Source organism: Pseudomonas haemolytica (assembly GCF_009659625.1).
Classification (GTDB): Bacteria; Pseudomonadota; Gammaproteobacteria; order Pseudomonadales; family Pseudomonadaceae; genus Aquipseudomonas; species Aquipseudomonas haemolytica.
This window is the reverse complement of the sequence record NZ_VOIW01000002.1, coordinates 802,621-859,909: the sequence shown is the minus strand read 5'-3', so window position 1 is coordinate 859,909 and position 57,289 is coordinate 802,621. Positions and strand designations below refer to the sequence as shown.

Here is a 57,289-nt window from a genome sequence, read left to right as displayed (position 1 = left end):
GTACCGGTGCTGGGTGTGATCGACGGCACCGCCATGGCCCAGACCTTTGGCGCCCTGGCCCTGGGCCTGGCGCGCTATCAACCCGACCTGCCGTTCGCCGGCGTACTGGCCAACCGCGTCGGCACCCTGCGCCATGCCCAGTTGCTCGAAGGCAGCCTCACCGAGGGCTTGCGCTGGTACGGCGCGCTGTCTCGCGAGACCGGCATCGAACTGCCCAGTCGCCACTTGGGCCTGGTGCAAGCCAGCGAGCTGAATGACCTCGATGTACGCCTGGACGCCGCTGCCCAGGCATTGGGCAGCAGTTGCGAAGTCGCCCTGCCGCCGCCGGTGACCTTTGCTGCGCCCACAGTTATTGAGGCCAGACCGCTGCTCGCAGGCGTGCGTATCGCCGTGGCCCGTGACGAAGCCTTTGCCTTTACTTACGGCGCCAGCCTCGATCTGTTGCGGGCGATGGGCGCCGAACTGAGCTTTTTCTCACCGATCCATGATCGCCAACTGCCTGAAGCTGACAGTCTCTATTTGCCCGGTGGCTACCCGGAGTTGCACCACCAGGCGCTGTCGGCAAACACAGCGATGCTGGATGCGATCCGTGCTCATCACGCCGCTGGCAAGCCGTTGCTCGCCGAATGTGGCGGCATGCTCTATCTGCTCGATTCGCTGACGGATGTGGACGGCAATCGCGCCGAATTGGTTGGCCTGCTCCAGGGCGATGCGGTGATGCAAAAGAAACTCGCGGCCCTGGCCCTGCAAAGCGTCGAACTGCCGGAAGGCGTACTGCGCGGCCACACTTATCACCATTCCCTGACCAGCACCGAATGGGCACCGATTGCCCGTGGCCTGAGCCCCAACGGCGGGCGCGGTGCCGAAGCGGTGTATCGGCAGGGGCGGATGACCGCTTCCTACGTGCACTTTTATTTCCCGTCCAACCCTACGGCGGTGGCGGCGCTGTTTGCGCCAGCTCCCACATCGACAGGGTTCACGCAGCAAAATGTGGGAGGGGGCTTGCCCCCGATGAGGCCATGACTGACAACGCCTTCCCCGAGGCCGACCGCCAGGCCGTCTACCGCGCCATCGCCGAGCGCCGCGACATGCGCCACTTCAGCGGTGGCAGCGTTGCCCCCGAACTGCTGCAGCGCCTGCTCCAGGCCGCGCACCAGGCGCCAAGCGTCGGCCTGATGCAGCCCTGGCGTTTTATCCGCATCAGCGACCGCCCCTTGCGTGGGCAGATTCAACAGCTGGTGGAAGAAGAGCGCGTGCGCACCGCCGAGGCCTTGGGCGAACGCTCCGATGAGTTCATGAAGCTCAAGGTCGAAGGCATCAACGACTGTGCCGAGGTCTTGGTGGCGGCTTTGATGGACGATCGCGAGCGCCACATCTTCGGGCGCCGCACCTTGCCGGAAATGGACATGGCGTCGTTATCCTGTGCAATCCAGAACCTGTGGCTGGCGGCGCGTGTGGAAGGCTTGGGCATGGGTTGGGTCTCGCTGTTCGAACCCCAGGCCCTGGCCGAGCTGCTGGGCTTGCCACCCGGTGCCAAACCCCTGGCCGTGTTGTGCCTAGGGCCGGTGGCGGAGTTCTATCCGGCACCGATGTTGCAGCTCGAAGGCTGGACCGAGCCGCGACCGTTGAGTGACATGCTGTATGAAAACAAGTGGGGAGTGAGTCAATGAGTGTGGCCTTGCTGTGTGTCGCTGCGGTGGCGCTCGATGCGCTGCTGGGTGAACCCAGGCGCTGGCATCCGCTGGTGGCGTTCGGCAATTTCGCCGGGCGCATCGAGCAGCGTTTCAATACCGGTGGGCGTGGCTGGCGCAGCCATGGCGTGACCGCGTGGTTTATCGCGGTGGTGCCGCTGACCCTGTTGGCCACGGCGTTGTCGTGGGCGCCTGTTATTGGCTGGCTGCTGGAAATCCTGGCGTTGTACTGCGCCCTTGGCATGCGCAGCCTGGGCGAGCATGTGACCCCGGTGGCTCAGGCCTTGCGCAGTGACGACTTGGATGAAGCACGCAAGCGCGTGAGCTACCTGGTGAGTCGCCAGACCAGCGAACTGGACCGCACCGAAGTCGCTCGTGCTGCCACCGAGTCTGTGCTGGAGAACGGCAGCGATGCGGTGTTCGCCGCGCTGTTCTGGTTTGTGGTGGCCGGTGTGCCAGGCGTTGTGCTCTATCGCCTGAGCAACACCCTCGACGCCATGTGGGGCTATCGCAACGAACGCTTCGAGCGCTTTGGCTGGGCGGCCGCCAAGATCGACGATGTCCTGAACTACATTCCTGCGCGTTTGGTGGCATTGACCTACGCGTTATTGGGTAAAACCCGCCTTGCCTTCAAATGCTGGCGCACCCAGGGCCCGACCTGGGACAGCCCCAATGCTGGCCCTGTGATGGCCTCCGGTGCCGGTGCGTTGGGCGTCGAGCTCGGCGGCGCGGCGATTTATCACGGCGAGGTGCATCAGCGCCCGCAGTTGGGCGAAGGCCCATCGGCCGATGCCGACGCCATCGACCGTGGCTGGCAACTGGTGCAGCGCGGAGTATGGTTGTGGTTGCTGGTCCTGTGCGTAGGGGCGCAAATCTATGCTTGAGCATGGTGGTCGGCTGCGTAAAGCCGCGATTGAGTACGCAATTGCCGAGGCAGATTGGCTTGATCTGTCCAGTGGCCTGGCGCCCTGGCCGTGGCCTATCCCTGAGATTCCGTTGCGTGCCTGGGCACGTCTGCCGGAGAGCGACGACGGCTTGGAGCAGGCTGCCAGCGAATATTACGGTACCGCCCAGTTGTTGCCAGTGCCGGGCTCCCAGGCCGCGATCCAACTGCTGCCGCGCCTGCGCCGCACCGGCAAGGTCGGCGTGCTCTCGCCCTGTTATGCCGAGCACGCCGAAGCCTGGCGTCGTGCTGGCTACGTGGTACGCGAGGTGCAGGAGCAGGAGGTCGACTTCTTTCTCGACAGCCTCGACGTGCTGGTGGTGGTCAACCCCAACAATCCCACCGGCCTGAGTCTGCCCCCGCAGCGCCTGCTGGACTGGCATGCGCGGCTGGCCCAGCGCGGTGGCTGGCTGGTGGTGGATGAGGCGTTCATGGACGTCACCCCAGACTTGAGCCTGGCAAGCCATACCCATGAAGTCGGCTTGATCGTACTGCGTTCATTCGGCAAGTTCTTTGGGCTGGCCGGTGTGCGCCTGGGTTTTGTGTTGGCCGAGCGCAAGTTGCTCAAGTTACTGGCCGAACAGGTCGGACCATGGGCGGTCAGCGGGCCAACGCGGGTGCTGGGCCAGGTGTGCCTGCGCGATACCGCCGGGCACGCCCGTCAGCGCAGTCGGTGCATCGAAGCCGGCCAGCGCTTGTTCGAGTTGCTTGAGCGCCGGGGCTTTCAACCCCACGGCGGTTGCGCGCTATTCCAGTGGTTGATTACACCTCACGCCGAACGGCTGCACGAGTTCATGGCCCAGCGCGGCATTCTGCTGCGTTTGTTTGTGCATGACAGCAGCGTGCGTCTGGGCCTGCCCGACACCGAAGCCGATTGGCTGCGGCTTGATGAGGCCCTGGCCGCCTACAAGGAGGCCACATGAGTACGCTGATGGTGCAGGGCACCACCTCCGACGCCGGCAAGAGCACCCTGGTGACCGCGCTGTGTCGCTGGTTGGTGCGTCAGGGCGTGGCGGTGGTGCCGTTCAAGCCACAGAACATGGCGCTCAACAGTGCCGTGACCGCCGAGGGCGGCGAGATCGGCCGCGCCCAGGCGGTACAGGCCCAGGCTGCCAACCTGGCACCCCACACTGATATGAACCCGGTGTTGCTCAAGCCCAACAGCGACACCGGCTCCCAAGTGATCATCCATGGCCGCGCCGTCACCAACATGAACGCCGTGGCCTACCACGACTACAAAGCCATTGCGATGCAAGCCGTGCTGGCTTCCCACACGCGGTTGAGCGAAGCCTACGCGGTGGTGATGGTCGAAGGCGCGGGTTCCCCGGCCGAGATCAACCTGCGTGCCAATGACATTGCCAACATGGGCTTTGCCGAAGCGGTGGATTGCCCGGTGCTGTTGATCGCCGATATCAATCGCGGTGGAGTGTTTGCCCATCTGGTCGGCACGCTGGAGCTGCTGTCGTCCACTGAGCAGGCGCGAGTCAAGGGTTTCATCATCAACCGTTTTCGCGGTGACATCGCGTTGTTGCAGCCTGGGCTGGATTGGCTAGAGGCGCGCACTGGCAAGCCGGTAGTGGGGGTGTTGCCCTATGTGATGGACCTGCATCTGGAGGCAGAAGACGGTATTGACCAGCGCCAGATCGACAAGGCCGCCCAAGTGCTCAAGGTGGTGGTGCCGGTGTTGCCGCGTATCAGTAACCATACCGATTTCGACCCGCTGCGCCTGCATCCCCAGGTGGATTTGCAGTTTGTCGGGCCGGGGCAGGCGATTCCAGCGGCTGACTTGATCATCCTGCCGGGCTCGAAAAGCGTACGCAGCGATTTGGCGTTCTTGCGTGCCAATGGCTGGGATGTGGCCGTGTCGCGGCATTTGCGTTATGGCGGCAAGGTGCTGGGGATTTGTGGTGGTTTGCAGATGTTGGGTGAGCAGGTGCATGACCCGCTTGGGCTGGAAGGTGTGGCCGGGTCCAGTGCTGGCCTCGGGCTGCTGGCATTCGCTACGACGCTGGAGGAGGAGAAGCAACTGCGCAATGTGCGCGGGCGCTTGGTGCTCGAGGATGCTGAGGTGAGTGGGTATGAGATTCATGCGGGCGTGACGTCGGGTGATGCCTTATCGAGCGCTGCCGTGCTGCTTGATGATGGGCGCAGCGATGGGGCGCTGAGTGCTGATGGGCAGATTCTGGGTACGTACTTGCATGGTTTGTTCGAGACGCCTGAGGCGTGCAGTGCCTTGTTGCGTTGGGCGGGGTTGCAGGATGTGCAGGCGGTGGATTATCACGGGTTGCGCGAGCGTGATATCGAGCGGCTCGCGGACTTGGTAGAGCAGCACTTGGACACCGGTTTGTTGCGCGAGCTATGTGGCGTCTGACGGTGTGCATGCGATCAAAGTGTGGGAGGGGGCTTGCCCCCGATGGCGGCCCGTCGGCCTACGGATTCAAGCCTGCGTTCGGCCAGCGTGGTTTAACGGGGCGCCTGAGATCAAAAGCAAGATCAAGAGCGGCTCGCTGCGCATCGTGGTTACGTAAAGCGCCGCGTTCATTCTGGTTTCCCGCTTTATCTTCAACTTTTACAGGGCTTATTTCATGCTCCAACTGATCTTGGGCGGAGCACGCTCGGGCAAAAGTCGCCTGGCCGAAAAGCTCGCCAGCGACAGCGGTTTGACCGTCACTTATATCGCCACCAGCCAACCCTTGGACGGCGAGATGAACGCGCGCGTTGCCTTGCATCGTCAGCGGCGTCCTGACTCGTGGGGCTTGGTTGAAGAGCCCGTTGAACTGGCGCGTGTGCTGCGGGAAAACGCGGCGGCCGACCGTTGCCTGCTGGTGGATTGCCTGACCCTGTGGCTCACCAATCTGTTGATGCTCGATGACACGCAGCGCCTGGCCGTTGAGCGTGATCTATTGCTGCACACCCTGGCGTCGCTGCCGGGTGAAATCATTTTTGTCAGCAACGAGACCGGTCTGGGTGTCGTGCCGCTGGGCGAATTGACTCGCCGTTATGTGGATGAAGCCGGTTGGCTGCATCAAGCCTTGGCCGAGCAGTGTCAGCGTGTTGTGCTGACGGTCGCCGGTCTGCCCCTGACTTTGAAAGGTACTGCGTTATGACGGATTCCTGGTGGCTCAACCCCTGCAAGGCCATCAATGCCGCTGCCCACGAACAGGCGCTGGTGCGCCAGCAGCAGCTGACCAAGCCCGCCGGTTCCCTCGGCCAGTTGGAAGCGCTGGCGGTGCAGTTGGCGGGTTTGCAGGGCCAGGTCAAACCGTCGGTGGATCGGCTGTGGATCGCGATTTTCGCGGGCGATCACGGCGTGGTCGCCGAAGGTGTGTCGGCGTTTCCCCAGGAGGTGACCGGGCAGATGCTGCATAACTTTGTCACCGGTGGTGCGGCGATCAGCGTATTGGCGCGGCAACTGGATGCGCAGTTGGAAGTGGTCGACCTCGGCACGGTGACGCCATCGCTGGATTTGCCCGGTGTTCGCCACCTGAATATCGGTGCAGGCACGGCCAATTTCGTCGAGGGCCCGGCGATGACCCAGGCCCAGGGGCAGTTGGCCCTGCAAGCCGGACGAGACAGCGCGCACCACGCCCTGGAAAGCGGCGCGCAGTTGTTTATCGGCGGCGAGATGGGCATTGGCAACACCACCGCAGCCAGTGCGTTGGCCTGTGCATTGCTGGATTGCCAGGTGAGTGACCTGACAGGCCCCGGCACGGGTTTGAATGCCGTGGGCGTCAGCCACAAGGTAGCGGTGATTGAGCGCGCATTGGCGCTGCATGCCGGCCAGCGCGGTGATGCGTTGCAAACGCTGTTCAACCTTGGCGGCTTTGAAATTGCCGCACTGGTCGGTGCCTACCTGGCCTGCGCTCAGGCAGGCGTCGTGGTGTTGGTAGACGGCTTCATCTGTAGCGTTGCCGCGCTGGTGGCGGTGCGCTTGAACCCGGCGTGCCGCGAATGGCTAGTGTTCGGCCATCGGGGTGCCGAGCCGGGCCATCGCCATGTGCTGCACAGTCTCGATGCCCAGCCTTTGCTGGAACTGAATTTGCGCCTGGGTGAGGGCAGCGGTGCGGCGCTGGCGGTGCCGTTGTTGCGCCTGGCGTGTGCGCTGCACGGGCAAATGGCGACGTTCGCCGAAGCGGCCGTGGCGGACCGCCCCGCATGACCTTGCACCTGGACCTGTTGCGCCACGGCGAAACCGAGCTGGGTGGCGGCCTGCGTGGCAGCCTTGACGATGCATTGACGGCCAATGGCTGGGCGCAGATGCGCGCCGCAGTGGTGGGGCAGGGGCCGTGGGATCGGTTGATCAGCTCGCCGCTGCAACGCTGCGCCTTGTTTGCCCAGGCGTTGGGGGCACGGCTCGACCTGCCGGTGAGCCTGGAGCCCGCGCTGCAAGAGCTTCACTTCGGCGCCTGGGAAGGCCAGAGCGCAGCCGCGTTGATGGAGACCGATGCCGAAGGGCTGGGGCTGTTCTGGGCTGATCCCTACGGTTTCACACCGCCGCAAGGCGAGCCTGTCATCCAGTTTTCCGAACGGGTGCTCGGTGCTGTCTCGCGGCTGCATCAGGCTTATGCTGGCCAGCGCGTGCTGTTGATCAGTCATGGCGGTGTCATGCGCCTGCTGTTGGCCCGGGCGCGCGGTTTGCCACGTGAGCAACTGCTGAATGTCGACGTCGGCCACGGCGCATTGTTCAGCCTGCAGGTGGGTGCTGACAGCGTATTGAAGGAAGGAACCTGAGGATGCTGCCGTTCTGGATCGCCCTGCAATTTCTCAGCAGCCTGCCGATTCGCTTGCCGGGCATGCCGCAGCCTCAGGAGCTGGGTCGTTCATTGCTGTTTTACCCGCTGGTGGGGCTGCTGTTCGGCGTGATGCTATGGGGCCTGAACCTGATGTTGATGGGCGCGCCCTTGTTGCTGCATGCCGCGCTGCTGCTGGCGGCATGGGTGCTGCTCAGCGGCGGCCTGCACCTGGATGGCCTGGCGGACAGCGCCGACGCCTGGCTGGGTGGCTTTGGTGATCGTGAACGCACCCTCAGCATCATGAAAGACCCACGCAGCGGGCCGATTGCGGTGGTCACCCTGGGCCTGGTGTTGTTGCTCAAGTTCAGCGCGTTGGTGGCCTTGATCGAACAGCATAATGGCGCCGCCTTGATCCTGGCGCCGCTGATCGGGCGGGCTTCGATGTTGGCGCTGTTTCTCACCACGCGCTATGTGCGTGCAGGAGGATTAGGCCAAGCATTGTCGGATCATTTTCCGCGGATTGTCGGCCAACAGGTGCTGATCCTCAGTGGTTTGGCGTGCATCCTGATCGGCGGTTTCAACGGCGGCATCGCGGTATTGCTGGCGGCGCTGTGTTTCGTGGGGCTGCGCCAGTTGATGGTCAAGCGCCTTGGCGGCACCACGGGCGATACCGCAGGCGCGCTGTTGGAGCTGCTTGAGGTGGCTGTACTGGTCGGGCTGGCGCTGTAACGTTTTCTTGCATTTCCTTAACTCCGGGTATATACACGCTCTATGCTTGCCTCCCAATGTTTATGCACCAACCTGCGACGTGCCGCCCGTGGCGTCAGCAGGCATTACGACGGCGCTCTCGACGGCTTCGGGATCAACGTTGCCCAGTATTCTTTGCTGTGTAACTTGCAGCGCCTCGACCAACCGAGCATCTCCAGCCTGGCCGAAGCCATGGGCCTGGATCGAAGCACCTTGGGGCGTAATCTGCGAGTGTTGGAAGGCGAGGGCCTGGTGCAGTTGGTCGAAGGTGACGATCTGCGCAACCGCCTGGTGTTGTTGACCGAAACGGGCCAGGAACGACTGGCCGCCGCCTTGCCGGCTTGGGAAGCGGCGCAGCAGAAATTGATTGATAAGCTGGGCGCCGAAAAGCGCGAAACGTTGTTGGCCTTGCTGGATGAACTCGCCTGAAGCGCGGTTTGTTCGACTACAAGCGGGTATATACCCGCGAGCGGAGAATAAGAAATGACCTCGATGTGGCGCACCAGTGGTTGGATCCTTGTGGGGAGTGCGCTGATCCTGGCGTTGTCCTTGGGCGTACGGCACGGCTTCGGCCTGTTCCTGGCGCCGATGAGCAGCGAATTCGGCTGGGGTCGTGAGACCTTTGCCTTCGCGATTGCCTTGCAGAACCTGATCTGGGGCCTGGCGCAGCCGTTTACCGGGGCCTTGGCCGACCGTTTCGGCGCGACCAAAGCGGTGTTTGTCGGTGGGGTGTTGTACGCCGTGGGCCTGGTGTTGATGGGCATGTCCGACTCGGCGTGGTCGCTGTCCCTGAGCGCAGGCTTGCTGATTGGTATTGGCCTCTCCGGTACTTCGTTCTCAGTGATTCTCGGCGTGGTTGGCCGCGCCGTCGCCCCGGAAAAACGCAGCATGGCCATGGGCATCGCCAGCGCCGCAGGTTCTTTTGGCCAATTCGCCATGGTGCCCGGCACCCTCGGCTTGATTGGCTGGCTGGGCTGGTCTGCGGCCCTGCTGGCGTTGGGCTTGATGGTGGCGCTGATCCTGCCGCTGGTCGCGATGCTCAAGGACCGGCCGCTGCCGGTCACGGTCGGCCAGCAAACCCTGCGCGAAGCACTCAAGGAAGCCTGTTCTCACTCCGGGTTCTGGCTGCTGTCCTTCGGCTTTTTTGTGTGCGGTTTCCAAGTGGTGTTTATCGGCGTGCACTTGCCGGCGTACCTGGTCGACCAGCATCTGCCGGCCACGGTGGGTACCACGGTGCTGGCCCTGATCGGCCTGTTCAATGTGTTCGGCACCTACACGGCCGGTTGGCTGGGCGGGCGCATGTCCAAGCCGCGCCTGCTTACCGGCTTGTACCTGTTGCGGGCCGTGGTGATCGTGTTGTTCCTGTGGGCGCCGGTCACTGAAGTCACGGCGTATCTGTTTGGCATGGCGATGGGGTTCCTGTGGTTGTCCACCGTACCGCTGACCAACGGCACCGTCGCGACCTTGTTTGGTGTGCGCAACCTCTCGATGCTGGGTGGGATTGTGTTCCTGTTCCACCAACTCGGCTCATTCCTCGGCGGTTGGCTGGGCGGGGTGGTCTATGATCGAACCGGCAACTACGATTTGATCTGGCAGGTGGCGATTCTGCTCAGCCTGCTCGCCGCGGCCCTGAACTGGCCGGTGCGTGAGCGGCCGGTAGCACGTGTGCAGGCGCAGATGGAGGCGGCATGAGTTTAGCGGTGCGTGTGATGGCCATGGCGGCGGGGCTGCTCTTGTTGCTGTTGGTCTGGTGGGGTTGGCAACAGGGCGGCCTGGCGGTGATGCAGCTGGGCATGGCGATCTGTTAAGTTCAATGCCTGAACTGACTCAAGGAGTTTCGACATGCTGATGCGTTGGCTCGCTGTACCCGTACTGATGGCTGTTGGTGGCCTGGCCATGGCAGCCGACTGTCCGCCTTTGTTGGAGGGCCAACTGCCCAAGCTGCGGGCCAAGGAATCCATTGACCTGTGCCAGCGCTTCGCCGGCAAGCCCCTGGTGATCGTCAATACCGCGAGCTTTTGCGGGTTCGCACCGCAATTCAAAGGTCTCGAAGCCTTGTACCAGCGTTACAAGGGTCAAGGCCTTGAAGTGATTGGTGTGCCGTCCGATGACTTCAAGCAGGAAGCCAAGACCGGGGAGGAGACTGCCAAGGTCTGCTACGTGAATTACGGCGTGACCTTCACCATGACCGAGCCGCAGAAGGTCAGGGGACCGGATGCGGTGCACCTGTTCAAGCTGCTGGCGCAGCAGAGCAGTGCGCCGAAGTGGAATTTCTATAAATACGTGGTGGACCGCCAAGGCAAGGTGATTGCCAACTTTTCCAGTGTGACCAAGCCGGACAGCCCTGACTTGATCAAGGCTGTAGAAGAGGCGTTGGCGTCCAAACCCTGAGCAGCAACCACTGAAAAGCCCCGCCTCCTTTGCAGGAGAGCGGGGCTTTTTTATACCGCTGTGAATCAGAAGCGGTAGGTCATGCCCAGGCCGAAACCGTTGGCACTGTTTTCATACTTGGCGTTATAGCTGGCCAATTGGTTGGAGCGTGCAACCTTGACGTCTTCTTCCTTCAGGTAGGAGTAAGCCAGGTCGACGGTCATGTTAGGCATGACCTCGTAGCCCAGGCCCAGGCTGAAGATAGTACGGTCGCCGGTAGGGATGCGTGGCGAACGATCCGTATTGTTGGTAGGCGACTGGTCGAAGGTCAGGCCGGTACGCAACACCACTTGCTTGGTGAGCTGGTACGAAGTACCCACGGCGTAGGCCCAGGTATCGTGCCAGTTCTGGTCTTCCTTGATGGTGCCGATCAGGGCCGGGGCGAGCGCGCCGCCGGTAGCACCGCCGACCACGCCTTCGTTCTTGACGGTGATGTCTTTCAGGCGGCTCCAGCGCGTCCAGGTTGCACCCGCGTAGAGCTTCCAGGCATCAGTCAGGTCTTGGGTGACAGAAAGGTCGTAGGACTCAGGTGTATCGATCTTCAGCGACGCATCGTAGCGGTTGCTGCGCAAGGCGCCAGCGGTTGCCGCCGGACCGCTGACTTCGGTGTGGCCGTCCAGCTTGTAGCTGACCTTGGAGTGATAGGTCAGGCCGACGCGGGTGGTATCGGTGGCTTGTACCAGCACGCCGATATTGAAACCCAGCGCGGTGTCATCACCCTTGATCTTGATATTGGTGGTCGGTGCGGCAGGGTTCAGCGTCAGGTCCGATTCCAGGGTGCCGGCAATACGGTTGAAGGTAGGGCCAAAGCCGACGGAAACGCGGTCGTTGAAGGCGTAGCTGACCGTCGGTTGGAAGGTGATGACTTTTACTTCGCTTTTGCTGCCAAAGGGAGCGCCCTGGAAGCCGCTTTCGTAGTCAGTCACCAGGCCGAACGGTGCATAGACGCCGAAGCCGACAGCCCACTGATCGTTGAGTTTATTGGTGTAAAAACCGAAAGGGACGGCAGTGAAAGGCACCATGTCGCCTTTGTTGCTGCCGCGGGAGCGGCCGCTGACGTCGCTGATATCGGTGGAGGCATCAATGGCTGCAACACCGCCGGTGATCTGCTGACCTTCCAGGCGTGCCATACCGGCAGGGTTGCCGAACACAGTGCTGGCATCATCGGCAGAAGAAGAGCGACCTGCGAAACCGGTACCCATCCCGCTGACGCTCTGTTCGTTCAGGGCGAAGCCGCTGGCGAACAGTTGGGAGGATGCCATGGCAACGGCGAGGCTAAGTGTGGTCTTGAGCATTACTTTTTTCATTATTAGAACTCCGTGGTGATCACCGCTGCGGAAAGTATCAATAAATTTCACATCGCGCTATAGGCTGTAATGTGTGAGATAGAGCGGTTTTGTAGGACAATCAGACCAAAATCGGTGTTTTTTGGCGAATCTTGCAAATTGCCTGATCAGCAAGCCACCTGTTTTATTGGGTTGACACAGGTTTGCCAGGCGCGGGTGAAATCTCGCAACCGGCCCTGAGGGTGAAAAATTTCTTTCCAGATACGCGCCATGGCCAGTACATCGCCGGGCGCCGGTAGGGCCGGACGCTGTTGTTCCACCAGCAACCAGGCGATCGCCGTGGCGTATCTCAGGTTGACGGTCAACTCCAAGTGCGGTGCGCTGAGGAAGGCGTGTTGGCTGGCCAGCCCGCGTACCAGGCTCGCCCGCTCGGGGTCCAGGGCCAGGTAGTCATCCCACAGGGCGCGGTGGCGCGGTTCGGTGATGCTGTAGAGGCCATGGCCACGCCGATCATGCAGGGCCGACCCCAGTTCTGACTGGCTGGCGGCAATGCCCAGCAGCAGGGATTCGGCTGTCGGGTTATGGCGGCCTAGGTATATCAACGTCGGCCTGATCACATAACGACACAATTCGCTGGCGGCAATACCCATACAAGCCTCAACCGATGAAGGAGGTGGACGAGACCTGAGAGGGGGAGCTTGGCAGCGGTGGATCGGATCTCAGGCCCGTCGCAAGCGGAATAGCCCGCTTGAGTTGAAGTGTAGTGTCATATTCATGGTGTAAAGGACTGTTTTTAAAACATCTTCTCCATCCAGTTATAACGTTTATATCTATTCGTACTTAGCGCAGGGGCTGAAATACCAAATTACAGGCAATAAAAAACCCTGTTTTTTAGACAGGGTTTTTGTGTTTCAGCGACTCGGGTCGATCAGGCAGTCAGTGCCTGACGGGTACGCTCGATCACGGCCTGCAGCGGTTCTGCGCTGGAGTATTGATCGGGGTACAGGCGTTCGCTGTGACGCGCGATGCCGTGTTCGTTGACCAGGGTGAAGCTGAAGCAGCCTTTGCGAGCGGCCATGATCAGGCAGTTCATTGGGGCAAAAGCATTAGTGAGGGTGCGAATGGCATCCTGAGTGTGGATTTGAGCGTTCATATTATTGGTGTTCCTACAAATGACACGGATAAGAACCGTGCAACGTTAAAACGTTCCAGTGACGCTGATCACCATTGATCAAGCGAAGAACCTGACTGGAACAAAGCAGCCAGTTTGAAGCGCTGATAAGTTAGGCGCGCTTGGGCTGGCAGGTAGGTACTTAGGAGGGCAGGCAACACAACAGGGGCAAAGGTTCTGGGCCCAGGGTGAAGATCCTGATCAATTTGCAGGTTGGTTCGGTCAGAGTATTGAAACTTCGCGGCACCCTTTGCTTGTTCAAAGGCAGTGTCGTCGCAAGAAATACCTGGAAACCATCGAGGTGGTCGATCCCATGTGGTTCAAGGGAGTTGGTCGACCAGAATTGACTTTCAGCTTGGTACTAACGCCGCGGATAGTAACGGATTGAAACAGGGAAAGGAAGTGCACTGGCAAAAAAACTTCAATCAGCCGCCTAGCCACCCACGATAGACCAGCACTGTCATGGATGCTGCCAGGGCACAACCCAACCCATAGGCGGCGAGCGTCAGGCGCAGGGACTGGCCGGTCTCGATCACTTTCATGACATCGCGCAGGTCATTGATTCTGCCTTCACTCAGTTCGGTACACAGGCTCACGGCGGTGAAGGCCGCTGAAAGCAGGATCGCGCTGGCGAACAGCGCGCCGTCCGGGGAAGGTAGCAGGGCATTGATTCCCAATGATGTCGCGCAGATGGCCAGTAGCAGCACGGCGAATAACAGAATTCCTTTCATCGGCTTTACAGGGGGTCATTGTCGGTGCGGCAGTGTGGCGAGCCTGGACAGATTTGAAAAGCCCCGGGCTTTGTTGCGGCAGTAACATGTTTAACGCGCGTTGAATCAAAAAACGCCGGCGATATAACCATTCAATGGGGACTTGTGCACATGCGTTGCGGCGTGTGTAACCTCACTGTCACTCGCCTGGAAGTGTGCCCATTTGCCTGTAATCAAAATTCAAGTCAATGAAAAATCTCACTTTTTTTTATTGGTGAAAAAATCGTCAGTTTGACTGCGGCCCCCATTCCATGGGCCTTTGCGCCACTTAAAGGGGGGTTGTCCACTGAGTTATCCACAGCTTCTGTGGATTGTCCCGAGCGCTTGCTCTAGAACGGGCGTGCAGGGTTTTTTCAGCTTTACCTGTACGAAAAAAAGAGTAGAGTGGCGCGCCTTCCGTTCTGTCCCGCAGTGCTTTATGAAGTTTCGCTCAGTATCACCTTCTGTTACCGACACTCCCCAAACTGTTACCGCACCCAAGCGTTTTTCCTTGAAGGTCGCTTTGTGGTTGCTCGACAGCCCGCGCCTTGGGCAAAGCAGCAACATCAAGCATTTCGCTGGACGTTTGCTCAAACAGCCTGCCCGGGAAGGGGTAGTGGCTGCACAGAGCCGTCTTGGCCAACTGATGTGCCGTGAATGCGGGAATGCCCGTGACCGTCGCATCGGTCACGATCTGTTGCGCTCAGCCGCACGCGCCGGTGACCGCCGCGCCCAACGCGAACTGGGCCAGGTCGAAGACTGAGCTGTCCTCCAGACCTGTGCTTGGTTACCCTTGATTTTTTTCGGTGATGGCAGAAATGGCTATGGTTGTTGACTGGACCAGTATCGCCTTGGGGCTTGTTGGCGCAGCGGTGCCTTTATTGGCGCTGTGCTGGCAGGTTCAGCGGCGCAGGAGCGCACGCACCACCGGCTGGGAACTGCTGGAAGAGCGCCTGGCGACAGCGCAACTGGCCCAGGAAGGGCTCGCCGCGCAGTTGGACGCCAGCCGTGATGAGATCAGCGACCTGAGCCACGCCAATGCCGCCAAGCAGGCTGACCTGGCCGCTCTGCGCCGCGAAGTCGAGCTATTGCAGATCGATCGCGATAACGCCCGCGATGCCGCCCACGCCTGGAACCTCGACCGCAGCGCCAAGGAAACCGAACTACGCCGTCTCGACGCCTTGGCCGCGGCCCTGAGCGCGGAACTGCGCGAGCAACAAGAGAGCCACCAGCAACGCCTCACTGACCTGCAAGGCTCGCGGGACGAGCTGCGTGCGCAGTTCGCTGAGCTTGCCGGCAAGATCTTCGACGAGCGTGAACAGCGCTTTGCCGAGTCCAGCCAGGAACGCCTGGGCCAGTTGCTTGACCCGCTCAAGGAGCGCATTCAGTCGTTCGAGAAGCGTGTCGAAGAAAGCTATCAGAACGAAGCCCGCGAGCGTTTTTCCCTGGCCAAAGAGCTGGAGCGCCTACAGCAATTGAACCTGCGCCTGTCGGACGAAGCCACCAATTTGACCCGCGCGCTCAAGGGCCAGAAAACCCAGGGCAACTGGGGTGAGTTGATCCTTGAGCGGGTGCTGGAGCACGCGGGCTTGGAGAAAGGCCGTGAGTACCAGACCCAAGTCAGTCTCAAAGGCCCGGATGGCGAGCGTTTCCAGCCTGACGTGCTGATCATGTTGCCGGGCGACAAGCAGGTGGTGGTCGACTCCAAGGTCAGCCTGACTGCCTATCAACAGTACGTCGCGGCGGAGGATGAGGTGATTGGCCAGGCCGCTTTAAAGCAGCATGTCCTGTCCCTGCGCAATCACGTCAAAGGCTTGGCCGGCAAGGACTACAAGCGTCTGGAAGGTTTGCACAGCCTGGATTTCGTCCTGCTGTTCGTGCCGATCGAGGCGGCTTTTTCCGCTGCTTTGCAGGCCGAACCCAACCTGTTCCAGGAAGCCTTCGACCGTCATATCGTGATTGTCAGCCCCACCACCTTGCTCGCCACTTTGCGGGTGATCGACAGCTTGTGGAAGCAGGAACGCCAGAGTCAGAACGCCCGGGAAATCGCCGAGCGCGCCGGGTGGCTGTACGACAAGTTCGTGTTGTTTATCCAGGACCTGGACGAAGTGGGCAATCGGTTGCAGCAGTTGGATAAGGCTTACAGCGCGGCGCGCAACAAGCTGACGGATGGGCGCGGGAATCTGGTCAGCCGTACTGAGCAATTAAGGCTACTCGGCGCCCGTGCCAGTAAAAGTCTGCCGGCGGATCTACTCGAGCGGGCGATGACGGATTCGGATGGCGTGGCACATCTCCCCGAATAGACCCAGGGCCAAATGTGGGAGGGGGCTTGCCCCTCCCACATTTTGACCGAGTACAAGCCGTTTACAGAGGCAGGTGTCTGCTCAACAATGCCCGCAACGCCGCCGGCTTCACCGGTTTGGCCAAGTAATCCAGCCCCGCCCCATGCACTTCAGCCACCATCTCTGGGCGGCCATCGGCGCTGATCACCACGCCGGGAATCGGCTCGGCCAATTGCGCACGCAACCAGCCCATCAACTCGGTGCCGGTTTCGCCATGGTCCAAGTGATAATCCACCAGCGCCAGTTGCGGGCGCATGCCGTCGGCCAGCAGCGCCGCGCATTGGGCCTGATTGGCAGCGGTCCAGACTTCGCAACCCCAGCGCGTCAGCAGGCTGCGCATGCCGATCAGAATGCTTTCTTCGTTATCCACACACAGCACCCGTGCGCCGCTCATAGGCAGGCCGTTTTCCGCCGGTGCCTTGGGCTGCGGGCTGGCCTGGTTACGCGCCAGTGGCACACACACGCTGAAGACGCTGCCCTTGCCCGGCCATGAGCGCACGCTCAGGCGGTGGCCCAGCACGCGGCACAGGCCATCGGCAATCGCCAGGCCCAGGCCCAGGCCCTTTTCGGCACGGGTCTGGTGGCTGTCCAGGCGCTTGAATTCTTCGAAAATCACCTTCTGTTTATCCTGCGGAATACCCGGGCCGCGATCCCAGACTTCCAGGCACAGTTCGCCCTTGCGTCGACGTACGCCAAGCAGCACTGGGCCGTCGGCATAGCGGAAGGCATTGGTCAGAAAGTTCTGCAAAATCCGCCGTAGCAGCTTGATGTCGCTGTCCACCCGCAAGCGACTGCCGTGCCAACGGAACCGCAAGCCTTGCTCGTGGGCCAGCGCCTTGAATTCAGCGCCCAAGGTGTCGAACAGCTCATTGAGTACAAAGGGCTGGCGTTGTGGATTGATCTTGCCGTTTTCCAGGCGTGAAATATCCAACAAGTCGCTGATCAAGTCTTCGGCCGAGCGCAACGAGCTGTCCAGGTGCTGTACCAACTGCCGTGCCTCGCTGGACAGGCCATCGTGCTGGTGGGAGAGGGCGGCGGAGAACAGCCGCGCAGCGTTCAGCGGTTGCATCAGGTCATGGCTCACCGCCGCCAGGAATCGTGTCTTCGACTGGCTGGCGGATTCGGCCACGCCTTTGGCGTCGGTAAGCGCCACATTGAGCTGCGACAGTTCATGGGTACGCTCGGTCACTCGCTGCTCCAGGCCCTCGTTAGCCTCGGTCAGTGCTTGTTCGGCTTCGCGGAACGCAGTGATGTCGGTGAAACTCATGACAAAACCGCCACCGGGCATCGGGTTGCCGATCAACTCGATCACCCGACCATTGGGAAACAGACGTTCGGAGGTGTGCGCGCGACCCTGGCGCATCCAGTGCAGGCGGCGGGCCACATGCACTTCTGCTTCGCCAGGCCCGCACAGGCCACGCTCGGCGTTGTAGCGAATGATGTCGGCAATCGGCCGCCCAACGCTGATCAAGCCGTCTGGGTAGTTGAACAGCTCCAGGTAGCGTCGGTTCCAGGCCACCAGCTTGAGGGACTGGTCTACCACGCTGATGCCTTGGGTGATGTTCTCGATGGCGCCTTGCAGTAGGGCGCGATTGAACTGCAGCACCTCGGAGGCTTCGTCGGCGATGCGTACTACGTCCTCCAACTGCATTTCCCGCCCTTCGATCGCGGCTTTCACCACTGCACGTGTCGAAGAGGCTCCAAGTACACCGGCCAGTAAGCGTTCGGTATGGGCGATCCACTCGTTGTCGGCATTCTGGTTGGGGTTGAAGCCTTTGCCCTGGCGATAGGCGAAGCGAATAAAGCTCTGCTGGGCGCGTTCTTCACCGACGAAACGTGCAGCCAGGCTCAGCAGGTCACTGATCTGCACCGATAACATGGAGCGGGCATTGGCGCGCTGGCTGGTTTCCTGGCCGATAAAACGGCCCGCCTGCCAGTGCTCGGAAACCCGTGTGCGCGACAGCATTGAAACCCATACGAAGAGGGTGAAGTTACCCGCCAGGGAGAACACGGTGCCCAAGGTCAGCGAAGTCACTGAAAGCCCGAACGGATGGGAATGCATCCAGGTCAGGCCGGGGAAAAGACTGAGCGACCAGCCGAGGCTTTTCGCCGTCACCGGTAGGACCAAGGTGTAGAACCACAGGAACGTACCGGCGGCCAAGCCGGCGAATACACCTCGCCGGTTGGCCTGCTTCCAGTAGAGCGCGCCGAGCATCGCCGGGGCCAGTTGCGTCACGGCGGCAAAGGCGATCTGGCCGATGGTGGCCAGGCTGGCGGTCGAGCCCAGCAGGCGGTAGCTCACATACGCCAGCAGCAGGATGATCACAATGCTCACCCGGCGCACCGAGAGCATCCAGTGGCGGAACACTTCGAACGGTCGCTCGGCACTGGAGCGTCGCAGCAACCAGGGCAGCAGCATGTCGTTGGAGACCATGGTAGACAAGGCGATGCTGGCCACAATCACCATGCCGGTGGCGGCCGAGGCGCCGCCAATGAACGCCAGCACGGCGAGGGCCGGATGGGCCTGGGCCATCGGCAGGCTGATCACATAGGAGTCCGGCAGCACCGAGCCAGGCAACAACATCTTGCCGCCCAGCGCGATGGGCACCACAAACAGCGCGGCGAGGATCAGGTAGGCCGGGAACACCCACTTGGCCAGGCGCAGATCCTGAGGGTCAATGTTCTCAACCACCGTCACATGAAATTGTCGTGGCAGGCAAATGATCGCCATCATGGCGACGCCGGTCTGCACCACCATCGACGGCCAATTGATGGTCTCTTTCCAGTATTCCTCCAAGCGTGGTGCAAGCATTGCCTGGCCGAACAGATCGCCGAAACCGTCGTACAAGCCGTAGGTGACAAACACACCGACGGCGAGAAAAGCGAACAGCTTGACCAGGGACTCAAACGCGATCGCCAGCACCATGCCCCGGTGGTGTTCGGTGGCATCCAGGTTGCGGGTACCGAACACGATGGTAAACAGCGCCAATACCAGCGACACGATCAAGGCGGTGTCCTGGGATCGAGTGCCGGTGGTGTCGGGGCCGGCGCCGATCAACAGGTTTACGCCCAGTACGATGCCCTTGAGTTGCAGCGCGATGTAGGGCAACACGCCGACCAGGCAGATCAGCGCCACCACCACCGCCAGGGATTGGGACTTGCCATAGCGAGCGGCGATAAAGTCGGCAATGGAGGTGATGTTTTCCTGCTTGCTGATCAGGATCATCTTCTGCAGCACCCAGGGCGCCAACACCAGCAACAGCACCGGTCCCAGGTAAATCGGTAAAAATGCCCACAATTGCTCGGCGGCTTGGCCTACAGCGCCGAAGAAAGTCCAACTGGTGCAGTACACGGCCAGCGACAAGCTATAGACCCATGCACGCACCCGCGGCGGCAACGGCGCATGGCGGCGGTCACCGTAGAAGGCAATGGCAAACATAATGGCCATATAGGCCAGGGCAACGGCGGCGATCAGCCCGCTGGACAGCGTCATGGTAACTCCGAACATAGGAACACCCAGGCATTCCAGGCCCGGGTGGACAGTCTCGCATGATGCCTGGTGTTAGTCAGTGTCGACCAAGGTCGTGTGGGATCTAATGTCGCAGGCGGCGTCTAGCGAGGTGGCAGGGTTTTCTGGCGCAGGATGTAGATCGTCACCAGCACCGCACTGGTCAGCATAAAAGCGCGTGCCCATGGCAGTGGTACCAGGTAGCAGGAGATCGTGATGCTCAGCCACATCAAGGCGATGGCGTAGACCTTGCCTTTGAGCGGGATGCCATTGCCGTCCAGGTAGTCTCGGATCCACGGGCCAAGGCGCGGGTGTTCCACCAGCCAGTGGTAGAAACGCGGGGAGCTTCGAGCGAAGCAAGCGGCGGCGAGTAGCAGGAAGGGCGTGGTCGGCAACACCGGTAGGAAAATGCCGATCACTCCCAGCGCTACACTGAGCCAGCCGATGGCCAGCAGCACGTAGCGCAGGAGCAGCGAGCGGTTGCCCATGGGTGCCACGGGCAATCGACTCAGTGGTGACGTGGCTTGAGGATCGCCGGTTTTTCATCAGGCGCGTTGCACAGCAGGTACAGCGCGGTGAGGGCTTCCGGGATCTGCACGATCATGTCGTCCATCAGGTTGGCGTCGGCGGCGATGTCGGCGAACTCAGGCTGGTCGTCGAACAAGCCCGAACCGACCATGATCGGCAGCAGCATTTCGCTGACTTCTTCCTCGGCGGTTTCGAACCAGGCGGCTTCGCGCAGGAACACGCCTTCCATGAAGCCGATGCACCAACCGCGCAGGTCGGAGTCGTCCGGCTCTTCGCCCAGGTCCAGGTCGCATGGCAGCTCGAACTCCTCATCGGAGGCCAGTTGGCGACCGATGTGGGCCTTGAGGGCCAGCAGGGTGGCTTCGATTTCTTCACGCTGGGCGGCGTCGGCGTAGTGAGGCTCTTCGGCGAACAAGGCGTCGATCCACTCACGGTCCGGCACGACTTCGGAACAGATCGACAGGGCGGTCAGGTAGCCGTGGGCGGCCACGTAGTCCAGCGCCTCGTCATGCAGCTCATCGGCGTCGAGGAAGGCTTGCAGGCGGGTTAGTTGCTCAGCGAAGGACATTGAAGGGCTACCTTGGGAATAAACGATGCTGAATTCTAGGCTTTCTTGAGCGCCCAGGCCAGCCGCAGTGCACATTTGCCCGGTTTTAGAATGGGGCGTCTATTCGTCAGTCGCGTCCTTTGGTGGATGACGCTCGGGTATACTGCCGCGTTTTGTGATGCCCCTGCAGGCCCAGCGCCAATCCGGGAAAACTTCGCTTACGGATTATTTTCCGTGACAGCGCATCTTTTCGGCCAGCCTGTACAGAGGGATTTCGGCACCATTTTGGAGTTTTACATGCTCGAGCAGGCTCAACGCGTCCTCAAGGACATCTTCGGCTACGACAGTTTTCGTGGCCGCCAGGGTGCGATCATTGAGCGCGTGGCCAATGGCGGCGATGCCTTGGTGCTGATGCCTACGGGTGGCGGCAAATCGTTGTGCTTCCAGGTGCCGGCGCTGTTGCGCAATGGCCTGGCCGTGGTGGTGTCGCCGCTGATTGCATTGATGGACGATCAGGTCGCGACCTTGGAAGAACTTGGTGTGGCCGCAGCATCATTGAACTCCACCCTCAGCGCCGAGCAGCAGCGCGACCTGGCCGCCCGTATCAAGCGTGGCGAGGTGAAGATGCTGTACCTGGCGCCAGAGCGCCTCGTGCAGCCGCGCATGCTGGCCTTCCTGCAGAGCCTGGAAATTGCTCTGTTCGCCATCGACGAAGCCCACTGTGTATCGCAATGGGGTCACGATTTCCGCCGCGAATATTTGCAGCTTGGCCAATTGGCGGAACTGTTCCCCGACGTGCCACGCATCGCGCTGACCGCCACTGCCGACAAACGTACTCGTGAAGAGATCGTTGAACGCCTGCATTTGCAGAACGCCGAGCGCTTCCTCTCAAGCTTTGACCGGCCGAATATTTTCTATCGCATTGTGCCCAAGGAGCAGCCACGCAAGCAGTTGCTGGCGTTCCTGTCCGAGCGGCGCAGTGATGCGGGCATTGTGTATTGCCTGTCGCGCAAAAAAGTTGATGAAGTCGCCGCGTTCCTTTGCGAACAGGGCTATCCGGCGTTGCCTTATCACGCCGGCCTGCCGAACGATCTGCGTGCTTATCACCAAAAGCGCTTCCTCAACGAGGAGGGCCTGATCATGGTGGCGACTATTGCCTTTGGCATGGGCATCGACAAATCCAACGTGCGTTTCGTGGCGCACATGGATCTGCCCAAATCCCTTGAGGCCTATTACCAGGAAACCGGGCGTGCCGGTCGTGATGGCCTGCCGGCGGATGCCTGGATGGTCTACGGCTTGCAAGACGTGGTGATGCTCAAGCAGATGCTGCAAAACTCCGAAGGTGACGAGCGCCACAAGCGCCTGGAGCAGCACAAGCTCGACGCGATGCTCTCACTGTGCGAAGAGACGCGCTGCCGGCGCCAGACGCTGCTGGCGTATTTTGACGAAGACATGCCCGAACCCTGCGGCCACTGCGATAACTGCATTGACGGTGTGCAGACCTGGGACGCCACCGAGCCGGCTCGCCAGGCGTTGTCGACGATCTACCGCACCGGCCAGCGTTATGGCGTGGGTCACTTGGTGGATGTGTTGCTGGGCAAGGACAACGAAAAAATCCGCAGCTTTGGCCACGAGAAACTCTCGGTCTACGGTGTCGGCAAGGCACGGGCTGAGGGCGAATGGCGTTCGCTGTTCCGTCAGATGGTTGCCCGTGGCCTCGTCGACATCGATATTGAGGGCTACGGCGGGCTGCGCCTGAGTAGCAGTTGCCGGCCGTTGCTCAAGGGTGAAGTGAGCCTGAAACTGCGCCGTGACCTCAAGCCACAGACCACCGCCAAGAGCAGCAGCACCAGCCAGGCCAGCCAACTGGTGCGGGGCGAGGAGCGCGAACAGTGGGAAGCCCTGCGCACCCTGCGGCGCAAACTGGCGCAGGAGCACAGCGTGCCGCCCTACGTCATTTTCCCCGACTCCACTTTGCTGGAGATGCTCCGCGAGCAACCCACCACCATGGCCGAGATGGCCAGGGTCAGCGGTGTGGGGGCGCGCAAGCTGGAGCGTTACGGCCAGGCGTTCCTCGAAGTGCTTGGCGGCCAGGCCGAAGCACCGAAGGAAATCGCCGATATTCGCCACGAACTGATCAGCCTGGCTCGCGCCGGCATGACCCCGATCCAGATCGCCGGCCAGCTGCAATGCTCGGAAAAAAATGTGTATACCTTGCTTGCCGAAGCCATCGGCAAGCAGCAACTGTCGCTGGAGCAGGCCCTTGATTTACCTGAGGATTTGCTCGGCGAAATCCAGGATGCCTTTCTCGATGGAGAAGGCGAATTGCCACCTGTCACGGAGATCGCTCCATTGTTCACCGGGCGTGTTCCTGAAGGCGTTTTGTACTGCGTGCGTGCCGCTTTACAGTCGGAATTCGAAATTTAGTGTGCCAATTACGACAATGTAACGAATCAGTACATACCGGGCCTTGCCTACTGGCATGGCGCATGCTTAGCTGACTAATAATTAGCCACACTTTATTTTCAGTCTTAAACATGAGTTTTTTATGCCGTTAACCGATCAACACCGTTTTGGCATGCAGTTGGCGCAAATGTCCCGAGGTTGGCGCGCCGAGCTGGACCGCCGCTTGGCGGGGCTGGGCTTGTCCCAGGCGCGCTGGCTGGTGCTGTTGCATTTGGCCCGTTTTGTCGAAGCACCTACCCAGCGTGAATTGGCACAAAGTGTCGGCGTGGAAGGGCCAACCCTGGCGCGTCTGCTCGACAGCCTGGAAGGCCAGGGCCTGGTGCAACGCCAGGCCGTGGTAGAAGACCGCCGCGCCAAACGTATCCTGCTGTGTGACACCGCCCGGCCTCTGATCGACCAGATCGAAACCATCGCTACGGCGTTGCGCCATGAGTTGTTCGTGGGGGTGGATGAGGAGGAGCTGCGGGTGTGCATGCGTGTGCATGAACACATCTTGGCGAATCTGGAAAAGTCCTGATCCCCAATTTGCGGAGGATCAAAATGTGGGAGGGGGCATACCCTGTCCCACATTTGATTTGTGCAGAGATCTAAAAGGTCTGGCCCAGGTTCAGGTACACCGCCTTCTGATTATCATCATTGAACCCATAGCTGAAATTCAGCGGCCCCAGTGGCGTATCAAACCCGAGGAAAATACTCGCCGCATTGATATAGCCGCTATCGAACTCATTGTCGTTGTTCCACGCCCGGCCCCGTTCCAGTGACGCACCTAGGTACAACGGGAAATCCAGCGGCAGGTAAGAGCGCGGGGTCAGTCGCCGGAAGTACACCGCGCGCATCAGGCTGACGTTCTGCCCTGAAATAGCATCCTGGCGAAAGCCTGACAATTGCCGCGCCCCACCCAGCAGGAAGCTGGAAATCACCACATCCGAATTATCCAGGGTGCGTCCGTAACGACCGCCCAGTATCAGTGTGTCCGGGCCGTGGCTCATGGCCTTGTCCAGCTTGAACTCCCATTGACGGTAGCGCTGGTCCGAGCCAAGCCCCGGTTCGAATTCACGGTAGGCCAGGCCGATGTCCTCGCCGCTGTGGGGGAAGTACACGTTGTCCAAGGAATCGAAGGAGTATTTGAGTTCATAGAAGCCTTCGCTGAAACTCACGCTCGGCAGGTCGCGCTCGCCGATACGCACGTCGGCCTTGCCCCAGGCTTCACCAACGCCGAAGCGGATCTCGCCGCTGTTGCCGATCTGTCGGCCCACGTTCAAGCCGAAACCATAGCGTTCCAGGCGGTATTCGGAGATGGGGTCGTTGTCAAGGATCAGTTCAACGTTCTGCGCCTCAGCTCTGATATAGGGCGCGACAAAGTAACGCGAGCCGGTGTCCATCGGTTGGTAGAACTCGCTGTACAGCTCTTGCCGATCACCGATCTGCACCCGTGTCAGCCATTCTGCGCCGAGGCGGTTGATACCGTTCACGCGATAGCTGGCGCCGAGGTTGAAGGCGCTGTCACCGCGCATATCGTCCGACAGGTTCAAGCCCAGACGCAGGTAATCGGTGCCGCTGCGCTTGCCGCGCGCACTGATCACCAGGGTGTTTTCCTTGCCCTTTTTGACCACGCGGTATTGCACCTGCTCGAAGTAGTCCAGTCCGTACAGCGTGCCCATGTCCGATTGCAGGCGGCCCAGGTTCAGCGGTTCTCCCAGCCCCTGGCGGATGTAATAGCGGATCACGTCGTCGCTGACTTTGGAGTCATTCTCCACCCTGATCGCGGTGATCACCGGGGTGCGCTCGCCCGGCGTGCGTGCGGCCACCAATTCGGGGTCGATGGGCTCGGCAGGCCGCAGGTGCGCCAGGCGTACATCAAGGGCGCGGGTAGCGCGATAGCCCGCATCGATCATGTCCTTGGCGCGGCCGAAGTCCGTCACGCCATAGGCGGCCAGAGGCGGCTGGATCAGTACGTCCTTGGGGTTCAGGGCCTTGAGTTGTTCCTCGGAATTGCGCCGGGTCATCAAAGTGATGGACTGGTTAAGCACGTCCACCACGGTCGCCAGTTGCTTGCGCGAACGCAGCGGGGTGCCGATGTCGACCACGATAGCGATGTCGACGCCCATTTCTCGCGCTACATCGAGCGGGATATTGTCGGTCATGCCGCCGTCCACCAGCAGGCGACCATCGATTTCCACCGGGGCGAACACCGCGGGGATCGACATGCTCGCGCGTATCACCTGGGGCAAGTGGCCCTTGCTGAACACAACCTTTTCGCCAGTGGTAATGTCGGTGGCCACGGCGCGGAACGGGATCGGCAGCTTGTCGAAGTTACGGGTGTTGCTGCTATGGGCAAACATGCTTTCCAGCAACAGGGCCAGGTTCTGGCCCTGGATCACGCCCAGCGGCAGGCCGAGGCTGCCGTCGTCGCGGAAACTGAGTTTCTGCTTGACCAGGAAATCCCGGTCATCCTGTTTGCGTCGAAACGGCACGTCTTCGCGTGGTGGTGCGTCCGAGAGGGCCTGCTGCCAGTCGATACCCAGCGCCAGCTTCTCCAACTCGTCGATCTTGTAGCCCGACGCGTACAGCCCGCCAATCACCGCGCCCATGCTGGTACCGGCAATCGCATCAATATGGATGCCCTGTTCCTCAAGCGCCTTGAGTACGCCGATATGTGCCAGGCCGCGGGCGGCACCACCAGACAGCACCAAGCCGATCTTGGGGCGTGGCGTTTCTACGGCGTCGGCGAGAAGGGGGATCAGGCACAGGAACAGGCAGGACAACAGGCGGCGCATCATCGATCTCAAGGCTGGGCGATAAAGGCCGCTATTATAGCCACTCGATCCGCCGAGCCCGTTACGCCAGGAGCCGCTAAATTATGTCCGCAAGCAAACCCGAGATTGTTATCACCTATTGCACCCAGTGTCAGTGGCTGCTGCGCGCCGCGTGGCTGGCCCAGGAGTTGCTCAGTACATTTGCCGATGACCTGGGGCGCGTGGCGCTGGAACCGGCCACCGGCGGCGCCTTTCGCATCACCTGTAATGGCGTGCAGATTTGGGAGCGCAAGGTGGATGGCGGCTTCCCGGAAGCCAAAGTACTCAAGCAACGGGTGCGCGACCAGATCGACCCGCAGCGTGACCTGGGGCATAACGATCGTACATCTTGAGGTCAGACCGGCGTGGGCTGTTTGGCCTGGCTGGCGCTGCCCATCAGGCCGGAGAGCACGATGGCGACGATGATCAAGGCGCCGCCCAGCAGCATGCGCAAGGTCGGGGTTTCGGCAAACAGCAGCCAAGCCACGGTGATGCCGTAGACCGGTTCCATGGCAAATACCACTGAGGCGGTGCGCGCCTTGATCACCGCGAGGCTGGCGACAAACAGGCTATGGGCCAGACCCGTACAGAACACACCCAGCAGCCCGATCCACAGCCAGTCAATCCCACGCACATCTGCCAGCCCCGGCGCGGCCACGGGCAGCAGGCAGGCCGCGACCACGATGTTCTGGCACAGCGCCGCCTGTACCGCTGGAATGCGTCCGGCACTGGCGCGATTGTTCAGCGACAACAAGGAGAACAACAGCCCCGAGGCGATGCCCCACAGCAGGCCGCTTGTGGCCTCGCTGGCGAGGTTGAAGTCTGGGGTGACCAGCACCAGGCCAACGGTGACCAGAGCCACCAGCAGCACTTCATTGGCGCGAATGCGCTCGCGGAAGATCAGCCCTTCGAGGATCACAGTAAAGGCCGGGAAGGCGGTGAACCCCAGGGTCGCCACGGCCACACCGGCGACCTTGACGGCAATGAAGAACGTCACCCAATGCGCTGCCAGCAAGACACCGCTGACCAGCAGGCGGCGCCAGTCGCGCAGCTCCAGCTTTTTCCACGGCGCATTGCTGGCAAAGCGGGCAAATACCGCCAGGGCAAGCACGGCAAACGCGGCGCGCCCAAACACGATGATGGCAGGGGAGGCGGCGGCCAGCTTGCCGAATACGCCGGTGAGGCCAAACATCAATGCGCCGATATGCAGGGCGCCAAGGGCTGAGCGGGGAGTCATTGTGATCCTTGAACCAACGGGAGTGACAGCCTCGCAGTCTAGAGGGTTGGTTCACGGGCGTCTGTCGCCGGCCTCGCGTTTTTTAGCGCGGGGCTCTTGTCAGTTCGCCCGACGCAGGGCATTGGGCGAGGCGCCAAACTCGCGCAGCATGGCGGCACTGAATGCGCTTTGTGAGGCGTAGCCGACACGTTCGGCAATCTCCCCAATGGCCAGCGGTGTTCCGCGCAAAAGCCCCAGCGCCATGTGCAAGCGACGACTGCGTAGATAATCCATCGGTGTTTGCCCGCATTCCGCCATGAAGCGTGCATGCAGGCGCGCCACGGAAAGCCCGGCAATCCGCGCAAGGTCAGCCACCTGCAACGGGTGCGCAGCATGGCGCTCGATATGCGCATTGAATGCCGCATAAGGCAGGCGTCGGCCTGGCAGCGGTTGGGCCTGGGGATAATTGAGGCTGGCCAGCAACAGCACCGCCCCTTGCTGGACGATCAGCGGGTCGTCCACTGGGCTGTGCGCCAGCCACTGCACCAGTTGGCTTTGCCGCGGATCCAGCACCAGGCGTGCCGGTTGGTCGAGCAAGCGGCGGCTGGCATCGGCATGCTCGCCCAAGGATTGCAGCACCCAATGCTCGGTCGGCACATCCAGCACCAGGCAGCGGCTGCCATCGCGGCTGCCGCAGGCGTGGTGGGTTGAGAAGGGCAGTACCATTACGCTGCTCTCGCGCACCTGGCTGCCACGGCCATCGACTTCCAGGTCCAGGTGCCCGGACAGGCCGAACACCAACTGCGCATGGTCATGGCTGTGGGCGATGGGCGCTTCGAGGTAGTGGCGTAGCGTGAGGGTCGGGCTCATCGCGGTCTCCAGGGCTGCAGGCCGCCAGTCTACAACGCTTCGCGGGCAACGGGCGCTGTCATCAGACTGACGCACAGCTGTCATGGGCTATTAATCGCCAAGGCGCAAGCTCGCGAAAACAGCGTCGAGGGATGCCCATGACCCGTGCCGAGTTCACCAAGCCCAGCCGCAAGCAAAGAGTGCGTACCCTGTGGATTTCCGATGTGCACCTGGGCACCCGGGATTGCCAGGCCGAGCACTTGTCACAGTTTCTCAAGGGCTACCATGCCGATAAGGTCTACCTGGTGGGCGACATTATCGACGGCTGGAAAATGCGCGGCGGCATGTATTGGCCACAGGCCCACACCAACGTGATCCGTCGCCTGCTGACCATGGCCAAACGCGGCACCGAAGTCATTTATGTCACCGGCAACCATGATGAGTTTTTAAGGCGCTATTCCAAGCTGATCCTGGGCAATATCCAGTTGGTCGACGAGGCGGTGCATGTGACCGCCGATGGTCGGCATTTGTTGGTGATCCATGGCGACCAGTTCGATGTGATTACCCGCTATCACCGTTGGCTGGCATTCCTCGGCGACTCGGCCTACGAATTCACCCTCACGCTTAACCGCTGGCTCAATCATTGGCGTGCGCGCTATGGCTACGGCTACTGGTCACTGTCGGCGTACCTGAAGCACAAGGTGAAAACCGCCGTGAGCTTTATCAGCGATTTCGAAGAAGCGATCGCCCACGAAGTCACCAAGCGTGAACTGCATGGGGTGGTCTGCGGGCATATTCACCATGCCGAGATTCGCAAGGTGGGCGAGGTGGATTACCTCAATTGCGGGGATTGGGTGGAATCGTGCACGGCGCTGATCGAGCACTGGGATGGGAAGATCGAGCTGTATCGGTTGGCGGATGCGCAGGCCAGGGAGGCGCAGCTCAAGGCCGAGATGGTCGCGGGCTAGCAGTCTGGCTGGATCCAAATGTGGGAGCGGGCTTGCTCGCGAATGCAGAGTGTCAGCCACCTAATACATTGACTGATACACCGCATTCGCGAGCAAGCCCGCTCCCACATTTAGTGCCGGCTTCGTCAGTTAGTCGTGGGATACATCGGCAATAGCCTCGGCAAGTAATGCGAGCCGCGTCGCATCAACCCCGGCCACGTTAGCCCGCCCCGAATTGACCATATACACACTGTGCTTCTCGCGCAGTTGCTTGACCTGCTCGGCACTCAAACCGGTATAGGAAAACATCCCACGCTGCGCGCCGATATGTGCAAACTTCTCGGCCAAGCCATGGGGTGCCAAGGCTTCCACCAACCCGGAACGCAAGTGTGCGATCCGTGAACGCATGGCCTCGACTTCGCCGCTCCACAGCGCTTTCAGTTCGGTATCACCGAGAATGGTCGCCACCACGGCGGCCCCATGATCCGGCGGCGTCGACCAAAGGTTGCGAGCGATATTCGCCAATTGGCTGCGCACATCGGTGAGCTTTTCGGCATCCGCGGTACACACGATCAACGCGCCAACCCGGTCGCGATACAAACCGAAGTTCTTCGAGCAGGAACTGGTGACCAGCACCTCCGGCAACTCGGCTGCAAACAATCGCACCGCCCAGGCGTCCTGCTCCAGGCCATCGCCAAAGCCTTGGTAGGCAAAGTCGATCAACGGCAGCAACTGGCGCTCTCGCACGACCTGCAATACCTGGCGCCAGTCATCCTGGGACAGGTCGAAGCCGGTCGGGTTATGGCAGCAGGCATGCAGCAGCACCACGTCACCCTTGGGGACGGTGGACAGGGTTGCCAGCATCGCCGCTACATCCAGGCGATTGTCGCTGCCCACGTAAGGGTAGTGACTGACCTTCAGCCCTGCCTTGGCGAAGATGGTTTCGTGGATAGGCCAGGTTGGATTGCTCAGCCACACGCCACGGCCGGGCAGGCTCTGGGCGATAAAGTCGGCGCTCAGGCGCAGGGCGCCGGTGCCACCTGGGGTTTGCGTGGCGCCGGCACGACGGTCGCGAAGCAAGGCCGAGTCGGCACCGAGCACCAGTTGGCTGATCAACGTGCCGAAGGCTGCGTCGCCATGGCCGCCGATGTAAGTCTTGGTCACCTGGGTATCGACCAGGCGCTGTTCCGCCAGCTTCACCGAGTGGGGGATCGGCGTCAGGCCCTGGTCATCTTTATAGACGCCCACGCCCAGGTCGAACTTGTTCGGGTTGGTGTCCTGGGCATACAGGTCCATCAGCCCGAGGATCGGGTCGCCGGGCACGCGGCCAATGGCATCGAAATGCATTACTTGCGGCCCTCGGCGGTCTTGGCCACTTCGTCGGTGCGTGCGGCCATGATGAAGTCATTACGGTGCAGGCCCTTGATGGAGTGGCTCCACCAGGTCACGGTGACTTTGCCCCACTCGGTGAGCAGGCCAGGGTGATGGCCTTCGGCTTCGGAGATTTCACCCATGGCGTTGGTGAAGGCCAGGGCGAACTTGAAGTTCTTGAACAGGAAAACCTTTTCCAATTGCATTACGCCGTCGCGCACTTCGATGTTCCAGTCAGGGATCTGCTTGATCAGCACCGGCAGTTCTTCATCGCTGACTTGCGGGGCATCGGCGCGGCAGGCTTCGCAGTGGGCTTGGTTCAAGGTGGTCATGGAAGGTGTCCTGAATTCGAATGTTTGAAGGTCAGTGGCGTTACCCTAAAGCAACGCGGGGCCAGGGAACAGACTCACCTGGCCTTAAAACGTAAGGTTCATGCAGCCTTGGGCTTCGGAGGGAAGAGCGGTGCGTGCAGCCCCAGTTCCATACCGCGCTCGACCATGCCCATGATGTCTTCCTGCGCCACGTCGAACAGGCGCTTGAGCTCGGGCAATACGAAGTAAAGCGGTTGCAGGATGTCGATGCGATACGGGGTGCGCATCGCTTCCAGCGGGTCGAAGGCTTGGTGTTTTGGCTCATCCGACAGGCAATACACGCTTTCTTTGGGCGACGACAGGATGCCGCCACCGTAGATGCGCCGCCCTTCGGGCGTGTCTACCAGGCCGAACTCGATGGTCATCCAGTACAGGCGCGCCAGGTACACCCGTTGCTCCTTGGTGGCCGCGAGGCCGAGCTTGCCATAGGTGTGGGTGAATTCGGCGAACCACGGGTTGGTCAGCAGTGGGCAGTGACCAAAAATCTCATGGAAAATATCCGGTTCTTGCAGGTAATCCAGTTCTTCACGGGTACGAATAAACGTCGCCACCGGAAACTGCTTGCTGGCGAGCAATTCAAAAAAAGTCTGGAAGGGGATCAGGGCCGGTACGCGGGCCACTTGCCAGCCGGTGGTTTCGGCCAGCACCTTGTTGATTTCGCCCAACTGGGGGATGCGATCCAGGGGCAGGCCGAGCTTGTCGATGCCGTCCAGGTATTCCTGGCAGGCGCGGCCCTCAATCACTTTGAGTTGACGAGTGATAAGGGTATTCCACACCGCGTGTTCTTCCGGCGGGTAGTGGATAAAACCTTGCGCATCGGGCTCGCGGGCCACGTAGTGCGTCTGCTTCATACGGCTCTCCTGCTAGGCATTCGTTCTTGTTATGTCCTGCGATGCCACTATTCATAACCCGATGTGCGCAGGATTCCATCCACCTGCAACTCAGGTATGTAGGAAAAATTACCGATAATCGTAAAGTATTCGTTACGGATGCATGACTAATCCCGACTGTGGGCTGGGAAAAGCCTACAACCTGTCACATAATCTTGACGACTATCTGCGCCCAACGGCAAAAAAGACGCGGCGCCTCTACTTTTCGAGCCTCTTCATGCGTATCAAAGTGCACTGCCAGAACCGCATCGGCATCCTGCGGGACATCCTCAACCTGTTGGTGGAGTACGGCGTCAACGTCGCCAAGGGTGAGGTCGGCGGCGAGCATGGCAATGCCATCTACCTGTTCTGCCCAAACCTGGTGAACATGCAGTTCCAGGCGCTGCGCCCGCAGTTCGAGGCGATTGCCGGAGTGTTCGGCGTCAAGCGGGTCGGGCTGATGCCCAGCGAGCGGCGGCATATGGAGCTCAATGCGCTGCTCGGCGCCCTGGAGTTTCCGGTGCTGTCCATCGACATGGGCGGCTCTATCGTGGCCGCCAACCGCGCGGCGGCGCAGTTGCTCGGCGTGCGGGTGGATGAGGTGCCGGGAATCCCGCTGTCGCGCTACGCCGAGGATTTCGACTTGCCGGAACTGGTACGCGCCAGCAAGTCGCGGATCAATGGCCTGAGGGTCAAGGTCAAGGGTGACGTATTTCTGGCGGACATCGCGCCGTTGCAATCCTCTGAACACGATGACAGTGAAGCCATGGCTGGAGCCGTGCTCACCCTGCACCGTGCCGACCGCGTCGGCGAGCGTATCTATAACGTGCGCAAGCAAGAGCTGCGCGGTTTCGACAGTATTTTCCAAAGCTCCAAAGTCATGGCCGCCGTGGTCCGTGAAGCGCGGCGCATGGCACCGCTGGATGCGCCTCTATTAATAGAAGGCGAAACCGGCACCGGCAAAGAGTTGCTGGCCCGTGCCTGCCACTTGGCCAGCCCACGCGGGCAATCACCGCTGATGGCGCTCAACTGCGCAGGCCTGCCTGAGTCGATGGCCGAGACTGAACTGTTCGGCTACGGCCCTGGGGCTTTTGAAGGCGCACGTGCAGAAGGCAAGCTCGGGCTGTTGGAGTTGACCGCGGGCGGCACGTTGTTTCTCGATGGCGTGGGGGAAATGAGCGCACGCTTGCAGGTCAAACTGCTGCGCTTTCTGCAGGACGGCTGCTTTCGCCGGGTTGGTAGTGATGAAGAGGTATACCTGGATGTGCGGGTGATCTGTGCGACACAGGTGGACTTGTCTGAGCTGTGCGCCCGCGGCGAATTCCGCCAGGACCTCTATCACCGCCTGAATGTGCTGTCGTTGCATATCCCGCCGTTGCGCGAATGCCTGGATGGGTTGGCGCCGTTGGTTGAACATTTCCTCGATCAAGCCAGCCGGCAGATAGGTTGCCCGCTGCCCAAGCTGGCACCGGCCGCGATGGATCGCCTCAGCCACTACCACTGGCCGGGCAACGTGCGGCAGTTGGAAAACGTGTTGTTCCAGGCGGTGTCGTTGTGTGAAGGCGGGACGGTCAAGGTTGAACATATTCGTCTGCCGGATTACGGCGTGCGCCAGCCCCTCGGTGATTTTTCGCTGGAGGGCGGGTTAGAGGAGATTGTTGGACGGTTCGAGAAGGCCGTGCTGGAAGCCTTGTATGCCGAGCACCCGAGCAGTCGTCAGTTGGGCAAGCGCCTGCGGGTTTCGCACACGACCATCGCCAACAAGTTGCGCGACCACGAAATCCTCAAGACCGATAAATAATTCGCTGACACTACGCGGTCAAAAAATGTGGGAGGGGCCTTGCTCCCACATTTGATCTTCGTCGTTTTCCAGGTCGGTGATTGCCGCCGGCGGCAGTAGTCCGCCGTTTTTTCGACTCGCTCTCACTCCTGAAATCTTCGCACCTCGCCGCAACCCCCCGTAGCGCCTGGGCTTTACCCTCTTTTCAAAAGTTGGTTCGCAAATTGCTTAAGCCTCATCAGTACAGCGGTGGGCGGCAAGCGTCCGTCAGAAAGAGGAAAGAGCGTGGACAAGTACCTTTATGTGGCAATGACCGGCGCCAGCCAGAATGCACTGGCGCAGAAGGCCCATGCCAACAACCTGGCGAACATTTCCACCAACGGTTTCCAACGTGACCTGGAGCAGGCGCGTTCGATGCCGGTGTTCGGTGACAGCTTTCCGGCGCGGGCGTTTGCCATGACCGAACGGCCGGCGACTGACTTTTCCCCCGGTGCCATGATCGAAACCGGCCGTGACCTGGATGTGGCGGTCAGCGGCGACGGCTGGATGGCCGTGCAGACCCCCGATGGCGGCGAAGCCTACGTGCGCAGCGCCAGCATGAATGTAGACGCGCTGGGTGTGCTGCGCGCCGGCAACGGCATGCCGATCATGGGCAACGGTGGGCCGATTGCCGTGCCGCCGCAGCAGAAAATCGAAGTGGGTTCGGACGGCACCATCAGCATCCGCGCCATGGGCGAGGGCCCGCGTGTGATGGCGGAAGTCGACCGTATCAAAATGGTCCAGCCCGACCTCAAGAACATGACCAAGGGCCTGGACGGCACCATCCACACCAAGGATGGCCAGCCGGCCCAGGCCGACGCAAACGTCACCCTGACCTCGGGTTTCCTGCAGGCGAGCAACGTCAATGCCGTGGAAGAAATGACTGCGGTACTGGCGCTGGCCAAGCAGTTCGAGCTGCACATCAAGATGATGAACAGCGCTAAAGAAGACGACCAGGCCATGACTCGCGTCATGCAGATGAGCTGATCCAAGCCCATTAACTAATTTGCAACGTAGCGCCCATCAAGCGGCGCACGAAGGAGAACAGCATGCTTCCGGCTCTATGGGTTGCCAAGACAGGCCTGTCCGCCCAGGACACCAACCTGACCACCATTTCCAACAACCTGGCGAACGTCTCGACCACGGGCTTCAAACGTGATCGCGCCGAGTTCCAGGACTTGCTCTACCAGATCAAGAAGCAGCCAGGCGCCCAGTCGACCCAGGACAGCGAATTGCCATCGGGCCTGCAACTGGGTACCGGTGTGCAGATCGTTGGCACGCAGAAGAACTTCAGTGCCGGTAACCTGCAGCAGACCGGCCAGCCGCTGGACATGGCCATCAACGGCCGCGGTTTCTTCCAGATCCTGCAACCGGACGGCACCACGTCCTATACCCGTGACGGTACTTTCCACCTGGACTCCAATGGCCAGATCGTGACCGCCAATGGTTTCGCCCTGGAGCCCGCGGTGGTTGTTCCGCCTGATGCCAAGACCTTCACCGTCGGCAACGACGGCACCGTGTCCATCACCGTGGCCGGCAACCCGGCGTCGCAAGTGATCGGTAACCTGCAAACCGCCGACTTCATCAACCCGGCCGGCCTGCAGGCCATGGGCAACAACCTGTTCCTGGAAACCGCCTCCAGCGGCGCGCCGCAAATCGGCACCCCGGGCCTGAACGGTTTCGGCACCACCCTGCAAAGCACCCTGGAAACCTCCAACGTCAGCACCGTTGAGGAGATGGTCAACATGATCACCACCCAGCGCGCCTACGAGATGAACTCCAAGGTGATTTCCACCGCCGACCAGATGCTTTCGTTCGTAACGCAGAATCTGTAATCAAGTCTGAGGCGCTCTTGAAGGCGCCTGCAACACCATGAGGTAAGGGTCATGAATCGCTATGTTTCTGTTTTGGCACTGAGTGGGATCGCCGTGCTCGCGGGCTGTGTCGCCCCGACGCCGAAGCCCAATGACCCGTACTACGCGCCGGTATTGCCACGCACGCCGTTGCCGGCGGCGGCCAACAATGGCTCGATCTACCAGGCCGGTTTCGAACAGAACCTGTACAGCGACCGCAAGGCGTTCCGGGTCGGTGACATCATCACCATCACCCTCAACGAGAAGACCCAGGCCAGCAAGAACGCCAACTCGCAGATCGGCAAGAACAGCAAGACCAGCATCGGCCTGACCTCGTTGTTCGGCGGTGGCCTCAATACCAACAACCCTCTGGGTGGCGGGGATCTGAGCCTGGACGCCGGCTACAGCGGCGACCGTGCCACCAACGGCAAGAGTGCGGCGGGGCAGGGCAACAGCCTGACCGGTTCGATCACCGTGACCGTGGCCGACGTGTTGCCCAACGGCATCATCGCCATTCGCGGTGAAAAGTGGATGACCCTCAACACCGGCGACGAGCTGGTGCGCATTGCCGGCATGGTCCGTGCCGATGATATTTCCACCGACAACACCGTGCCTTCGACACGCATTGCCGACGCACGCATCACCTATTCAGGTACGGGTTCGTTTGCCGATGCCAGTCAGCCGGGCTGGTTCGACCGTTTCTTCCTTAGCCCGCTGTTCCCTTTCTAGGTGGCCACTTTGAACTTCAAACAGCTGATGGCGACGGCACTCTTGCTGGCCTTAAGCGCTGTGGCCCAGGCCGAACGCCTGAAGGACATCGCCAGTATTTCCGGCGTGCGCTCCAACCAGTTGATCGGCTATGGCCTGGTGGTGGGGCTCAATGGCACGGGTGACCAGACCACCCAGACGCCGTTCACCCTGCAGACCTTCAATAACATGCTCTCGCAGTTCGGCATCAAGGTGCCGCCAGGCTCGGGTAACGTCCAGTTGAAGAACGTCGCCGCCGTGTCGATCAGCGCCGATTTGCCGCCGTTCGCCAAGCCGGGCCAGGTGGTGGATATCACCGTTTCATCCATGGGTAACTCCAAAAGCCTGCGCGGTGGCACCTTGCTGATGACGCCGCTCAAAGGTATCGACGGCAACGTCTATGCCATCGCCCAGGGCAACCTGGTGGTGGGCGGTTTTGACGCTGAAGGCCGCGACGGTTCGAAGATCACCGTCAACGTGCCATCGGCCGGGCGCATCCCTGGTGGTGCCTCGGTTGAACGCACCGTGCCGAGCGGCTTCAACCAGGGCAACAGCCTGACCCTGAACCTCAACCGCTCCGACTTCACCACCGCCAAGCGCGTAGTCGACAAGATCAACGACATGCTTGGCCCAGGCGTGGCCCAGGCCATCGACGGCGGCTCGATCCGCGTCACCGCACCGTTGGACCCAAGCCAGCGCGTGGACTACCTGTCGATCCTGGAAAACCTTGAGGTCGACCCGGGCCAGGCGGTGGCAAAAGTCATCATCAACTCGCGTACCGGCACCATCGTGATCGGCCAGAACGTCAAGGTCTCGCCGGCAGCGGTGACCCACGGCAGCCTGACGGTGACCATCACCGAAGACCCGATTGTCAGCCAGCCAGGCCCGCTGTCCAACGGCCAGACCGCCGTGGTCCCGCGCTCGCGGGTCAATGCCCAGCAAGAAGCCAAGCCGATGTTCAAGTTCGGCCCCGGCACCACCCTGGACGAGATTGTCCGCGCGGTGAACCAGGTGGGCGCAGCGCCCGGCGACTTGATGGCGATCCTCGAAGCTTTGAAACAGGCCGGCGCTTTGCAAGCCGACCTGATCGTGATCTGAGGCCATGGCCATGGATATGCGCAAGAGCGGCATCAGCAGCACGGCGGACTCGGGGTCTTACTCCGACTTGAACCGGCTTAACCAGCTCAAGGTCGGCGCCGACAAAAACAGCGACGCCAATATGCGCAAGGTGGCGCAGGAGTTCGAGTCGCTGTTCTTGAACGAGATGCTCAAGTCCATGCGCTCGGCCACCGACGCTCTGGGCAAGGACAACCCGCTGAACACGCCGGCGGCCAAGCAATACCAGGAAATGTACGACCAGCAACTGGCGGTCTCGATGTCCCGCGAAGGCGGCGGTATCGGCCTGGCCGACGTGCTGATGCGCCAGATGCAGAAGAACAAGCCGGTGGAGGCCCAGGCCGCCACCTTGCAAGGCCCGGCGGCGGACGTGCCGTTGAAGAAGGTCGATGTGCCGACCGAAATTGCTGCGGGTACCCAGGCCGAAGGTCCGTTGGGCCGCTCCAACGGCCAGCGCCCATTGTGGGCTTACCGCGTGGCGGTCCCTGAAGGCGCCAGCGCGCACACCAACGACATGGAACTGATGAACCAGCGCCGTATCGCCTTGCCGAGCAAGCTGACTGACCGCTTGCTCGCCGGCATCGTGCCGAGTAACCAGGTGGTCGCTGAAGCCAAAAGCGCCCCCCTGCGCAACAGCGCCGCTGACGATAACGTGATCAACAGCACCGCCCGCAGCTTTGCCGTACCGAGCGGGCGCATGCAGGTCTATGGCCGCGCCATTGCCCAACCACCGCTGGCACCGGCGAAGAAAGCCTTCAGCTCCCAGGATGAATTCGTCGCCACCATGCTGCCGATGGCCAAGGCGGCCGCCGCGCGTATCGGTATCGACCCCAAGTACCTGGTGGCCCAGGCCGCGCTGGAAACCGGCTGGGGCAAATCGGTGATGCGCGCCGAGGATGGCAGCAGCAGTCACAACCTGTTCGGCATCAAGGCCGGCCAGAGTTGGCAGGGCGGCCAGGCCCGGGCGATCACCAGCGAGTTTCGCGACGGCGCGATGGTCAAGGAAACGGCGCAGTTCCGTTCCTACAGCTCCTACCAGGACAGCTTCCACGACCTCGTGACATTGCTGCAAAGCCATGATCGCTATAAAGAAGTTGTGAAATCAGCCGACAACCCGGAACAGTTTGTACGCGAGTTGCAAAAAGCCGGTTATGCAACCGACCCGGATTACGCCAGCAAGATTTCGCAGATTGCAAAAAACATGAACAGTTACCAGAACTACGCTGCCGCTGGCGCAACCACACATTTATAAGGTCTGAACCATGAGTTTGCTCAGTATCGGGATGTCAGGGCTCAACGCCGCTCAAGGATCGCTGTCGGTCTTGAGTAATAACATCGCCAACGTTAATACCCCAGGGTACTCACGTCAGCAGACCACGCAAAATGCCAGCGCGTCGAATCCCTTCGGCGGTGTGTTCATCGGCACCGGCACCACCCTGGCCGATGTACGCCGGGTGTACAACGAATACCTCGACACTGCCTACCAGAACAGCACGGCATTGAATAACGATGCCAAGGCGTACCTGGACCAGGTGAGCGCGGTCGACAAGGTGCTGTCAGACAAGACCACCGGTTTGTCCTCGGTGCTCAGTTCGTTCTTCGCCACCCTGCAGACCGCGGCGTCCAACCCCAGTGACCTGTCGGCCCGCCAACTGCTGGTGACCAACGCCCAGACCCTGAGCAGCCGTTTCAACTCGATTTCGACACAGTTGACCCAGCAGAAAGAAACCATCAACAACCAACTGAGCAGCATGAGTGAGCAGGTCAATCAATTGACCGCCTCGATTGCCTCGCTCAACAAGCAGATCTCCCAGGTGCAGGGCGCGTCGGGTAATGCGCCGGCCAACCTGCTGGACTCGCGTAACGAGGCCGTGCGCTCGCTCAATGAACTGATCGGGGTGACAGCCACCGAGAAAAACGGCCAGTTCAGCGTGACCACCGGCAGCGGCCAGTCCCTGGTAGAGGGCGGGATTTCCAACACGATTTCCGCGGTGCCGAGCAAAACCGATAACAGCCAGTACACCATCCAGTTGAACATGAACGGCACCACCATGGACCTGGGCGGCGTGATCAGTGGCGGCAGCATCGGTGGCCTGTTGCGTTATCGCAGTGATGCCTTGATGCCGGCCATCAACGACCTGGGGCGCATCGCCATCGCCACGGCGGACACCATCAATAGTCAACTGGGCCAAGGCCTGGACCTCAATGGTGACTTCGGCGTTTCGTTGTTCAAAGACATCAACAGTGCCGCCGCCATTGCGTCGCGCAGCCAGGGCGCATCGGGCAACAGCGCCGGGGCAGGCAACCTGAATGTGACGATCAAGGACAGCAGCAAGTTGTCCACGTTCGACTACACCGTGACCTTCAACGACAAGACCGACCCCAACAAGGTCACCGTGTTGCGCTCGGACGGCAAGGCCATGGGCACCTTTGATATGTCCGCCACGCCGCCGCCGACGATGGATGGCTTTACCCTGGCACTGGATGGCAAGGGCACGATGGCCTATGGCGACAGCTTCAAGGTCAGCCCGACCGCCACCGGAGCCAGCGGGATTGGCGTGGCACTCACCGATGCAAACAAGCTGGCCTTTGCCGGCGCGTTGGCGGGTACCAGCAGCAAGACCAACAGCGGCACGGGCACGTTTACCCAACCGTCCTTGACGGTACCGCTGGATATTAACGGTGGCGCCGACACCGCCCAGTTGCGCGCCGGCATTGAAAACTCGATGCCGGTGAAAATGGTCTTTGGCAAACCGGCCGCCGACGGCACGCAGTCCTATACGATCAGCGACGCCAAGGGCAACCCGATCAGCACCGGCTCGATTATTCCGGGGCAGGGCAACAAAATCACCGTGGACGTGCCGATGCGCGACGCCAGCGGTGCAGCGATCCCCGGCAAGAGCTTCAAGTTCGACACCACCGTCAATGGTTCTCCAGCTGACGGCGACAGCACCACCTTCGCCTTCAACAGCGGCGGCAAGTCCGACGGCCGCAACGCCCAGGAACTGCTGAACCTGCAAACCAAGGCGACCGTCGGCATGGGCGACGGTAACGGCGGCACCAGCCTGGTGGGGGCCAATAGCAAACTGGTCTCGCAAGTGGGGGCCAAGGCCAGCCAGGCCGGGGTCGACACCGCCGCCACCGGCGCCTTGCTGAGCGCCAACAAGGAAGCGCGTAACTCGGTATCCGGGGTCAACCTGGATGATGAAGCGGGCGACATGATCAAGTTCCAGCAGTACTACACCGCGTCGTCGCAGATCATCAAGGCTGCGCAGGAAACCTTCACCACACTGATGAATGCTCTTTAAAGGAGGCTGGGACGATGCGTATTTCTACACAGCAGTATTTCGAGACCAGCTCTGCCAAGTACCAGAGCAACTATTCCAGCGTAGTGAAAGCCCAGGACCAGGCGACCACCGGCATACGCGTGCAAACCGCCGCGGATGATCCGGTAGCGGCGGCGCGGTTGTTGATGCTGCAACAGCAGAAAGACATGCTGGGGCAGTTCAATGGCAATATCGACACCCTGAAAAACTCGCTGACCACCCAGGACGGCGTGCTGGCCAATATCAATATCGCGATTCAGCGGGCCAGTGAGCTGGCGCTGAAGGCGGGTAACGTCGGCATCAGTGACGCTGACCGTAAGTCGACTGCCGCGGAGATCGGCGCCATTGAAGACCAGGTCCTGGGCCTGCTCAATACCAAGGACGCCAGCGGTAATTACATGTTCTCCGGGAGCAAGACCGACACGCCTCCCTACTCCCGTAACAACGATGGCACCTACAGCTACCAGGGTGACGACACGCCGTTGAGCCTGAAGGTGGCAGAGAACCTGTCGGTAGCCATGGGCAATACCGCAAAAAGCATGCTTGAAAGCTCGGCAAATACTGGTCGTACGCAAACGGCGCCGATCCTCGTGCCGCCCGCGGTCGATGATGGAAAGGTCACGCTATCTGCCGGTCTGATTGGGGCCAACACCAGCTATAACAGCAGTTTTTCGGACGGCCAGCCGTATAAGCTGACGTTCACCAGCAGCACTCAATATGTTGTTACGGACAATGCTGGCAAAGACATTACCTCGGAGATTCCGGGCAATGGCACTTTCGACGCCACCAAGGAAGGCGCATCGACTGTCAGTCTGCGCGGGGTCAAGTTCGACATTGGCTTGAACCTGGGTAAAGACGCACTGGGCAAAGACATATTGCCTGGCGCGCCATCGGACGCCATTGTCAAGGATCGGGAATTCAGCCTGTCGGTCAAGCCAGACACCTTCAGCGTGTCGCGCACCCCGAGTAATCCGTCCACTGCACAGCTCAGTGGCGGCACGGTGAGCGACCCGGCGGCATACGCCAGCACGTTTCCCAACTCCGGTGTCATCGTCAAGTTTGGTGCGGCCGGCGCCTACGACCTGTATGCGCAGCCTTACACGGCAGACAGCAAATCCATCGGCAGCGGCACCCTGGCAGCCGGCGCAACCACGATCACGGCGGCAGGTGTGACGTTTGATGTCACCACTGCACCGGCGCCGGCAGCCGGCGACCAGTTCTCGATCGGTGCTACCAGCAATAAGAACGAGAACGTCCTCGACACCCTGAGCCATTTGCGCAAAATCCTGGAAACGCCGTCGGACGGTAACCCCGCAGCGCAGAAGGAGCTCAAGGATGTGGTGGCCAAGTCCATTGGCAATTTGACCAATGCCTACGGCCAGATCGACCAGGCGCGTGGTTCCCTGGGGGCGCGCCTCAATAGTCTCGACATTCAGTCCAAGGAAAACGTCAGCCTGGACCTGGCCAATACCACGACCATGAATGCCTTGGGTAATGTTGACTTCGCCGAAGCCGCCATCAACCTGAGCTTGCAGCAAACCATGCTGCAAGCGTCGCAACTGGCCTTTGTGAAAATCTCGCAGTTGAGCCTGTTCAACAAGATGTAAACCGCGTTTCGTCAAGCGGCCCACTCTGGAAACAGGGCGGGCCGTTGTCGTTTATGGGGTTAAATTGTTGAAAGGTTTTGCACAAAGCGCGCAAAATTGAGTGACCTGTGAGTCATAAAGCGCATCTTCACTGTATCGTGTGAAAAGGATAAGTCGCCCACAGGTCTTTATCAGGCGGCTTTCAGCGAAATTTTTATGGGGTTATCCCCTTTATTGTCAGCACCCCCCGGCTTAGCCCGCGGGGTGTTCTCCAGCTATTTAGTATTGGGAAGCCACAATGATTGGCATAAAAAGCATCGCCAGTTACGTGCCGGCAGACGGGATCGATAACTACGCCCAGGGCGCCAAATTCGCCAAGGATGAAGAGTTCATCATCGGCAAGATCGGTTCGGCGTTTCTGCCACGCAAGGAAGCGGCACAGGAGACCTCCGACCTGTGTGTCGAAGCGGTCAACGCTTTGTTTGCCAACAACCCGGAGTTGAAGCGCGAGTCCATCGATGCGCTGATTGTCGTCACCCAGAACGGTGATGAAGAAGGCTTGCCTCACACTGCAGCCATCGTCCAGGACAAACTGGGCCTGCCCACCCACGTTGCAGCCTTCGATATCTCCCTGGGCTGCTCCGGCTACGTCTATGGCATCTACGCGATGAAGGGCTTCATGGAAGCCGCCGGCCTGAAAAACGGCCTGCTGATCACCGCTGACCCGTATTCGAAGATCGTTGATCCGGAAGACCGCAACACCACCATGCTGTTTGGCGATGCCGCCACCGCCACCTGGATGGGCGAAGACGCGCCGTGGTTGCTGGGCAAGTCCAAGTTCGGCACCGACGGTTCCGGCGCGCCGCACCTGAAGGTCAGCGACGGCGTGTTCTTCATGAACGGCCGCCAGGTCTTCAACTTCGCCTTGCTCAAAGTGCCTGCGCACTTGCACGAGCTGCTCGCCGAGTCGGACCTCAAAGCCGATGACATCGATGCGTTCTGCATTCACCAGGGCAGCGCGGCCATCGTCGATGCCGTGGCGCGCCGTTTCGAAGATGCGCCGGTAGACAAGTTCATCAAGGACATGGTCGAGACCGGCAACACCGTGTCGTCGAGCATTCCGTTGCTGCTGGAAAAGCACGTGATGGACGCTACCTGGAAGCGCGTGGCAATCAGCGGTTTTGGCGTGGGCCTGTCGTGGGGCTCGGCGATTCTTTATCGCCCGTGATGTTTTAGCCGCTGCATAAAAAAACGCCGATGATCGAACGATCATCGGCGTTTTTTTATTGGCGCCAGAAAAGCCAATGAAACCGGGGTTTTGTGCCTGTGTAAGCCTTTGAAATGCAAGGGGTGGCACGGGGCTACTAAAAAAAATCAAAAAAATCCTCAAGCAACCGGCTACCACGACGATAACTATTACGTAGGTTCTCTAGGCCACACCCGGCGGTCGCCAGGGCCGGAAGCCGCAGTATCCAACCAACGAGGATTTCGTCATGGCATTATCAGTAAACACCAACATCACCTCCCTGGGTGTCCAGAAGAACCTGAACAAAGCTTCCGACGCTCTGAGCCAGTCGATGAACCGTCTGTCCTCCGGCCTGAAAATCAACAGCGCCAAAGACGACGCTGCCGGCATGCAGATCGCCAACCGTCTGAACAACCAGGTCAAAGGCCTGAACGTTGCCATCGCCAACGCCAACAACGGTGTCTCGATCGCCCAGACCGCTGAAGGCGCGATGCAAGAATCCACCAACACCTTGCAGCGTCTGCGTGAACTCGCCCTGCAAGCGTCCAACGGTGATAAAAGCGACGCTGACCGTGTGTCCCTGCAGCAAGAATTCACCGCTAAAGTGGGCGAGCTGAACCGTATCGCCAGCACCACCACCTTCGGTGGTCGTAACCTGCTGGACGGCTCTTTCAGCAACGTAGCCTTCCAGATCGGCGCCAACGCCAACGAGACTATCTCGTTCGGTATGACCGATATCAGCTCGACTGCGCTGAAGGGTAACTACAAAGAAGCCAGCGTTAACAGCACTGCATTGACCGGTCTGGCCGCTACTACTACTGGCTCGGTACTCACTGATAAAGCCACTACCACGGGCTCCGCTGCTGTCGGCGCAACTGTGGATACTGACACCATAAAAATTAATGGTACAACAATCAGCTTCGGTAACGTCGCTGCTACTGATTTGGGCGTTGCCGCAGTTGCGGCTATCAACAAAGAGACAGCTACCACCGGTGTAACTGCCAGTGCGGATGCTGCTGGCGTCCTGACGCTGACTTCTAACAAAGCTATCAACCTTGGAGCTGGTGATGTTGCCGCTGCGGTCGTTGGTCCACCTGCCGTAGCCGCCAAAACTGATGGCTTGGCCAATCTCAAACTCACTGCTAATGCTAACATTGCCACCACCAGCAATTTGACCGCTGACGGTTCGATCACTGTGAACGGTGCTGCAGTAACTTGGGCCAAAAATGACACCATGGCGAGCGTTCTCACCAAGCTCACCGTTGCTGCTGGCGGTGCTGCTAATGGTGCTTCCGCTACCTTCTCCGATGGTCGTCTCAAGCTGACCTCGGGTAACGGTGCAGACATTAAGCTGGCTAACACTAATAGCGGTTCACTGTCGCAACTGGGCCTGTCTGCCGGTACCACCCAAGCCAAATTGACCGAAGATACCTCTATTTCCGTCAACGGCGTAGAAGTCAAGTTCAAGAAAGGCGACACCTCTGACGCAGTTGTAGCTTCGATCAACAGCGCCAGCACCGGTGTACAGGCCAGCAAAAACGCTGACGGTACTCTTAACCTGTTCGCAGACAAAGACATCACCATCAAAGACGGCAGCGCTGGTACTGGTCTGAAAGCCTTGGGCCTGACAACTGTTGCTAGTGCCGGCACCAAAACCGCCGTCACTATGGAAACCAGCGTTTCCGACCTGAACATCCTGACTGCCGCTGCTTCGCAGCAGGCTACCCAGGCTCTGGACGATGCCATGCAGCAGATCGACAGCCAGCGTTCGCAGCTGGGTGCCGTACAAAACCGCTTCGCCAGCACCGTGGCCAACCTGCAGAGCATTTCGCAGAACTCCTCCGCTGCCAAAGGCCGCGTAGAAGATGCTGACTTTGCTTCTGAGGCGGCCGAGCTGACCAAGCAACAAACCCTGCAACAGGCCTCCACTGCGATCCTGTCCCAGGCCAACCAGCTGCCATCCGCTGTACTGAAGCTGCTTCAGTAATATCGGCTAGCGGTTAAATAACGGGAGGGTGCGTTTAACGACGTGCCCTTCCGTTTTTTCAGTTTGGAGGTGATGACATGGACATGAGCATCAAGCTGAACCCGTCTTACCCCCCAGGCACGGCCCAGGCCAGCGTTGGCGCAGTGGTGACCCAGGCCACGCCTGCGGCCAGCAGTGAGCCGGTCAAGTCTGAGGAGCCCCAGCGCGCGGCGCTGGAAAAGGCCGTCACCGATATGCGTGAATTTGTGCAGGCTTCACAGCGCAACCTGGATTTTTCCATCGATGACTCCACCGGCAAAGTGGTCGTCAAGGTGATCGCCACCGACAGTGGTGAAGTGATTCGACAGATACCATCGGAGGCAGCGCTGAAGTTGGCGCAGAATCTGAGCGATGCCAGCAGCCTGTTGTTTGATAGCAAGGCTTGAGTTGGCACGAAACATGTTTCTGATTGCGGACAGTGCGCACAAGCGCCAAAAAAACGGCCGCTGCAGGACAAGGAGAATAGCAAATGGCTAGTTCAACGATTTCCGGCCCAGGTTCGGGCTACGACACGCAAGCTATCGTCAAGGCGTTGGTGGGGGCCGAGCAAGCGCCCAAACAACAGCAGATCACCAACGAGCAAAAAACGGCCACCGTCCAATTGTCGGCAGTTGGTTCGATCAAGACGGCGCTGGAAGCCTACCAGGCGGCGATCACCAAGTTGAATAACCCCTCCGCGTTCAACGGGCTGGCGGCGACTTCCTCGGAAGAGAAAAACGCCAAAGTCACGTTGGGTGATGGTGCATCCAGCGGCAAATACCTGTTGAAGATCGCTAACCTGGCGACCGCTTCGAAAGTCACCACGGCGGTGAATGTTGATGGCGCATCGGGCAAGGCCAACAGCACGGACGAAGACCAGACGCTGACCATCAATCAGTCGGGCAAAAGCTACGACGTGGTGATCCCAGGTGGCGCAACCTTGCAACAGGTGCGCGAGTCGATCAACACCCAGCTTTCCTCACAGGGTATCAGTGCCAACGTATTGAGCGACTCCACTGGCGCGCGTCTGGTATTGACCTCGACGAATATGGGCGAAGGCACCGACATCACCCTCAGCGGCGATTCGCAACTGGCTACCGGGTATGACAAGGGCAAGGCGCCGACCAATGCCAAGTACTCCATCGATGGCATTGAAATGTCCTCCACTAGCAATAAGATCACTTCGGCGATCAGTGGTGTGACTCTGGACCTGTTGGATACCGTTGACATCACCAAGCCGACCACGATTACCGTGGCCAGCAACACTGACACGTTGAAAACCTCGGTACAGTCCTTCGTCAGTGCGTACAACACGCTGATGACCGCCATCAATACCCAGACCAAAGTTACTGCAACCGGTGACGCGTCGACCACCACCGCAGGTGCCTTGACCGGTGATGCATCGATGCGCCAACTGGTGAACAGCCTGCGCTCCGAACTGGTCAACGGCTCAGGCGCGGGTTCCATGACCAGTCTGGCACAGATGGGCATCACCACCGATCAGAAGACCGGTCTGCTGAGCCTGGACGACAAGACGTGGGACAAGGCTGTGGTCAAGGGCGCAGGCGATATTGCCAAGCTGTTCACCGGCGACACTGGCTTGATCACGCGCATGAACAAGGCGACCAAGAGCTACGTGGGTACCACGGGCACCCTCGCGACCCGAGCCACCGACCTCAACAACAAGCTGACCGACTTGACCAAAGAGACGGCCGATCTGACGCGGCGCATGGATGCATTGCAAAAATCCCTGACGGCCAAGTACACGGCGATGGACACCATGATCGCGCAGATCAACTCCAGTAGCTCCAGCATCATGACCACCCTCAACTCGCTGAACAATCCGAAGTCGAACTGATGGACGGAGCGCTCACAGGCCCTGCGTCAGGGCCTTGGCGCAGGGTTCTGGATTAAAGTTTTTATCGCCACAGTCGACAAACTGGTTAAGCAAACCTATTCGATTGTCGCCAGTAACGAGGTAGCAACATGAACCCGATGAGAGCCCTCCGCCAGTACCAGAAGGTCAGTTCCCATGCTCAGGTCTCCGAAGCCAGCCCGCACCGCTTGGTGCAGATGCTGATGGAGGGTGGCCTTGATCGCATGGCGCAGGCCAAGGGCGCCTTAGCCCGTGGGGATATTGCCCAGAAAGGGCTAATGCTGGGCAAGGCGATTGAAATCATTTCCGGCCTGCGCGACGGCCTGGAGCCGGAAAAGGCCGAGGACCCGGCGGCAGTGCAACGGTTGGACGCCTTGTATGAATACATGAGCAATCGTTTGGTCGAGGCCAACCAGGTGAACGATGTCGAAATGATCGACGAAGTCGCCCGCCTGCTGATCACCGTCAAGACCGGCTGGGATGCCATCGCTCCACAATAAGGCCGATTGCCTCGAGGTACACATCATGAGCCACGCACTGCAACGCATCGACGAAACCCGCGAAGCCCTTCTCGGCGCGCTGGCGGATCGCAATTGGGAAGCTGTCGGCGAGTTGGACCTGGGTTGCCGCGCGGTGATTGATGAGGTGCTCAGCGAAGCGCCGGTGGATGAGGGCGCATTGCGCGAGAAGCTGGAGAGCCTGTTGGTGGTTTATCAACAATTGCTGGAGGTGACGACCGGCGAACGCCAGGCGATTTTCGAAGAGATGTCGCAGATCAACCAAGCTAAAAATGCGTCAAAGGTTTACCATCTGTTCGGCTGAATGGGCTCAGTTGGTCCGAACGGTGCGTCATATATTTGACTGTGCCAGCATTTTTGACTTAACTAGTGCTGTTTTCAGATTTCAGACGTCTAGTAAGTAAGAAATCTTACAGACGTCTTGATTGCTCTCATTCCGGGGCAGGAAGTTTTACTAGGGAAGTTGCTATTGCATGTGGCGTGAAACCAAAATTCTGCTGATCGATGACGATAGCGTCCGCCGCCGTGATTTGGCGGTGATTTTAAATTTTCTCGGTGAAGAAAATTTGCCCTGCGGCAGCCACGATTGGCAGCAGGCGGTCAGCTCGTTGGCGTCGAGCCGTGAAGTCATTTGTGTGTTGATCGGGACGGTAAACGCTCCTGGTGCAGTTCTGGGCCTGTTAAAGACACTGTCGACCTGGGATGAGTTCCTTCCGGTGTTGCTGATGGGCGATATTTCTTCTGTGGACCTGCCAGAAGACCAGCGCCGCCGCGTGCTTTCCAATTTGGAAATGCCGCCCAGCTACAGCAAATTGCTCGACTCCCTGCACCGCGCCCAGGTCTATCGCGAGATGTACGACCAGGCCCGCGAGCGCGGCCGTCACCGTGAACCCAACCTGTTTCGCAGCCTCGTCGGCACCAGCCGGGCGATCCAGCACGTGCGCCAGATGATGCAGCAAGTGGCCGACACCGACGCCAGCGTGTTGATCCTCGGCGAATCGGGCACCGGCAAGGAAGTGGTCGCACGTAACCTGCATTACCACTCCAAGCGTCGCGACGGGCCATTCGTGCCGGTCAACTGCGGGGCGATCCCGGCAGAGTTGCTCGAAAGCGAATTGTTCGGCCACGAGAAGGGCGCCTTTACCGGGGCGATCACCAGCCGGGCCGGGCGTTTCGAGCTGGCCAATGGCGGCACCCTGTTCCTTGACGAAATCGGCGATATGCCGCTGCCGATGCAGGTCAAGCTGCTGCGCGTGCTGCAGGAGCGCACCTTCGAGCGCGTGGGCAGCAACAAGACCCAGAGCGTCGACGTGCGCATCATTGCCGCGACCCACAAGAACCTCGAAAGCATGATCGAGGTCGGCAGCTTCCGCGAAGACCTGTACTACCGCCTCAACGTATTCCCCATCGAGATGGCCCCGCTGCGTGAGCGCGTGGAAGACATCCCGTTGCTGATGAATGAACTGATCTCGCGCATGGAGCACGAGAAACGCGGTTCGATTCGCTTCAACTCCGCTGCGATCATGTCGCTGTGCCGCCACGGCTGGCCGGGCAACGTCCGCGAGCTGGCCAACCTGGTGGAGCGTATGGCGATCATGCACCCGTACGGTGTGATCGGCGTGGTCGAGTTGCCGAAGAAATTCCGCTACGTCGACGATGAAGACGAGCAACTGGACAGCCTGCGCAGTGACATGGAAGAGCGCGTGGCCATCAACGGCCATACTCCAGACTTCGGCGCCACCGCCATGTTGCCGCCCGAAGGCCTGGACCTGAAAGACTACCTCGGCAACCTGGAACAAGGGCTGATCCAACAAGCCCTGGACGACGCCCATGGCATCGTCGCCCGCGCCGCCGAGCGCCTGCGTATCCGCCGAACCACCCTGGTGGAGAAGATGCGCAAGTACGGTATGAGCCGCAAAGAAGGTGATGAACAGGCGGAGGATTGACGCCTGTTTTTCAAGCCGCTGATTAATCAGCGGTTTTTTTTCGGCACGGGTATTGCTACAGCCCTCGCAACGTTCCGTTTAACTGACGGTCAGCCAAGCGAGAGAGCATGATGCCCCACGCCGCCCAACTAGCTTCGGCCCCTGCCCTCCAGGGGCTGGTGTCGCCTGTAGAACCGCCGACCCGCCAGGGCCTGGAACAAGCGTTCTCACAGTTCAACCAGATGTCGAGCCAACTGACCGATTCCTACAGCCTGCTGGAAGCCCGGGTGTCCGAGCTTAAAGGCGAGCTGGCGGTGGTCAGCGCCCAGCGCATGCAAGAGCTGGCCGAGAAAGAGCGCTTGGCCAACCGTCTGCAAAACCTGCTGGACCTGTTGCCCGGTGGCGTGATCGTCATCGACGACCAGGGCCGCGTGCGCGAAGCCAACCCGGCCGCCTGCGACCTGCTCGGCCTGCCATTGGAGGGCGAGTTGTGGCGCGAAGTCATCATCCGCTGCTTTGCGCCGCGTGAAGACGACGGCCACGAAGTCTCCCTCAAGGACGGGCGTCGCCTGTCCATCGCCACCCGTTCCCTGGACGCTGAGCCGGGCCAACTGGTGCTGCTCAACGACCTGACAGAAACCCGTCACCTGCAAGACCAGTTGGCTCGCCATGAGCGCTTGTCATCGCTGGGGCGGATGGTCGCATCCTTGGCGCATCAGATCCGCACGCCGTTGTCGGCAGCGTTGATCTACGCCAGTCATTTGACTGATGAGCAATTGCCCGCCGCCACCCACCAACGCTTTGCCGGGCGCCTCAAGGAGCGCCTGCATGAATTGGAGCACCAGGTGCGCGACATGCTGGTGTTTGCCCGCGGCGAATTGCCGCTGACTGACCGCATCACGCCGGCGGGGTTGATGCAGTCCCTGCAAGCGGCGGCGGCCACCCATGTCCAGGACGCCCACCTGCGTTGGCAGTGTGACAGTCACCACGGCGAGTTGCTGTGCAACCGCGACACCCTGGTCGGTGCGCTGCTCAACCTGATCGAAAATGCCACCCAGGCCAGCGGCCCGGGCGCACGCTTGAAGGTGCACCTCTATACCCGTGAGCAAACCTTGCGCTTGTGCATCAGCGACAGCGGCAGCGGCATCGACCCGCAGGTGCTGCAGCGCCTGGGCGAACCGTTTTTTACCACCAAGACCAACGGTACTGGCCTGGGCCTGACCGTGGTCAAGGCAGTGGCACGGGCCCATCAGGGAGAATTGCAGCTGCGTTCCCGCTTGGGGCGTGGCACGTGTGCATTGATGACCTTGCCGCTGTTTTCCAGCGCGGCAAGCGCGGAGTAAAGGGATTATGACTATCAAGGTTTTATTGGTGGAAGACGATCGCGCCCTGCGTGAAGCATTGGCAGACACGCTGCTGTTGGCGGGCCATGACTATCGGGCGGTCGGCTCTGCCGAGGAGGCCTTGGAGGCAGTCGAGCAGGAAGCCTTCAGCCTGGTGGTCAGCGACGTCAACATGCCCGGCATGGACGGCCACCAGTTGCTCGGCCTGCTGCGCGCACGCCAGCCGCAACTGCCGGTGTTGCTGATGACCGCCCATGGCGCGGTGGAACGGGCGGTGGACGCCATGCGCCAGGGTGCGGCGGATTACCTGGTCAAGCCGTTCGAGCCCAAGGCGCTGATCGAACTCGTCGCCCGGCATGCCCTGGGCGTGATTTCGGCGGCCGAGGGCGATGGCCCGATTGCTTTCGAGCCCGCCAGCGCGCAATTGCTCGAACTGGCGGCGCGGGTGGCTCGCAGTGATTCGACTGTGCTGATTTCCGGCGAGTCCGGCACCGGTAAAGAAGTGCTGGCGCGCTATATCCACCAGCAATCCAGCCGTGCCAAGCAGCCGTTTATCGCGATCAACTGCGCGGCGATCCCCGACAACATGCTCGAAGCCACCTTGTTCGGCCACGAAAAGGGCTCGTTCACCGGCGCCATCGCGGCTCAGGCCGGCAAGTTCGAACAGGCCGACGGTGGCACCATCCTGCTCGACGAAATCTCGGAAATGCCCTTGGGCCTGCAAGCCAAGTTGCTGCGGGTGTTGCAGGAGCGTGAGGTCGAGCGGGTGGGCGCCCGCAAGCCGATCCAGCTGGATATCCGCGTGGTTGCCACCACCAACCGCGACCTGGCCGGCGAAGTGGCGGCGGGGCGCTTCCGCGAAGATCTGTTCTACCGGCTCTCGGTGTTCCCCCTGGCCTGGCGCCCGTTGCGCGAGCGCCCGGCAGATATCCTTCCATTGGCCGAGCGCCTGCTGAACAACCACGTCAAAAAAATGAAGCATGCCCAGGCGCGGCTGTCGGCCGAGGCCCAGGCCTGCCTGGTCAGCTACCCATGGCCCGGTAACGTGCGCGAACTGGACAATGCGATCCAGCGTGCGCTGATTTTGCAGCAGGGTGGTTTGATCCAGCCGCAAGACTTCTGCCTGGCCATGGGCAATGGGGTTGCACCGTTGCCAAGCCTGGCGCCGGCCCCGCTGGTCGCCGAGGCTGAGTCAGCCGGCGCCTTGGGGGATGACCTGCGTCGCCGCGAATTCCAGATGATCATCGACACCCTGCGCGCCGAACGCGGCCGCCGCAAAGAAGCGGCCGAGCGCCTGGGCATCAGCCCGCGCACCTTGCGCTACAAGCTGGCGCAGATGCGCGACGCCGGTATGGATGTGGAAGCGTATCTTTTCGCCACCTAACCGGTAACAAGGTCGACAAGCTTTGTCGCCTTTTCTTACGAGTTGCTACAGAGCTGGCACCCTTGTTGCTACCACCCCTAGTAACCGCTGCGTAGTGTCAAAAAATTGCGGGTCGTCGGAGAGAGAAGGTCATGAGCCAGGGTATTGAGTTCAATCGGTTGATGTTGGATATGCGCTCCATGCAAATGGATGCCATGGCTCAACCGAAATCCGTCGCGTCAGCGCCGGAATTGGGCCAAAGCAGTTTTGCCGACATGCTCGGCCAGGCAATCAATAAAGTCAGTGATACCCAGCAGGCTTCCAGCCAGTTGGCGACTGCATTCGAGATCGGTAAAAGCGGCGTGGACCTCACCGATGTGATGGTCGCCTCGCAAAAGGCCAGTGTGTCCTTCCAGGCCTTGACCCAAGTGCGTAACAAGCTGGTTCAGGCTTATCAAGACATCATGCAGATGCCGGTTTAAGGACGAGATTTAAGTCATGGCAGAAGCAGTCTCCGACAACCTACCCGCCAAGGCCGACGGCAAGCCGCCGTTGTTTGGCCTGTCTTTCCTGGAAAACCTCTCGGAAATGACCATGCTGCGTCAGGTGGGCCTGATGGTCGGCCTGGCTGCCAGCGTGGCGATTGGTTTTGCCGTGGTGTTGTGGTCGCAACAACCCGATTACCGGCCGCTGTACGGCAGCCTGGCGGGCATGGATTCCAAGCAGATCATGGAAACCCTCGCCGCCGCCGACATCGCCTACACCGTGGAGCCCAACTCCGGGGCCCTGCTGGTCAAGGCCGATGATGTGGCCCGTGCGCGGATGAAATTGGCCGCTGCTGGCGTGACGCCGTCCGACAGCAATATCGGCTTTGAAATCCTCGACAAGGACCAGGGCCTGGGTACCAGCCAGTTCATGGAAGCCACCCGCTACCGTCGTGGCCTGGAAGGCGAACTGGCGCGCACCATCTCCAGCCTGAATAACGTCAAGGGTGCCCGTGTGCACCTGGCGATTCCGAAAAGCTCGGTGTTCGTGCGTGACGAACGCAAGCCTAGCGCCTCGGTACTGGTTGAACTGTTTTCCGGCCGTTCCCTGGAGCCTGGCCAGGTGCTGGCGATCGTCAACCTGGTGGCCACCAGCGTTCCCGAATTGAGCAAGTCGCAAATCACCGTGGTCGACCAGAAGGGCAACCTGCTCTCTGACATGGCGGAAAACTCCGCGCTGACCCAGGCCGGCAAGCAGTTCGATTACAGCCGGCGCATGGAAAGCATGCTTACCCAACGCGTGCACAACATCCTGCAACCGGTATTGGGCAATGACCGCTACAAGGCCGAAGTGTCCGCCGACGTGGACTTCAGCGCCGTCGAGTCGACCTCCGAGCAATTCAACCCTGACCAGCCGGCCCTGCGCAGCGAGCAGTCCACCAGCGAACAACGTACTGCCAGCAATGGCCCGCAAGGTGTGCCGGGGGCTCTGAGCAACCAGCCACCGGCGCCAGCCTCGGCACCGCAGACCACCGGTGGCGCCGCCGCGACTGCCAGCGCGATCCAGCCTGGCCAGCCGCTGCTTGACGCCAACGGCCAGCAGATCATGGACCCGGCCACCGGCCAGCCAATGCTCGCACCGTACCCAGCGGACAAGCGTAACCAGTCCACCAAGAACTTCGAGCTCGACCGTTCCATCAGCCACACCAAACAGCAGCAGGGCAAGATCAATCGCCTGTCGGTGTCGGTAGTGGTCGATGACCAGGTCAAGGTCAATGCCGCTGACGGCGCCGTGACCCGCGCACCGTGGACCGCTGACGAATTGGCGCGCTTCACCCGCCTGGTGCAGGACGCCGTCGGTTTTGATGCCAGCCGTGGTGACAGCGTCAGCGTGATCAATATGCCGTTCTCCGCCGAACGCGGTGAAGTGATTGCCGACCCGGCGTTCTACACCCAGCCGTGGTTCTGGGACATCGTCAAGCAAGTACTGGGGGTGTTGTTCATCCTGGTGCTGGTATTTGGCGTGCTGCGCCCGGTGCTCAACAACATCACCGGTGGCGGCAAGAAACAGCTGGCCTTGGCCGGTGGCGACGTCGAGCTGGGTGGCATGGGCGGCCTGGATGGCGAACTGGCCAACGACCGCGTCAGCCTCGGCGGCCCGCAAAGCATCCTGTTGCCAAGCCCGAGCGAAGGCTATGACGCTCAGTTGAACGCAATCAAGAGTCTGGTGGCAGAAGACCCGGGCCGTGTGGCCCAGGTCGTGAAAGAGTGGATTAACGCAGATGAATGATCGAGCCGCTGTGGCCAAGCTTTCCCGGGTCGACAAAGCTGCAGTCCTGCTGCTGTCCCTGGGTGAAACCGACGCCGCCCAAGTGCTGCGCCATATGGGCCCTAAAGAGGTTCAGCGTGTGGGCGTGGCCATGGCGCAGATGCGCAATGTGCACCGCGAGCAAGTCGAGCAGGTGATGAGTGAGTTCGTCGAGATCGTCGGCGACCAGACCAGCCTGGGCGTTGGCTCCGACAGCTATATCCGCAAGATGCTCACCTCGGCACTGGGCGAAGACAAGGCCAACGGCCTGATCGACCGCATCCTGCTGGGCGGCAACACCAGTGGCCTGGACAGCCTCAAATGGATGGAACCGCGTGCGGTGGCCGACGTGATCCGCTACGAACACCCGCAGATCCAGGCGATTGTCGTGGCTTACCTGGACCCGGACCAGGCTGGCGAAGTACTCGGCCACTTCGACCATAAAGTGCGCCTGGACATCATCCTGCGCGTGTCGTCGCTGAACACCGTGCAGCCGGCGGCGCTGAAAGAGCTGAACACGATTCTCGAGAAGCAGTTTTCCGGCAACTCGAATGCCTCGCGCACCACCCTGGGTGGTATCAAGCGTGCGGCCGACATCATGAACTTCCTCGACAGCTCGGTCGAAGGCCAGTTGATGGACTCGATCCGCGAGATCGACGACACCCTGTCCGGCCAGATCGAAGACCTGATGTTCGTGTTCAACAACCTCGCCGATGTCGACGACCGTGGCATCCAGGCGCTGCTGCGCGAAGTCTCCTCCGACGTGCTGGTGCTGGCCCTCAAGGGTTCGGACGAAAACGTCAAGGAGAAGATCTTCAAGAACATGTCCAAGCGGGCGTCCGAGCTGTTGCGCGACGACCTGGAAGCCAAAGGCCCGGTACGCGTCAGCGACGTGGAAACCGCCCAGAAGGAAATCCTCACCATTGCCCGCCGTATGGCCGAAGCCGGAGAAATCGTTCTCGGCGGGAAGGGCGGCGAAGAAATGATCTAAGGCGCCTCCCATGTCGAACAAAGATGAGACGCCCAGCGATCTGATTCGCGCGCGGGATGTGGGCGGGTTCGACATCTGGTCGTTGCCCAGCTTCGATCCCCATGTGCCCGAACCTGAGCCTGCGCCGATCCAGGAAGCGCCTGCAGAAATGGAGGAAGTGCCGCTGGATGAAGTCCAGCCGCTGACCCTCGACGAGTTGGAAGCCATCCGCCAGGAAGCCTACAACGAAGGCTTTGCGGCAGGCGAAAAAGACGGCTTTCGCAGTACCACCCTCAAGGTTCGCCAGGAAGCCGAAGAGGCGCTCGCCACCAAGCTGACAAGTCTGGAGCGCCTGATGGGCAGCCTGTTCGACCCCATCGCTGAGCAGGACTCGCAGCTGGAAAAATCCATGGTCGGCCTGGTGCAGCACATCGCCCGCCAAGTTATCCAGCGTGAGTTGGTGCTGGACTCCAGCCAAATCGAAAGCGTGATGCGCGAGGCCCTCAAGCTGCTGCCCCTGGGCGTCGGCAATGTGCGGCTGTACATCAACCCGCAAGATTTCGAGCAAGTCAAAGCCCTGCGCGAACGCCATGAAGAAACCTGGCGCATCGTCGAAGACGCCGCGTTACTGCCCGGTGGTTGCCGTGTCGAGACTGAACACAGCCGTATCGATGCCACGGTGGAAACCCGTATCAGCCAGATCATGGCCAAATTGTTTGATCAACTGCATGAGCAAGCCCTGCATCCGGCAGAGCCTGACGTGAGCGTTGACCTGGGCGCCCCCGATGCGCCTTGATCGCACCAGCTTCGCCAAGCGCCTGGGCAGCTACGCCGAGGCGACCGAGTTGCCTGGCCAGCCGATCCTCGAAGGGCGCCTGCTGCGCATGGTCGGCCTGACCCTCGAAGCCGAGGGCCTGCGCGCCGCCATGGGCAGCCGCTGCATGGTGATCAACGACGACAGCTACCACCCGGTGCAGGTTGAAGCCGAAGTGATGGGCTTTTCCGGCAGCAAGATCTTCCTCATGCCGGTGGGCAGCCTCGCCGGCATCGCTCCAGGTGCTCGCGTAGTGCCCTTGGCCGATACCGGTCGCCTGCCAATGGGCATGAGCATGCTGGGCCGCGTGCTCGACGGCGCTGGTCGCGCGTTGGATGGCAAGGGTGGCATGAAAGCCGAAGATTGGGTGCCGATGGATGGGCCCACCATCAACCCACTCAAGCGCAACCCCATCAGCGTGCCGCTGGACGTGGGTATTCGCAGCATCAACGGTTTATTGACGGTCGGTCGCGGCCAGCGCCTGGGCCTGTTCGCCGGTACCGGCGTGGGTAAGTCGGTGTTGCTGGGCATGATGACGCGCTTTACCGAGGCCGACATCATTGTGGTGGGGCTGATCGGTGAGCGTGGTCGTGAGGTCAAGGAATTCATCGAGCACAGCCTTGGTGAAGAAGGGCTCAAGCGCTCGGTGGTGGTGGCTTCGCCTGCGGACGATGCACCACTGATGCGCCTGCGCGCTGCCATGTACTGCACACGCATTGCCGAATATTTTCGCGACAAGGGCAAGAACGTCCTGTTGCTGATGGACTCGCTCACGCGTTTCGCCCAGGCCCAGCGGGAAATTGCCCTGGCCATCGGCGAGCCACCGGCTACCAAAGGTTACCCACCCTCGGTGTTCGCCAAGCTGCCCAAGCTGGTGGAGCGCGCCGGTAATGCCGAGGCCGGCGGCGGCTCGATCACTGCGTTCTACACG

The 57,289-nt window shown here is 60.7% G+C and carries 53 protein-coding genes (2 of these 53 running past the window's edge); 40 read left to right on the top strand and 13 right to left on the bottom strand.

All coding sequences use genetic code 11. The annotated features are described in order from the left end of the window. The 12 genes from FRT59_RS10130 to FRT59_RS10075 all read left to right on the top strand — a co-directional run. Nucleotides 1-1,023 carry the 3' portion of a cobyrinic acid a,c-diamide synthase CobB gene (locus tag FRT59_RS10130; RefSeq protein WP_153871096.1) on the top strand. Its footprint begins 336 nt before the window's first position, so 1,023 of the gene's 1,359 nt are visible here — the last part of the coding sequence; its start codon lies beyond the left edge, outside the window; the stop codon is at nt 1,021-1,023. Next, complete coding sequence (gene bluB, locus FRT59_RS10125; protein ID WP_153871095.1) at nt 1,020-1,670, top strand: 5,6-dimethylbenzimidazole synthase; 651 nt, start codon at nt 1,020-1,022, stop codon at nt 1,668-1,670. The genes FRT59_RS10130 and bluB overlap by 4 nt, the downstream gene beginning before the upstream one ends. Beyond that, on the top strand, nt 1,667-2,575 hold the full coding sequence (gene cbiB / locus FRT59_RS10120) for an adenosylcobinamide-phosphate synthase CbiB (RefSeq protein ID WP_153871094.1): 909 nt from the start codon (nt 1,667-1,669) through the stop codon (nt 2,573-2,575). Before bluB ends, cbiB begins: the two co-directional genes overlap by 4 nt. Further along, complete coding sequence (gene cobD / locus FRT59_RS10115; protein WP_034117128.1) at nt 2,568-3,557, top strand: threonine-phosphate decarboxylase CobD; 990 nt, start codon at nt 2,568-2,570, stop codon at nt 3,555-3,557. The genes cbiB and cobD overlap by 8 nt, the downstream gene beginning before the upstream one ends. Further along, the gene (locus FRT59_RS10110; protein ID WP_153871093.1) at nt 3,554-5,005 is read left to right on the top strand and encodes a cobyric acid synthase; all 1,452 of its coding nucleotides are present in this window, start codon (nt 3,554-3,556) and stop codon (nt 5,003-5,005) included. The genes cobD and FRT59_RS10110 overlap by 4 nt, the downstream gene beginning before the upstream one ends. Before the next feature lie 214 nt (nt 5,006-5,219). Next, nucleotides 5,220-5,741 (top strand): bifunctional adenosylcobinamide kinase/adenosylcobinamide-phosphate guanylyltransferase, encoded by a 522-nt coding sequence (cobU, locus tag FRT59_RS10105; protein ID WP_034117126.1) that lies wholly within the window; start codon nt 5,220-5,222, stop codon nt 5,739-5,741. Then, nucleotides 5,738-6,793, top strand: a complete 1,056-nt coding sequence (gene cobT / locus FRT59_RS10100; RefSeq protein WP_153871092.1) for a nicotinate-nucleotide--dimethylbenzimidazole phosphoribosyltransferase — start codon at nt 5,738-5,740, stop codon at nt 6,791-6,793. The genes cobU and cobT overlap by 4 nt, the downstream gene beginning before the upstream one ends. Further along, nucleotides 6,790-7,365 (top strand): alpha-ribazole phosphatase family protein, encoded by a 576-nt coding sequence (gene cobC / locus FRT59_RS10095; protein ID WP_153871091.1) that lies wholly within the window; start codon nt 6,790-6,792, stop codon nt 7,363-7,365. The genes cobT and cobC overlap by 4 nt, the downstream gene beginning before the upstream one ends. A 2-nt stretch (nt 7,366-7,367) precedes the next feature. Further along, entirely contained in the window at nt 7,368-8,096 is a 729-nt protein-coding gene (locus FRT59_RS10090; RefSeq protein WP_153871090.1) for an adenosylcobinamide-GDP ribazoletransferase, read from the top strand. Between the two features lie 42 nt (nt 8,097-8,138). Further along, nucleotides 8,139-8,543, top strand: coding sequence for a MarR family winged helix-turn-helix transcriptional regulator (locus FRT59_RS10085; protein WP_153838126.1), 405 nt, complete (start codon nt 8,139-8,141; stop codon nt 8,541-8,543). Nucleotides 8,544-8,606: 63 nt separating this feature from the next. After that, nucleotides 8,607-9,806 carry an MFS transporter gene (locus FRT59_RS10080; RefSeq protein WP_161793247.1) on the top strand — a complete coding sequence of 400 codons (1,200 nt, stop codon included), beginning with the start codon at nt 8,607-8,609 and terminating at the stop codon, nt 9,804-9,806. Between the two features lie 150 nt (nt 9,807-9,956). Beyond that, nucleotides 9,957-10,505, top strand: coding sequence for a glutathione peroxidase (locus tag FRT59_RS10075; protein WP_153871089.1), 549 nt, complete (start codon nt 9,957-9,959; stop codon nt 10,503-10,505). 65 nt (nt 10,506-10,570) lie between these two features. On the opposite strand, the gene FRT59_RS10070 is transcribed toward FRT59_RS10075, so the two are convergent. The 4 genes from FRT59_RS10070 to FRT59_RS10055 form a co-directional block, all read right to left on the bottom strand. Beyond that, a complete protein-coding gene (locus FRT59_RS10070; protein WP_034117119.1) occupies nt 10,571-11,851 on the bottom strand; it encodes an OmpP1/FadL family transporter in 1,281 nt (426 codons plus the stop codon). A gap of 146 nt (nt 11,852-11,997) precedes the next feature. Next, complete coding sequence (locus FRT59_RS10065) at nt 11,998-12,480, bottom strand: hypothetical protein (RefSeq protein ID WP_034117118.1); 483 nt, start codon at nt 12,478-12,480, stop codon at nt 11,998-12,000. 278 nt (nt 12,481-12,758) lie between these two features. After that, nucleotides 12,759-12,983 carry a hypothetical protein gene (locus FRT59_RS10060; RefSeq protein ID WP_005790139.1) on the bottom strand — a complete coding sequence of 75 codons (225 nt, stop codon included), beginning with the start codon at nt 12,981-12,983 and terminating at the stop codon, nt 12,759-12,761. Between the two features lie 443 nt (nt 12,984-13,426). After that, nucleotides 13,427-13,732 carry a hypothetical protein gene (locus tag FRT59_RS10055; protein WP_034117117.1) on the bottom strand — a complete coding sequence of 102 codons (306 nt, stop codon included), beginning with the start codon at nt 13,730-13,732 and terminating at the stop codon, nt 13,427-13,429. A 457-nt stretch (nt 13,733-14,189) separates the two neighbouring features. On the opposite strand from FRT59_RS10055, the gene FRT59_RS10050 reads away from it, so the two are divergent. Then, nucleotides 14,190-14,513 carry an SEL1-like repeat protein gene (locus tag FRT59_RS10050; RefSeq protein WP_034117116.1) on the top strand — a complete coding sequence of 108 codons (324 nt, stop codon included), beginning with the start codon at nt 14,190-14,192 and terminating at the stop codon, nt 14,511-14,513. A gap of 175 nt (nt 14,514-14,688) precedes the next feature. Next, nucleotides 14,689-16,053: a DNA recombination protein RmuC gene (locus FRT59_RS10045; RefSeq protein ID WP_167524269.1), complete on the top strand. Its 1,365-nt coding sequence runs from the start codon at nt 14,689-14,691 to the stop codon at nt 16,051-16,053. Between the two features lie 61 nt (nt 16,054-16,114). On the opposite strand, the gene FRT59_RS10040 is transcribed toward FRT59_RS10045, so the two are convergent. From FRT59_RS10040 to FRT59_RS10030, 3 genes are all read right to left on the bottom strand, one after another. Further along, on the bottom strand, nt 16,115-19,585 hold the full coding sequence (locus tag FRT59_RS10040) for a hybrid sensor histidine kinase/response regulator (RefSeq protein WP_153871088.1): 3,471 nt from the start codon (nt 19,583-19,585) through the stop codon (nt 16,115-16,117). Between the two features lie 119 nt (nt 19,586-19,704). Beyond that, complete coding sequence (locus FRT59_RS10035; RefSeq protein ID WP_153871087.1) at nt 19,705-20,088, bottom strand: YbaN family protein; 384 nt, start codon at nt 20,086-20,088, stop codon at nt 19,705-19,707. 20 nt (nt 20,089-20,108) lie between these two features. Continuing rightward, complete coding sequence (locus tag FRT59_RS10030; RefSeq protein WP_034117113.1) at nt 20,109-20,696, bottom strand: UPF0149 family protein; 588 nt, start codon at nt 20,694-20,696, stop codon at nt 20,109-20,111. 276 nt (nt 20,697-20,972) lie between these two features. On the opposite strand from FRT59_RS10030, the gene recQ reads away from it, so the two are divergent. Then, complete coding sequence (gene recQ / locus FRT59_RS10025) at nt 20,973-23,102, top strand: DNA helicase RecQ (RefSeq protein ID WP_153871086.1); 2,130 nt, start codon at nt 20,973-20,975, stop codon at nt 23,100-23,102. Between the two features lie 121 nt (nt 23,103-23,223). Next, nucleotides 23,224-23,658 (top strand): MarR family transcriptional regulator, encoded by a 435-nt coding sequence (locus FRT59_RS10020; protein ID WP_034117111.1) that lies wholly within the window; start codon nt 23,224-23,226, stop codon nt 23,656-23,658. Nucleotides 23,659-23,728: 70 nt separating this feature from the next. Here the strand turns inward: FRT59_RS10020 and FRT59_RS10015 are convergent, their stop codons facing one another. Beyond that, entirely contained in the window at nt 23,729-25,918 is a 2,190-nt protein-coding gene (locus tag FRT59_RS10015) for a patatin-like phospholipase family protein (RefSeq protein WP_153838121.1), read from the bottom strand. An 83-nt stretch (nt 25,919-26,001) separates the two neighbouring features. On the opposite strand from FRT59_RS10015, the gene FRT59_RS10010 reads away from it, so the two are divergent. Next, nucleotides 26,002-26,289 (top strand): Rdx family protein, encoded by a 288-nt coding sequence (locus FRT59_RS10010; RefSeq protein WP_034117110.1) that lies wholly within the window; start codon nt 26,002-26,004, stop codon nt 26,287-26,289. A gap of 2 nt (nt 26,290-26,291) precedes the next feature. Here FRT59_RS10010 and FRT59_RS10005 read toward each other — a convergent pair whose 3' ends face one another. Together FRT59_RS10005 and FRT59_RS10000 are read right to left on the bottom strand one after the other, a co-directional pair. Next, on the bottom strand, nt 26,292-27,173 hold the full coding sequence (locus FRT59_RS10005; protein ID WP_034117109.1) for a DMT family transporter: 882 nt from the start codon (nt 27,171-27,173) through the stop codon (nt 26,292-26,294). A gap of 99 nt (nt 27,174-27,272) precedes the next feature. Beyond that, on the bottom strand, nt 27,273-28,022 hold the full coding sequence (locus FRT59_RS10000) for a helix-turn-helix transcriptional regulator (protein ID WP_153871085.1): 750 nt from the start codon (nt 28,020-28,022) through the stop codon (nt 27,273-27,275). Between the two features lie 137 nt (nt 28,023-28,159). Here FRT59_RS10000 and FRT59_RS09995 point away from each other — a divergent pair, with 137 nt between their 5' ends. Further along, nucleotides 28,160-28,969, top strand: a complete 810-nt coding sequence (locus FRT59_RS09995) for a UDP-2,3-diacylglucosamine diphosphatase (protein ID WP_034117107.1) — start codon at nt 28,160-28,162, stop codon at nt 28,967-28,969. A gap of 129 nt (nt 28,970-29,098) precedes the next feature. Here FRT59_RS09995 and FRT59_RS09990 read toward each other — a convergent pair whose 3' ends face one another. From FRT59_RS09990 to phhA, 3 genes are all read right to left on the bottom strand, one after another. After that, complete coding sequence (locus FRT59_RS09990; protein WP_153871084.1) at nt 29,099-30,295, bottom strand: amino acid aminotransferase; 1,197 nt, start codon at nt 30,293-30,295, stop codon at nt 29,099-29,101. Next, nucleotides 30,295-30,651, bottom strand: coding sequence for a 4a-hydroxytetrahydrobiopterin dehydratase (locus tag FRT59_RS09985; RefSeq protein WP_003192995.1), 357 nt, complete (start codon nt 30,649-30,651; stop codon nt 30,295-30,297). Before FRT59_RS09985 ends, FRT59_RS09990 begins: the two co-directional genes overlap by 1 nt. Nucleotides 30,652-30,749: 98 nt before the next feature. Next, nucleotides 30,750-31,541, bottom strand: coding sequence for a phenylalanine 4-monooxygenase (gene phhA / locus FRT59_RS09980; protein WP_034117105.1), 792 nt, complete (start codon nt 31,539-31,541; stop codon nt 30,750-30,752). A gap of 256 nt (nt 31,542-31,797) precedes the next feature. Between phhA and FRT59_RS09975 the strand changes: the two genes are divergently transcribed. The 22 genes from FRT59_RS09975 to fliI all read left to right on the top strand — a co-directional run. Next, entirely contained in the window at nt 31,798-33,360 is a 1,563-nt protein-coding gene (locus FRT59_RS09975; protein WP_034117104.1) for a sigma-54-dependent phenylalanine hydroxylase transcriptional regulator PhhR, read from the top strand. A gap of 264 nt (nt 33,361-33,624) precedes the next feature. Then, complete coding sequence (locus FRT59_RS09970) at nt 33,625-34,365, top strand: flagellar basal body rod protein FlgF (RefSeq protein ID WP_034117103.1); 741 nt, start codon at nt 33,625-33,627, stop codon at nt 34,363-34,365. Nucleotides 34,366-34,427: 62 nt separating this feature from the next. Continuing rightward, on the top strand, nt 34,428-35,213 hold the full coding sequence (gene flgG, locus FRT59_RS09965; protein WP_153838114.1) for a flagellar basal-body rod protein FlgG: 786 nt from the start codon (nt 34,428-34,430) through the stop codon (nt 35,211-35,213). Nucleotides 35,214-35,264: 51 nt separating this feature from the next. Next, complete coding sequence (gene flgH / locus FRT59_RS09960; RefSeq protein ID WP_005790104.1) at nt 35,265-35,960, top strand: flagellar basal body L-ring protein FlgH; 696 nt, start codon at nt 35,265-35,267, stop codon at nt 35,958-35,960. A gap of 27 nt (nt 35,961-35,987) precedes the next feature. Further along, entirely contained in the window at nt 35,988-37,076 is a 1,089-nt protein-coding gene (locus FRT59_RS09955) for a flagellar basal body P-ring protein FlgI (RefSeq protein ID WP_161793246.1), read from the top strand. Between the two features lie 4 nt (nt 37,077-37,080). Beyond that, a complete protein-coding gene (gene flgJ, locus FRT59_RS09950; protein WP_153871083.1) occupies nt 37,081-38,346 on the top strand; it encodes a flagellar assembly peptidoglycan hydrolase FlgJ in 1,266 nt (421 codons plus the stop codon). Nucleotides 38,347-38,356: 10 nt separating this feature from the next. Beyond that, entirely contained in the window at nt 38,357-40,402 is a 2,046-nt protein-coding gene (flgK, locus tag FRT59_RS09945; protein ID WP_153871082.1) for a flagellar hook-associated protein FlgK, read from the top strand. Nucleotides 40,403-40,416: 14 nt separating this feature from the next. Next, entirely contained in the window at nt 40,417-42,027 is a 1,611-nt protein-coding gene (locus FRT59_RS09940; protein WP_153871081.1) for a flagellar hook-associated protein 3, read from the top strand. A gap of 277 nt (nt 42,028-42,304) precedes the next feature. Further along, nucleotides 42,305-43,234: a ketoacyl-ACP synthase III gene (locus FRT59_RS09935; RefSeq protein ID WP_153838111.1), complete on the top strand. Its 930-nt coding sequence runs from the start codon at nt 42,305-42,307 to the stop codon at nt 43,232-43,234. Nucleotides 43,235-43,499: 265 nt separating this feature from the next. Further along, nucleotides 43,500-45,239 (top strand): flagellin N-terminal helical domain-containing protein, encoded by a 1,740-nt coding sequence (locus FRT59_RS09930; RefSeq protein ID WP_153871080.1) that lies wholly within the window; start codon nt 43,500-43,502, stop codon nt 45,237-45,239. A 77-nt stretch (nt 45,240-45,316) separates the two neighbouring features. Further along, nucleotides 45,317-45,664, top strand: coding sequence for a flagellar protein FlaG (locus tag FRT59_RS09925; RefSeq protein ID WP_153871079.1), 348 nt, complete (start codon nt 45,317-45,319; stop codon nt 45,662-45,664). 83 nt (nt 45,665-45,747) lie between these two features. Next, nucleotides 45,748-47,115: a flagellar filament capping protein FliD gene (gene fliD, locus FRT59_RS09920; protein WP_153838108.1), complete on the top strand. Its 1,368-nt coding sequence runs from the start codon at nt 45,748-45,750 to the stop codon at nt 47,113-47,115. A 128-nt stretch (nt 47,116-47,243) separates the two neighbouring features. Then, nucleotides 47,244-47,633, top strand: coding sequence for a flagellar export chaperone FliS (fliS, locus tag FRT59_RS09915; protein WP_153871078.1), 390 nt, complete (start codon nt 47,244-47,246; stop codon nt 47,631-47,633). Between the two features lie 25 nt (nt 47,634-47,658). Further along, entirely contained in the window at nt 47,659-47,955 is a 297-nt protein-coding gene (gene fliT / locus FRT59_RS09910) for a flagellar protein FliT (protein WP_153871077.1), read from the top strand. Between the two features lie 169 nt (nt 47,956-48,124). After that, on the top strand, nt 48,125-49,597 hold the full coding sequence (locus FRT59_RS09905; RefSeq protein ID WP_034117089.1) for a sigma-54 dependent transcriptional regulator: 1,473 nt from the start codon (nt 48,125-48,127) through the stop codon (nt 49,595-49,597). A 110-nt stretch (nt 49,598-49,707) separates the two neighbouring features. Then, nucleotides 49,708-50,919, top strand: coding sequence for a sensor histidine kinase (locus FRT59_RS09900; RefSeq protein WP_153871152.1), 1,212 nt, complete (start codon nt 49,708-49,710; stop codon nt 50,917-50,919). A gap of 7 nt (nt 50,920-50,926) precedes the next feature. Beyond that, entirely contained in the window at nt 50,927-52,303 is a 1,377-nt protein-coding gene (locus FRT59_RS09895; protein WP_034117088.1) for a sigma-54-dependent transcriptional regulator, read from the top strand. Between the two features lie 131 nt (nt 52,304-52,434). Continuing rightward, entirely contained in the window at nt 52,435-52,764 is a 330-nt protein-coding gene (fliE, locus tag FRT59_RS09890) for a flagellar hook-basal body complex protein FliE (RefSeq protein WP_034117087.1), read from the top strand. A gap of 16 nt (nt 52,765-52,780) precedes the next feature. Next, entirely contained in the window at nt 52,781-54,556 is a 1,776-nt protein-coding gene (fliF, locus tag FRT59_RS09885) for a flagellar basal-body MS-ring/collar protein FliF (RefSeq protein WP_034117086.1), read from the top strand. Continuing rightward, the gene (fliG, locus tag FRT59_RS09880) at nt 54,549-55,565 is read left to right on the top strand and encodes a flagellar motor switch protein FliG (RefSeq protein WP_003192957.1); all 1,017 of its coding nucleotides are present in this window, start codon (nt 54,549-54,551) and stop codon (nt 55,563-55,565) included. The genes fliF and fliG overlap by 8 nt, the downstream gene beginning before the upstream one ends. A gap of 10 nt (nt 55,566-55,575) precedes the next feature. Further along, nucleotides 55,576-56,340, top strand: coding sequence for a flagellar assembly protein FliH (gene fliH / locus FRT59_RS09875; protein WP_034117085.1), 765 nt, complete (start codon nt 55,576-55,578; stop codon nt 56,338-56,340). Next, nucleotides 56,330-57,289 carry the 5' portion of a flagellar protein export ATPase FliI gene (gene fliI / locus FRT59_RS09870; RefSeq protein ID WP_034117084.1) on the top strand. Its footprint extends 399 nt past the window's final position, so 960 of the gene's 1,359 nt are visible here — the first part of the coding sequence; the start codon lies at nt 56,330-56,332; the stop codon falls past the right edge of the window. Before fliH ends, fliI begins: the two co-directional genes overlap by 11 nt.

Bases quoted from the DNA above. Each gene is read 5' to 3' on its own strand.
- FRT59_RS10005 (WP_034117109.1), bottom strand. From the start codon at position 27,173: ATGACTCCCCGCTCAGCCCTTGGCGCCCTGCATATCGGCGCATTGATG.
- flgG (WP_153838114.1), top strand. From the start codon at position 34,428: ATGCTTCCGGCTCTATGGGTTGCCAAGACAGGCCTGTCCGCCCAGGAC.
- FRT59_RS10065 (WP_034117118.1), bottom strand. From the start codon at position 12,480: ATGGGTATTGCCGCCAGCGAATTGTGTCGTTATGTGATCAGGCCGACG.
- phhA (WP_034117105.1), bottom strand. From the start codon at position 31,541: ATGAAGCAGACGCACTACGTGGCCCGCGAGCCCGATGCGCAAGGTTTT.
- fliE (WP_034117087.1), top strand. From the start codon at position 52,435: ATGAGCCAGGGTATTGAGTTCAATCGGTTGATGTTGGATATGCGCTCC.
- FRT59_RS10075 (WP_153871089.1), top strand. From the start codon at position 9,957: ATGCTGATGCGTTGGCTCGCTGTACCCGTACTGATGGCTGTTGGTGGC.
- FRT59_RS10020 (WP_034117111.1), top strand. From the start codon at position 23,224: ATGCCGTTAACCGATCAACACCGTTTTGGCATGCAGTTGGCGCAAATG.
- FRT59_RS09925 (WP_153871079.1), top strand. From the start codon at position 45,317: ATGGACATGAGCATCAAGCTGAACCCGTCTTACCCCCCAGGCACGGCC.
- flgK (WP_153871082.1), top strand. From the start codon at position 38,357: ATGAGTTTGCTCAGTATCGGGATGTCAGGGCTCAACGCCGCTCAAGGA.
- FRT59_RS10000 (WP_153871085.1), bottom strand. From the start codon at position 28,022: ATGAGCCCGACCCTCACGCTACGCCACTACCTCGAAGCGCCCATCGCC.
- flgH (WP_005790104.1), top strand. From the start codon at position 35,265: ATGAATCGCTATGTTTCTGTTTTGGCACTGAGTGGGATCGCCGTGCTC.
- FRT59_RS10090 (WP_153871090.1), top strand. From the start codon at position 7,368: ATGCTGCCGTTCTGGATCGCCCTGCAATTTCTCAGCAGCCTGCCGATT.
- FRT59_RS10030 (WP_034117113.1), bottom strand. From the start codon at position 20,696: ATGTCCTTCGCTGAGCAACTAACCCGCCTGCAAGCCTTCCTCGACGCC.
- fliG (WP_003192957.1), top strand. From the start codon at position 54,549: ATGAATGATCGAGCCGCTGTGGCCAAGCTTTCCCGGGTCGACAAAGCT.
- FRT59_RS10060 (WP_005790139.1), bottom strand. From the start codon at position 12,983: ATGAACGCTCAAATCCACACTCAGGATGCCATTCGCACCCTCACTAAT.
- FRT59_RS09905 (WP_034117089.1), top strand. From the start codon at position 48,125: ATGTGGCGTGAAACCAAAATTCTGCTGATCGATGACGATAGCGTCCGC.
- recQ (WP_153871086.1), top strand. From the start codon at position 20,973: ATGCTCGAGCAGGCTCAACGCGTCCTCAAGGACATCTTCGGCTACGAC.
- FRT59_RS09895 (WP_034117088.1), top strand. From the start codon at position 50,927: ATGACTATCAAGGTTTTATTGGTGGAAGACGATCGCGCCCTGCGTGAA.
- FRT59_RS10035 (WP_153871087.1), bottom strand. From the start codon at position 20,088: ATGGGCAACCGCTCGCTGCTCCTGCGCTACGTGCTGCTGGCCATCGGC.
- FRT59_RS09955 (WP_161793246.1), top strand. From the start codon at position 35,988: ATGGCGACGGCACTCTTGCTGGCCTTAAGCGCTGTGGCCCAGGCCGAA.
- bluB (WP_153871095.1), top strand. From the start codon at position 1,020: ATGACTGACAACGCCTTCCCCGAGGCCGACCGCCAGGCCGTCTACCGC.
- FRT59_RS09935 (WP_153838111.1), top strand. From the start codon at position 42,305: ATGATTGGCATAAAAAGCATCGCCAGTTACGTGCCGGCAGACGGGATC.
- flgJ (WP_153871083.1), top strand. From the start codon at position 37,081: ATGGCCATGGATATGCGCAAGAGCGGCATCAGCAGCACGGCGGACTCG.
- cbiB (WP_153871094.1), top strand. From the start codon at position 1,667: ATGAGTGTGGCCTTGCTGTGTGTCGCTGCGGTGGCGCTCGATGCGCTG.
- fliS (WP_153871078.1), top strand. From the start codon at position 47,244: ATGAACCCGATGAGAGCCCTCCGCCAGTACCAGAAGGTCAGTTCCCAT.
- FRT59_RS09975 (WP_034117104.1), top strand. From the start codon at position 31,798: ATGCGTATCAAAGTGCACTGCCAGAACCGCATCGGCATCCTGCGGGAC.
- FRT59_RS10010 (WP_034117110.1), top strand. From the start codon at position 26,002: ATGTCCGCAAGCAAACCCGAGATTGTTATCACCTATTGCACCCAGTGT.
- FRT59_RS10070 (WP_034117119.1), bottom strand. From the start codon at position 11,851: ATGAAAAAAGTAATGCTCAAGACCACACTTAGCCTCGCCGTTGCCATG.
- FRT59_RS09990 (WP_153871084.1), bottom strand. From the start codon at position 30,295: ATGCATTTCGATGCCATTGGCCGCGTGCCCGGCGACCCGATCCTCGGG.
- FRT59_RS09930 (WP_153871080.1), top strand. From the start codon at position 43,500: ATGGCATTATCAGTAAACACCAACATCACCTCCCTGGGTGTCCAGAAG.
- FRT59_RS09995 (WP_034117107.1), top strand. From the start codon at position 28,160: ATGACCCGTGCCGAGTTCACCAAGCCCAGCCGCAAGCAAAGAGTGCGT.
- FRT59_RS10110 (WP_153871093.1), top strand. From the start codon at position 3,554: ATGAGTACGCTGATGGTGCAGGGCACCACCTCCGACGCCGGCAAGAGC.
- fliF (WP_034117086.1), top strand. From the start codon at position 52,781: ATGGCAGAAGCAGTCTCCGACAACCTACCCGCCAAGGCCGACGGCAAG.
- fliT (WP_153871077.1), top strand. From the start codon at position 47,659: ATGAGCCACGCACTGCAACGCATCGACGAAACCCGCGAAGCCCTTCTC.
- FRT59_RS10080 (WP_161793247.1), top strand. From the start codon at position 8,607: ATGTGGCGCACCAGTGGTTGGATCCTTGTGGGGAGTGCGCTGATCCTG.
- FRT59_RS09985 (WP_003192995.1), bottom strand. From the start codon at position 30,651: ATGACCACCTTGAACCAAGCCCACTGCGAAGCCTGCCGCGCCGATGCC.
- FRT59_RS10055 (WP_034117117.1), bottom strand. From the start codon at position 13,732: ATGAAAGGAATTCTGTTATTCGCCGTGCTGCTACTGGCCATCTGCGCG.
- FRT59_RS10050 (WP_034117116.1), top strand. From the start codon at position 14,190: ATGAAGTTTCGCTCAGTATCACCTTCTGTTACCGACACTCCCCAAACT.
- FRT59_RS09940 (WP_153871081.1), top strand. From the start codon at position 40,417: ATGCGTATTTCTACACAGCAGTATTTCGAGACCAGCTCTGCCAAGTAC.
- FRT59_RS10015 (WP_153838121.1), bottom strand. From the start codon at position 25,918: ATGCGCCGCCTGTTGTCCTGCCTGTTCCTGTGCCTGATCCCCCTTCTC.
- cobT (WP_153871092.1), top strand. From the start codon at position 5,738: ATGACGGATTCCTGGTGGCTCAACCCCTGCAAGGCCATCAATGCCGCT.
- fliD (WP_153838108.1), top strand. From the start codon at position 45,748: ATGGCTAGTTCAACGATTTCCGGCCCAGGTTCGGGCTACGACACGCAA.
- FRT59_RS10040 (WP_153871088.1), bottom strand. From the start codon at position 19,585: ATGACGCTGTCCAGCGGGCTGATCGCCGCCGTTGCCCTGGCCTATATG.
- fliH (WP_034117085.1), top strand. From the start codon at position 55,576: ATGTCGAACAAAGATGAGACGCCCAGCGATCTGATTCGCGCGCGGGAT.
- FRT59_RS09900 (WP_153871152.1), top strand. From the start codon at position 49,708: ATGCCCCACGCCGCCCAACTAGCTTCGGCCCCTGCCCTCCAGGGGCTG.
- FRT59_RS10085 (WP_153838126.1), top strand. From the start codon at position 8,139: ATGCTTGCCTCCCAATGTTTATGCACCAACCTGCGACGTGCCGCCCGT.
- cobU (WP_034117126.1), top strand. From the start codon at position 5,220: ATGCTCCAACTGATCTTGGGCGGAGCACGCTCGGGCAAAAGTCGCCTG.
- cobD (WP_034117128.1), top strand. From the start codon at position 2,568: ATGCTTGAGCATGGTGGTCGGCTGCGTAAAGCCGCGATTGAGTACGCA.
- cobC (WP_153871091.1), top strand. From the start codon at position 6,790: ATGACCTTGCACCTGGACCTGTTGCGCCACGGCGAAACCGAGCTGGGT.